50 protein-coding genes (1 of these 50 running past the window's edge) are annotated in these 57,671 nt (G+C 43.7%); 15 read left to right on the top strand and 35 right to left on the bottom strand.

Features of this window, described 5'->3' with window-relative positions; translation table 11 throughout:
- A protein-coding gene (locus tag ACFSYC_RS15970; protein ID WP_377129623.1) for a YdeI/OmpD-associated family protein crosses the window boundary here: on the top strand, positions 1–282 show its final stretch. 339 nt of this gene lie to the left of the window's left edge; 282 of the gene's 621 nt are visible here — the last part of the coding sequence; the start codon falls outside the window, past its left edge; its stop codon occupies positions 280–282.
- A 371-nt stretch (positions 283–653) separates the two neighbouring features.
- Here ACFSYC_RS15970 and ACFSYC_RS15965 read toward each other — a convergent pair whose 3' ends face one another.
- Positions 654–1,667, bottom strand: a complete 1,014-nt coding sequence (locus ACFSYC_RS15965) for a type I phosphomannose isomerase catalytic subunit (RefSeq protein WP_377129621.1) — start codon at positions 1,665–1,667, stop codon at positions 654–656.
- A 94-nt stretch (positions 1,668–1,761) separates the two neighbouring features.
- On the bottom strand, positions 1,762–2,991 hold the full coding sequence (locus ACFSYC_RS15960) for an NADP-dependent isocitrate dehydrogenase (RefSeq protein WP_377129619.1): 1,230 nt from the start codon (positions 2,989–2,991) through the stop codon (positions 1,762–1,764).
- Positions 2,992–3,122: 131 nt separating this feature from the next.
- Between ACFSYC_RS15960 and ACFSYC_RS15955 the strand changes: the two genes are divergently transcribed.
- From ACFSYC_RS15955 to ACFSYC_RS15945, 3 genes are all read left to right on the top strand, one after another.
- Entirely contained in the window at positions 3,123–3,830 is a 708-nt protein-coding gene (locus tag ACFSYC_RS15955; protein WP_377129617.1) for a hypothetical protein, read from the top strand.
- Between the two features lie 93 nt (positions 3,831–3,923).
- Positions 3,924–5,105 (top strand): formimidoylglutamase, encoded by a 1,182-nt coding sequence (locus ACFSYC_RS15950; protein ID WP_377129616.1) that lies wholly within the window; start codon positions 3,924–3,926, stop codon positions 5,103–5,105.
- Between the two features lie 52 nt (positions 5,106–5,157).
- The gene (locus ACFSYC_RS15945) at positions 5,158–6,294 is read left to right on the top strand and encodes a redoxin domain-containing protein (protein WP_377129614.1); all 1,137 of its coding nucleotides are present in this window, start codon (positions 5,158–5,160) and stop codon (positions 6,292–6,294) included.
- A 47-nt stretch (positions 6,295–6,341) separates the two neighbouring features.
- Here the strand turns inward: ACFSYC_RS15945 and ACFSYC_RS15940 are convergent, their stop codons facing one another.
- Entirely contained in the window at positions 6,342–7,991 is a 1,650-nt protein-coding gene (locus ACFSYC_RS15940) for an NAD+ synthase (RefSeq protein ID WP_377129612.1), read from the bottom strand.
- Between the two features lie 68 nt (positions 7,992–8,059).
- On the opposite strand from ACFSYC_RS15940, the gene gldB reads away from it, so the two are divergent.
- Positions 8,060–9,106, top strand: coding sequence for a gliding motility lipoprotein GldB (gldB, locus tag ACFSYC_RS15935; protein WP_449288993.1), 1,047 nt, complete (start codon positions 8,060–8,062; stop codon positions 9,104–9,106).
- A 74-nt stretch (positions 9,107–9,180) separates the two neighbouring features.
- Here gldB and ACFSYC_RS15930 read toward each other — a convergent pair whose 3' ends face one another.
- The 5 genes from ACFSYC_RS15930 to fabG all read right to left on the bottom strand — a co-directional run bounded on the left by ACFSYC_RS15930 (position 9,181) and on the right by fabG (position 14,543).
- On the bottom strand, positions 9,181–9,366 hold the full coding sequence (locus tag ACFSYC_RS15930) for a hypothetical protein (RefSeq protein WP_377129608.1): 186 nt from the start codon (positions 9,364–9,366) through the stop codon (positions 9,181–9,183).
- A 91-nt stretch (positions 9,367–9,457) separates the two neighbouring features.
- Positions 9,458–10,495, bottom strand: a complete 1,038-nt coding sequence (locus tag ACFSYC_RS15925) for a beta-propeller domain-containing protein (RefSeq protein WP_377129606.1) — start codon at positions 10,493–10,495, stop codon at positions 9,458–9,460.
- A 257-nt stretch (positions 10,496–10,752) separates the two neighbouring features.
- Positions 10,753–12,867 carry a hypothetical protein gene (locus tag ACFSYC_RS15920; RefSeq protein WP_377129604.1) on the bottom strand — a complete coding sequence of 705 codons (2,115 nt, stop codon included), beginning with the start codon at positions 12,865–12,867 and terminating at the stop codon, positions 10,753–10,755.
- A 117-nt stretch (positions 12,868–12,984) separates the two neighbouring features.
- Entirely contained in the window at positions 12,985–13,620 is a 636-nt protein-coding gene (locus tag ACFSYC_RS15915) for a hypothetical protein (protein ID WP_377129602.1), read from the bottom strand.
- 179 nt (positions 13,621–13,799) lie between these two features.
- Complete coding sequence (gene fabG, locus ACFSYC_RS15910) at positions 13,800–14,543, bottom strand: 3-oxoacyl-[acyl-carrier-protein] reductase (RefSeq protein WP_377129600.1); 744 nt, start codon at positions 14,541–14,543, stop codon at positions 13,800–13,802.
- A gap of 57 nt (positions 14,544–14,600) precedes the next feature.
- Here fabG and ACFSYC_RS15905 point away from each other — a divergent pair, with 57 nt between their 5' ends.
- Both ACFSYC_RS15905 and ACFSYC_RS15900 read left to right on the top strand, forming a co-directional pair.
- Positions 14,601–14,888, top strand: coding sequence for a hypothetical protein (locus ACFSYC_RS15905; RefSeq protein ID WP_377129598.1), 288 nt, complete (start codon positions 14,601–14,603; stop codon positions 14,886–14,888).
- 600 nt (positions 14,889–15,488) lie between these two features.
- Positions 15,489–16,439, top strand: a complete 951-nt coding sequence (locus ACFSYC_RS15900; RefSeq protein WP_377129596.1) for a sugar phosphate isomerase/epimerase family protein — start codon at positions 15,489–15,491, stop codon at positions 16,437–16,439.
- Here the strand turns inward: ACFSYC_RS15900 and ACFSYC_RS15895 are convergent, their stop codons facing one another.
- From ACFSYC_RS15895 to ligA, 10 genes are all read right to left on the bottom strand, one after another.
- The gene (locus ACFSYC_RS15895) at positions 16,440–17,390 is read right to left on the bottom strand and encodes a glycoside hydrolase family 43 protein (protein ID WP_377129594.1); all 951 of its coding nucleotides are present in this window, start codon (positions 17,388–17,390) and stop codon (positions 16,440–16,442) included. It lies immediately after the preceding gene.
- Between the two features lie 60 nt (positions 17,391–17,450).
- Positions 17,451–18,047, bottom strand: coding sequence for an RDD family protein (locus tag ACFSYC_RS15890; RefSeq protein ID WP_377129592.1), 597 nt, complete (start codon positions 18,045–18,047; stop codon positions 17,451–17,453).
- Positions 18,048–18,396: 349 nt separating this feature from the next.
- Entirely contained in the window at positions 18,397–18,813 is a 417-nt protein-coding gene (locus tag ACFSYC_RS15885) for a hypothetical protein (protein ID WP_377129590.1), read from the bottom strand.
- A 101-nt stretch (positions 18,814–18,914) separates the two neighbouring features.
- A complete protein-coding gene (locus ACFSYC_RS15880; RefSeq protein WP_377129588.1) occupies positions 18,915–19,172 on the bottom strand; it encodes a cysteine-rich CWC family protein in 258 nt (85 codons plus the stop codon).
- 104 nt (positions 19,173–19,276) lie between these two features.
- On the bottom strand, positions 19,277–21,655 hold the full coding sequence (locus tag ACFSYC_RS15875; protein WP_377129586.1) for a ribonucleoside-diphosphate reductase subunit alpha: 2,379 nt from the start codon (positions 21,653–21,655) through the stop codon (positions 19,277–19,279).
- 31 nt (positions 21,656–21,686) lie between these two features.
- On the bottom strand, positions 21,687–22,049 hold the full coding sequence (locus ACFSYC_RS15870) for a four helix bundle protein (RefSeq protein ID WP_377129584.1): 363 nt from the start codon (positions 22,047–22,049) through the stop codon (positions 21,687–21,689).
- A gap of 51 nt (positions 22,050–22,100) precedes the next feature.
- A complete protein-coding gene (locus tag ACFSYC_RS15865; RefSeq protein ID WP_377129582.1) occupies positions 22,101–23,078 on the bottom strand; it encodes a ribonucleoside-diphosphate reductase small subunit in 978 nt (325 codons plus the stop codon).
- 452 nt (positions 23,079–23,530) lie between these two features.
- Entirely contained in the window at positions 23,531–23,896 is a 366-nt protein-coding gene (locus ACFSYC_RS15860; protein ID WP_377129580.1) for a methionine-R-sulfoxide reductase, read from the bottom strand.
- Positions 23,897–24,196: 300 nt separating this feature from the next.
- Entirely contained in the window at positions 24,197–25,072 is an 876-nt protein-coding gene (gene sucD, locus ACFSYC_RS15855) for a succinate--CoA ligase subunit alpha (RefSeq protein WP_377129578.1), read from the bottom strand.
- 146 nt (positions 25,073–25,218) lie between these two features.
- On the bottom strand, positions 25,219–27,249 hold the full coding sequence (gene ligA, locus ACFSYC_RS15850; RefSeq protein WP_377129576.1) for an NAD-dependent DNA ligase LigA: 2,031 nt from the start codon (positions 27,247–27,249) through the stop codon (positions 25,219–25,221).
- Positions 27,250–27,512: 263 nt separating this feature from the next.
- On the opposite strand from ligA, the gene ACFSYC_RS15845 reads away from it, so the two are divergent.
- The 4 genes from ACFSYC_RS15845 (at position 27,513) to dapA (ending at position 32,605) form a co-directional block, all read left to right on the top strand.
- Positions 27,513–27,671: a hypothetical protein gene (locus ACFSYC_RS15845; protein WP_377129574.1), complete on the top strand. Its 159-nt coding sequence runs from the start codon at positions 27,513–27,515 to the stop codon at positions 27,669–27,671.
- A gap of 90 nt (positions 27,672–27,761) precedes the next feature.
- Positions 27,762–29,006 carry a C4-dicarboxylate transporter DctA gene (gene dctA, locus ACFSYC_RS15840; RefSeq protein ID WP_377129572.1) on the top strand — a complete coding sequence of 415 codons (1,245 nt, stop codon included), beginning with the start codon at positions 27,762–27,764 and terminating at the stop codon, positions 29,004–29,006.
- 161 nt (positions 29,007–29,167) lie between these two features.
- Complete coding sequence (locus ACFSYC_RS15835) at positions 29,168–31,609, top strand: DUF5686 and carboxypeptidase regulatory-like domain-containing protein (protein ID WP_377129570.1); 2,442 nt, start codon at positions 29,168–29,170, stop codon at positions 31,607–31,609.
- Positions 31,610–31,726: 117 nt separating this feature from the next.
- Positions 31,727–32,605, top strand: coding sequence for a 4-hydroxy-tetrahydrodipicolinate synthase (dapA, locus tag ACFSYC_RS15830; protein WP_377129568.1), 879 nt, complete (start codon positions 31,727–31,729; stop codon positions 32,603–32,605).
- 98 nt (positions 32,606–32,703) lie between these two features.
- Here dapA and ACFSYC_RS15825 read toward each other — a convergent pair whose 3' ends face one another.
- From ACFSYC_RS15825 to mraZ, 17 genes are all read right to left on the bottom strand, one after another.
- Positions 32,704–32,880 carry a histone H1 gene (locus ACFSYC_RS15825; RefSeq protein WP_377129566.1) on the bottom strand — a complete coding sequence of 59 codons (177 nt, stop codon included), beginning with the start codon at positions 32,878–32,880 and terminating at the stop codon, positions 32,704–32,706.
- A gap of 282 nt (positions 32,881–33,162) precedes the next feature.
- The gene (locus ACFSYC_RS15820) at positions 33,163–34,719 is read right to left on the bottom strand and encodes an FG-GAP repeat domain-containing protein (RefSeq protein ID WP_377129564.1); all 1,557 of its coding nucleotides are present in this window, start codon (positions 34,717–34,719) and stop codon (positions 33,163–33,165) included.
- Positions 34,720–34,726: 7 nt separating this feature from the next.
- Positions 34,727–36,277, bottom strand: a complete 1,551-nt coding sequence (locus ACFSYC_RS15815) for an FG-GAP repeat domain-containing protein (protein ID WP_377129562.1) — start codon at positions 36,275–36,277, stop codon at positions 34,727–34,729.
- A gap of 108 nt (positions 36,278–36,385) precedes the next feature.
- On the bottom strand, positions 36,386–37,627 hold the full coding sequence (locus ACFSYC_RS15810) for an aminotransferase class I/II-fold pyridoxal phosphate-dependent enzyme (protein ID WP_377129560.1): 1,242 nt from the start codon (positions 37,625–37,627) through the stop codon (positions 36,386–36,388).
- Positions 37,628–37,784: 157 nt separating this feature from the next.
- A complete protein-coding gene (ftsZ, locus tag ACFSYC_RS15805; protein WP_377129558.1) occupies positions 37,785–39,413 on the bottom strand; it encodes a cell division protein FtsZ in 1,629 nt (542 codons plus the stop codon).
- A gap of 227 nt (positions 39,414–39,640) precedes the next feature.
- On the bottom strand, positions 39,641–40,984 hold the full coding sequence (gene ftsA, locus ACFSYC_RS15800; protein ID WP_377129556.1) for a cell division protein FtsA: 1,344 nt from the start codon (positions 40,982–40,984) through the stop codon (positions 39,641–39,643).
- A gap of 2 nt (positions 40,985–40,986) precedes the next feature.
- Positions 40,987–41,853 carry a cell division protein FtsQ/DivIB gene (locus tag ACFSYC_RS15795; protein WP_377129554.1) on the bottom strand — a complete coding sequence of 289 codons (867 nt, stop codon included), beginning with the start codon at positions 41,851–41,853 and terminating at the stop codon, positions 40,987–40,989.
- Entirely contained in the window at positions 41,846–43,201 is a 1,356-nt protein-coding gene (gene murC, locus ACFSYC_RS15790) for a UDP-N-acetylmuramate--L-alanine ligase (RefSeq protein WP_377129552.1), read from the bottom strand. Before murC ends, ACFSYC_RS15795 begins: the two co-directional genes overlap by 8 nt.
- A 50-nt stretch (positions 43,202–43,251) precedes the next feature.
- Positions 43,252–44,370: an undecaprenyldiphospho-muramoylpentapeptide beta-N-acetylglucosaminyltransferase gene (murG, locus tag ACFSYC_RS15785; RefSeq protein WP_377129550.1), complete on the bottom strand. Its 1,119-nt coding sequence runs from the start codon at positions 44,368–44,370 to the stop codon at positions 43,252–43,254.
- Between the two features lie 84 nt (positions 44,371–44,454).
- A complete protein-coding gene (locus tag ACFSYC_RS15780; RefSeq protein WP_377129548.1) occupies positions 44,455–45,618 on the bottom strand; it encodes an FtsW/RodA/SpoVE family cell cycle protein in 1,164 nt (387 codons plus the stop codon).
- Positions 45,619–45,730: 112 nt separating this feature from the next.
- Positions 45,731–47,074 (bottom strand): UDP-N-acetylmuramoyl-L-alanine--D-glutamate ligase, encoded by a 1,344-nt coding sequence (murD, locus tag ACFSYC_RS15775; protein ID WP_377129546.1) that lies wholly within the window; start codon positions 47,072–47,074, stop codon positions 45,731–45,733.
- Between the two features lie 17 nt (positions 47,075–47,091).
- Positions 47,092–48,333 (bottom strand): phospho-N-acetylmuramoyl-pentapeptide-transferase, encoded by a 1,242-nt coding sequence (gene mraY / locus ACFSYC_RS15770; protein ID WP_377129544.1) that lies wholly within the window; start codon positions 48,331–48,333, stop codon positions 47,092–47,094.
- Positions 48,333–49,793 carry a UDP-N-acetylmuramoyl-L-alanyl-D-glutamate--2,6-diaminopimelate ligase gene (locus tag ACFSYC_RS15765; RefSeq protein WP_377129543.1) on the bottom strand — a complete coding sequence of 487 codons (1,461 nt, stop codon included), beginning with the start codon at positions 49,791–49,793 and terminating at the stop codon, positions 48,333–48,335. Before ACFSYC_RS15765 ends, mraY begins: the two co-directional genes overlap by 1 nt.
- Positions 49,790–51,916 carry a penicillin-binding protein gene (locus ACFSYC_RS15760; RefSeq protein ID WP_377129541.1) on the bottom strand — a complete coding sequence of 709 codons (2,127 nt, stop codon included), beginning with the start codon at positions 51,914–51,916 and terminating at the stop codon, positions 49,790–49,792. The genes ACFSYC_RS15765 and ACFSYC_RS15760 overlap by 4 nt, the downstream gene beginning before the upstream one ends.
- On the bottom strand, positions 51,913–52,320 hold the full coding sequence (locus ACFSYC_RS15755; RefSeq protein ID WP_377129539.1) for an FtsL-like putative cell division protein: 408 nt from the start codon (positions 52,318–52,320) through the stop codon (positions 51,913–51,915). The genes ACFSYC_RS15760 and ACFSYC_RS15755 overlap by 4 nt, the downstream gene beginning before the upstream one ends.
- Before the next feature lie 9 nt (positions 52,321–52,329).
- A complete protein-coding gene (rsmH, locus tag ACFSYC_RS15750) occupies positions 52,330–53,238 on the bottom strand; it encodes a 16S rRNA (cytosine(1402)-N(4))-methyltransferase RsmH (RefSeq protein WP_377129537.1) in 909 nt (302 codons plus the stop codon).
- On the bottom strand, positions 53,231–53,695 hold the full coding sequence (gene mraZ / locus ACFSYC_RS15745; protein ID WP_377129536.1) for a division/cell wall cluster transcriptional repressor MraZ: 465 nt from the start codon (positions 53,693–53,695) through the stop codon (positions 53,231–53,233). Before mraZ ends, rsmH begins: the two co-directional genes overlap by 8 nt.
- A gap of 650 nt (positions 53,696–54,345) precedes the next feature.
- Between mraZ and ACFSYC_RS15740 the strand changes: the two genes are divergently transcribed.
- The 4 genes from ACFSYC_RS15740 (at position 54,346) to ACFSYC_RS15725 (ending at position 57,411) form a co-directional block, all read left to right on the top strand.
- Positions 54,346–54,996 (top strand): hypothetical protein, encoded by a 651-nt coding sequence (locus ACFSYC_RS15740; protein WP_377129534.1) that lies wholly within the window; start codon positions 54,346–54,348, stop codon positions 54,994–54,996.
- Between the two features lie 47 nt (positions 54,997–55,043).
- The gene (locus ACFSYC_RS15735; protein ID WP_377129533.1) at positions 55,044–55,685 is read left to right on the top strand and encodes a hypothetical protein; all 642 of its coding nucleotides are present in this window, start codon (positions 55,044–55,046) and stop codon (positions 55,683–55,685) included.
- 425 nt (positions 55,686–56,110) lie between these two features.
- Positions 56,111–56,737, top strand: a complete 627-nt coding sequence (locus ACFSYC_RS15730; protein WP_377129531.1) for a hypothetical protein — start codon at positions 56,111–56,113, stop codon at positions 56,735–56,737.
- Between the two features lie 20 nt (positions 56,738–56,757).
- Positions 56,758–57,411 carry a hypothetical protein gene (locus ACFSYC_RS15725; protein ID WP_377129529.1) on the top strand — a complete coding sequence of 218 codons (654 nt, stop codon included), beginning with the start codon at positions 56,758–56,760 and terminating at the stop codon, positions 57,409–57,411.
- Positions 57,412–57,671: the final 260 nt, after the last annotated feature.

Genomic DNA, 57,671 nt, shown 5'->3' with positions numbered 1-57,671 from the left:
CAGGCAATTGCTATAAAAGATGACCCCGGGCTGGCAGCTCCTAAAAAGCCAAAGCCGGCAAAAGGCCCAAAGACCGAGATACTCATGCCTGATGATTTTGCCGCCATGCTTGAGCGAGAGCCGAAAGCCCTGGCCATATATCACGATTTTAGTCCATCAAAAAAACGTGAATATCTGGAATGGATAACCGAAGCCAAAACCGAAGCCACCCGCCAAAAACGCATGGAAACGGCGCTGGAGTGGATAGCAGAAGGAAAGACGAGGAACTGGAAATATCAGTAATGAAACAGTTGATTTTAGATATAAAGAAACGCCCTTTCCATTTGTTTATACTAGTGGCGATCGTACTCCTATGTATTGTGTTATTAGCTGGGGAAGAAGCCTTTGACGTCAATCTTCTTGACACTTATTTTGTTATTCCACTTGCCGTCGCGTTTAGTCTGTTAATAGTTTTGCTATTACTTATCTGGGTGACTTATAAGCTGACGGAAAAAACACTTTGGCGAAAATGGCTAACATGGTTTCACGTCACAATTACTATAGTCATATCGTCTTTGCTAATAATTTTAAATATAGTTTTAGATGGCTATCAAACCATTAACCCTTTACTGGTTTGCATAGGTTTATTCCTATTTGCTCAAATCCTTTTTTTACTAAATATTGTAATGGGAATAGGTCAACGTATAAGCTATGTAGCTTTCCAGAATTTTAAAACCGCTCTCGGTCTGTATGTCAATTTTATCAATAGTTTTAGGCAGCAAAATACACTCACCCATCTTAACCGGGTAGCTTTCGCCGTTGTATTTAATAGTGTAAGCACCGGCAAGGCAAACATGTATTACAAAAGAGTCAAGGCTGCTGTAATCTTTACTTACATTTCCGGTAGCGTCTAAAACATTCGTGGTAAAGTATGGGCAGCTAACTAATTTAACGGTCTCATCTTTTGCAGGCGTATACTTTGTTTTGTATTCAGGATAGTGTTTGTAATCTATCGCAGCTAAAGCCTCTTCGGTATGTAGCTCGCGTTTATTGCCTTTGTCATCAACACGGTCAAAATCGTAGATACGATAAGTAATGTCCGACGTCTGCTGAATTTCTGCTAGCAATAACCCTGCGCCAATAGTATGCACACGGCCGGCAGGTAAAAAGAAAACATCACCCTCGCTGGCAGTCTCACGGTTTAGCACATCCATTAAATGACCACTGTTAAATTTCTCCAGGTATTCTTCCTGAGTTAACTCTTTATTAAAACCTGCTATAAGGGTTGATCCCGGGTCAGACTCAATGATGTACCACATTTCTGTTTTACCAAACGAGTTGTGGCGTTTTTTTGCCAGCTCGTCATCAGGATGAACTTGTATAGAAAGATCTTCGTTAGCGTCGATAAACTTGACCAGCAAAGGGAAGATATTGCCAAAATGCTGGTACACCTGCTCGCCTACCAAATCGGCACCATATTTCACTAACAAATCAGCCAGCGATTCCCCATCAAGCGCTCCGCCGTTAACTATAGAAACATCAGATTTTACCCCTGAAATCTCCCAGGTTTCGCCGCAGTTGGGCAAGTTGCCAAAATCTTTATTTAGATAGGTCTTAATTTTTTGACCTCCCCAGATCTTGTCTTTATATATGGTTTTGAATTTTAATGGATAGAGCGTAGTAGACATGATAGTGTTGTTTAAGGTTGCAAAAGTACGAAAATCGTACAAAAAAACCCATCCAATGCATTGGATGGGTTTGTATATATACAGATGTTAGGTATTACTTACCCAACTTTGCTTTCAAGTTCTCGTCAATAGCTTCTAAAAACTCTTCGGTGTATAAAAAGTCGACACCGTGTTGTACTTTAGGTTTTATGGTGATAGCCAAATCCTTGGTCATTTTGCCGCTTTCAACAGTTTCAATACAAACCTGCTCTAAAGTGTGGCAAAAATCAATCAGCTCCTGGTTGTTATCTAATTTACCACGGAACTCTAAACCACGTGTCCATGCAAAGATCGACGCGATAGGGTTAGTAGACGTAGGGCGGCCGGCTTGATGCTCGCGGTAGTGGCGGGTCACTGTACCGTGTGCCGCCTCGGCTTCCATAACGGTACCGTCTGGCGTAACCAAGGTAGATGTCATTAAACCTAATGAACCAAAGCCTTGTGCTACTGTGTCGCTTTGTACGTCGCCGTCGTAGTTTTTACAAGCCCAAACAAAATTACCGTTCCATTTAAGGGCCGATGCAACCATGTCATCAATTAGGCGGTGTTCGTAAACAATACCTGCATCATCAAACTGTTGTTTGTAATCTGCCTGGTAGATCTCTTCAAAAATATCTTTAAAACGACCATCGTATTTTTTAAGGATGGTGTTTTTAGTTGACAGGTATAAAGGCCAGCCTTTCATCAATGCTTGATTAAAGCATGAGTGCGCAAAACCACGGATAGACTCGTCAGTATTATACATTGCTAAAGCAACGCCATCGCTTTTAAAGTTAAAAACCTCAAATGATTGCTCAGGGCTGCCATCTTCTGGGGTGAATTTGATAGTAAGCTTGCCTTTGCCTTTAGTAACAAAATCGGTAGCCCGGTACTGGTCGCCAAAAGCGTGACGACCAATACAGATTGGCGCTGTCCAGTTTGGCACCAAACGCGGTACGTTATTCATTAAAATAGGCTCGCGGAAAACTGTACCATCCAAAATATTACGGATAGTTCCGTTCGGCGATTTCCACATTTGCTTCAAACCAAACTCTTCAACACGTTGCTCATCAGGAGTAATAGTAGCGCATTTAATACCTACGCCGTATTGTTTAATAGCGTTGGCAGCATCAATGGTTACCTGGTCGTTAGTTTCGTCGCGATACTCTAAACCGAGGTCATAATATTTAATGTCCAGATCAAGGTAAGGTACTATCAATTTATCTTTGATAAACTTCCAGATAATGCGGGTCATTTCATCGCCATCCAGCTCAACAACCGGATTATTTACTTTTATTTTTGACATAGCAGATGTTATTTTTTTATAATGGCCCCAAATATATAAAATAGTGTTTATCAATAATTACTTCAAATTGTAAAATAAGTGGTTAATTTTAAATAAATTCGGGGCTCAATTTTAGCTTGCGCATTAATAACATGAATCATTTATTTAAAAACTGTCTCTCATTATTAATACTATGTCTGTGCATAAGTTCCGCTAAGGCACAAGTAGGCATTAACTATAAACAATATGAGTTTGGCATAGGACTTGATTTTAACACCCCTTATACCGACGCGCAAACTTCTAAAAGCAGCAGGTCCGCCCGCCTTAATTTTACCTACAACGCCACACCTTTTGTAAATTATGTCGTTGAAATGCAAACCGGCAACCTGCAAGGTGGCGATGCCTTAAATACTACTACAGGAAGGCAATTTACCAACGCGTATAATGCAGTAATGCTTAGGGGCCAGCTGCAAGGTGGCGAGATACTCGATTATTCGGACGGTGGTGTAAAAAATGCTTTAAAAAATCTGTATGTATCATCGGGCCTTGGCGTGATTTTAAATGATTTGAAAGAAATCAATCGCTACTCCATTAAAGTTCCCGGCTTTTACACACCCGGGTCTGATAAAAGCAAGCAATTGGTTGTACCACTCAGGCTAGGTTACGAGTTTAAGATTTACAACAGCTACAGCGAACCTCATATTAAAATAGACTTAGGCTACCAATACAATTTTATTTTAGGCGATGGCCTTGATGGTTTTGAAGCAGGTACACAAAAAGACTCGTACGCACAGTTTGGCATTGGTATTAAGTACGCTTTCGGGCAAATTGCTACCTATCGCAAACCAATTAGTAATTGATAAGCCGGCATGATTGGCAAGTGTTTATTCTTAACTTGCACATACGCCCATCTATCCGCATATTTGCAGGTAAGCAAAACGCCCTAGTAATCCATGTCACTATCTGATTTTTTCACGCCCCTTGATCTGAACAATATTGCTCCAAAAAACGGGTATTTCACCAGTCATTTGGGGAGTAAAATCAGCACTTATACCGACCGCTTTCCTGATCTGGATCAGGAGGTTAAAATTGCCATATTTGGTGTATTAGATGATCGGAATGCAATTAATAACCCGGGCTGCGCGCTAGCGCCCGATTATGTCCGCGAGAAACTTTACCAACTGCACGAAGGCGCTTACACTACCCGCATAGTTGATTTAGGGAACATACGCCAGGGCGAAACGGTTACCGATACATATTTCGCTGTTAAAACCGTAGTGGCAGAGTTGGTTAAAAACGATATCATCCCGGTTATCATCGGCGGCGGGCAGGACCTTACTTACGCGCAATACTTGGGCTACGAAACCCTGGAGCAAAAGGTCGATCTTGTTGTGGTCGACTCGCACCTTGATCTTGACCCCGAGGATAACTCCACCAATTTTGAGACTACATCAACTTCATTCCTTAACCGCATACTTTTGCACGAGCCCAATTACCTGTTCAACTACAGCAACTTGGGTTATCAAACATTTTTTGCCAGCCAGGACAGTTTAAATGTGATGGAGAAGTTATACTTCGACACACATCGCCTGGGCGCTATAAGCGGCAATATCAGCATTTCTGAGCCTGTTATCCGCAATGCCAACGTTATCAGTTTTGATATCAGCGCCATCCGGTCGGCCGACGCGCCGGCAAATGCAAACGCGACACCTAATGGCTTATATGGCGAAGAGGCCTGCCAGATCTGTAGGTATGCTGGTTTTAATGACAAGCTTACCTCTATAGGGTTTTATGAGTTTAACCCCGCCTATGATACTAATGGCCAAACCGCTTTGCTATTGTCGCAAATGATATGGTATTTTATTGATGGGGTTTATAATCGTAAAAAAGATTTCCCGCTAAATCCAAAATCGCAATACCTCATTTACAAAACAAGCCTCATGCACGACGACCACGAGCTGGTGTTTGTAAAAAGCAAGAAATCAGACCGCTGGTGGATGCAGGTACCCTACCCTACCGGCGGCTCAAAAAACGAACGCTTTCATTTAGTGCCCTGCCGGTACGACGATTACCAAACCGCCATATCCGGCGAAATGCCTGACCTTTGGTGGCGCACTTATCAAAAACTATCGTAGGGGGCAATCCTAAGTTAAATTATACGTTAATCAAGCTGATAGCATTTAGTTGATGAAAAAAATACTGTTTTTATTAGGCCTTTTAGTGCCTGCAATGGGTTTTGCCCAGCAAGCCTTTACTGTAAGTGGCAAAATAGGCAAAGTGAGCACGCCGGCATTGGCTTATCTGCTTTACCAACAAGGTGCTATTAAAGTTGTCGATTCGGCCTTAATTGTGAATGGCAGTTTTACAATTATAGGCACCGTGCCCAGCCCCTCATTCGCGATGCTGGTTATTGATCATAAAGGCGTGGGCATGGCTAAGCTTGGTAACACACCGGACATGCTAAACCTGTTTGTAGATCAGGGCACTATCAGTATCAGCACCGAAAAGGATTCGATAAAATACGCTGATATTACAGGCTCTATTTTAAACGATGATAATAAACAGTTAACTGCTCAAATTGCGACGGTAATGGCATCGGCTAAAAAACTAAACGACGACAGGTTAGCCGCCACGCCACAACAAGCTGCAACGGCTGAATTTCAACGTTCTATCCAGGAGCGTATAAAAACCCTGCAAAACAATCAGCGTGGGGTGCTTAAAACGTTCATTACATCGCACCCAAAAAGTTTTTTAAGCCTTATAGTGTTAAGCCAATTAGGTAAACAAAATACCGAAACGGCCGAACTCGATCGCCTTTTTGAAACCCTTGACTGGACCATCAAAAATATGGAGATGGGCAAGGTGCTTAAAAAGTCGATAGACGAAGCAAGAATAACCGCTATTGGGTCGCTGGCGCCAGATTTTACACAGCCTGATGCCGACGGCAAGCCTGTTAAGCTATCATCTTTTAAAGGTAAATATGTGTTGATAGATTTTTGGGCATCATGGTGCGGCCCCTGCCGTGCCGAGAACCCCAATGTGGTTAAGGCGTATCAAAAATACAAGTCCAAAAATTTCACCATACTGGGCGTATCCTTAGACAGGCCTAATGATAAAGCAGCCTGGATGGCTGCCGTGAATAAAGACGGCTTGGAGTGGGCGCAGGTATCAGACCTTAAATACTGGAGCAATGCTGCTGCGGCACTTTATTTTGTTCAAAGCATCCCGGCTAATTTCCTGCTTGACCCTGCCGGAAAGATCATAGCCAAAAACCTACGAGGAACAGACCTGGAAGATAAATTGGCAGAATTGTTAGCGAAGTAAAAAAAGTTGTAATCCTATGTTTGTATAGGCTGACAGGCTATGTTCCGCTACGCTAAATACTTTCCAACTATCGGCATCCTCCTACCCATACCAAAAGCCTTTGGCGATACGCGCAAAATTGGCGGGGTTTGATAACGTTTATGCTCAGCAATGTTGATGAGCTTTATTGTGCGATGTACGGTGGCTTCGTCATAGCCCAGTTCGATGATCTCCCTCGCAGAGCGTCTGCGCTCTATATACTCTGCAATTACCTTATCTAACACATCGTACTCAGGTAACGAGTCAGAATCTTTTTGACCAGGCCTTAATTCAGCTGACGGTGGTTTAACTATTGTGTTTTCCGGAATAATCTCGCGCTCGCGGTTAATGTATCGTGCCAGCTCAAAAACCTGTGTTTTATAAACGTCGCCAATAACGGACATACCGCCGCACATATCCCCATATAAAGTGCCATAACCTACCGCCACTTCGCTTTTATTTGAGGTATTAAGCAGTATAAAGCCAAACTTATTACACATAGCCATCAACAGAACAGCGCGGCTGCGCGATTGTATGTTTTCTTCGGCAATATTGAAAGGCAGGTTTTTAAACTGCGGGCTCAAAGCTTTTTCAAACTCATCAGTAACATTTTTTATGGCGATGGTTTCGCTCATACACCCCAAATTGGCCACCAGGTCCACAGCGTCTTGTATCGAATGGTCGCTGGAGAATTTAGATGGCAACAGCACGGCCATCACATTTTCAGGCCCCAGAGCCTCGGCAGCCAGCGCGCATACAACGGCAGAATCAATCCCGCCTGATAGGCCCAATATAGCCTGCTTAAAACCTGACTTGTGGAAATAATCGCGAATACCCAATACCAGGGCATTGTTAATCTGGGCTATATCGGTATCTCGTTGAGCCTTAATGGTTGTTGGTTGGTTGAGCGTTATGCTGCCGTTGTCCTCTAAAGTGTAGTACGTTAACGCTTCCTCAAAATAAGGCAACTCATCAACCAAATTACCGGCTTTATCAAACACTAATGATCCACCGTCGAAGATCAGTTCGGTCTGCGCGCCTACGTGGTTAACGTAAAATAAGGGCAGGTTGTAGCGTTTTGCATTGTCCTTCAAAATCTCAATGCGCTCTTCATCATGATTATATGCAAAAGGCGACGCGGCGATGTTGATCATCACATCGGGGTTTTGCTTTATCAGCGTATCCATCGGGCGGGTAATGTATAGTGGGTTCTCAATAGTGTTCCACAGGTCCTCGCAAATAGTTAATGCAATGCGTTTGCCCTTAAAATCAATACAGCTAAACTCGGTGGATGGTTCAAAATAGCGGTACTCATCAAAAATATCATAGTTGGGCAACAAGGCTTTGTTTACTACCGCTTGCACCTTACCATCAGCAATAAAGTAGGCAGAGTTATTAAGGTCCTTCCCCTCTGGTTTTAAATTGGGTATAGGCAAGCCAATAATACAGGCAATATCGTTACACTCGGCAGCAATTTGTTGCGCTGATAGTTCGCATTGATTAATAAATTCTTTAAACTCTAAAAAATCTCTGGCAGGGTAGCCACACAGGCACAGTTCTGCAAAAACAATCAGGTCGGCGCCGTTTTGGCGGGCTATTTGAATGTTTTTGATAATATGTGCAGTGTTCGACTCAAAATTACCTACGTGATAATTAAGTTGGGCTAATGCTATTTTCATAGTAGTTATACAATTAACGGCTTGCACCTAAATGCAAATAATAGATTAATTTTGTTGAAAGTATAAAAATGATACCAACCTTCTACAAGTTGAAACAAATTTATTTATTTTTTATTGTTGGGCTACTCTTATCCGCATGCGGGGGCAAAAAAGATATCGATGTAAGTAATATACCCATTGATGTTAAAATTGCACGCTTTGACCATGATTTTGACCAGCTGCGGACGAAACCCATGGAGCCGCAAGCCATTGCGCTATTACAAAAATATGGTGACTTTTACCGCGACTATACCCAGCAAATCCTGGAAGCAGGCAGTGTGCAAGACACCAACTACTTTAAAACGCTCCGCGAAGTTTTTAAGGGTCGCCCCTACAATGACCTTAAGCACGATGTAGACTCTGTTTACCCGGGCCAGCTCCAAAAGCAGGAAGCTGAATTGACAGATGCTTTCCGCCGGATAAAGTATTATTATCCCAAAAAAAATACACCTAAAGTATATGCCTACTTTTCGGGCTTTAAAGCGCAAACCAGCGTTGGCGATGGCTACTTCGGTATCGGGCTTGATTTGTTTTTGGGTGCTAATTCCAGATTTTACCCGGCGTTAACGGAGGTTTTCCCCCGTTACATTTCGCGCCGTTTTACGCCTGAGCATCTCTCTGCGCGGGTTGTGGAGGGCATTGCCCGCGAGGACATGTTTGTGGAAAGCGACGATAACAAGACCCTATTATCCAAAATGGTATACAATGGTAAGATCCTTTATTTTATGGACCAGGTGCTGCCCAATGTGCCCGACTCCTTAAAAATTGGCTTTACAAGCCAGCAGATTAAATGGTGCGACGACTTTAAATCGACCATATGGGGCTATATGCTGGAGCAAAATTTATTGTACGAGACTGATCTGCAAAAAATTCAAACCTATATCAACGAAGCGCCCTTTACCCCGCAGTTTGGGGGCTTACAGGGCAACCCATCGGCACCAAAGCTTGGCGTTTGGACCGGCTGGCAAATTGTTAAACAGTACATGGAAAAACATCCCGACGTTACCCTGCAACAGTTGATGGTAAATAATGATGCCCAGCAGATATTGAACGACTCGAAATATCGCCCCAAATAAACGGCGAGTATGCTACAAACAAAAAGCGCCCGGCAAGTAACCTGCAGGACGCTTTTTTATGTATTGAAGTAGTACTACTTAATGATATCAAATACGGCTTTAAGCCCTACACCAGCGCCAATAGCTAAAACAATGTTAGCAACCGCCGAAGCATGTCTAAAATCGGCGAAGCGTAAGTAAACGCCCACTAAGCCGATAACTATCGCGATAACTAATAATATATAGTGACGTTCTGAGTTTGCTTCCTTCATTGAGTCCATAGTGCGTATTTTTTTATTTGGTACAAAAATAGAAATGTTTAGCGAAAATAGAAGAGGCAATCGACAATATATTAGAGTTTACCGGGTCAAACTACTGTATATACCCAAAATGCACATTTTCTGTTATCGCGTTAGCATCATTTAAAGGCTGGATAATGGTTGATGGACCCAGGTTTAATGGAGCTGCCCATTCGCGCAAGGCCCATACTATCTTCTTATCGGGGGTTACTTCTATGGCCTGCACCTCCGCGTCATTGGCATCAAACTTACCGCCCCACTGGTTAAACCAGTTGTTAATTAGCGTGTTGCCATTAGCACGGCGGACGGCTATTTGAGGTTCAAGGAAACGGTAATTGGGCAGATCACTCATCATATATTCCCAAACTACTGCGCCCTTACTATTTAGTTCTCGGGTAAACGAAGTGCGGCTACCTTCGTGGCCACAAGCTAATATATTTCCATTTTTTAGTGGCTCTACAGCCCAGATACCCGGCATATCTACGGATAGCAATTGCTCGCCGTTAACGTTATACTCGCGCACCTTACCCAAATCCATATGTGCTACCAGATAAGTGCCTTTTGGCGTTAACCGTGCATGACGGAACTGACCGTGAGCACCCTTGCCACGCGTCTCTAACGGAAACTGCTGCACAATTTTATTGGTTTTAATGTTCATTACAAATAGTTTTGCGGTATCGCCATTTTGTATAAACACTACATGATCGGTGCCTATGGGCTGCGCAGTATGGGTTTCGTGATCTTTGGGTGCCTCGTAATGCCACAGCACCTTTTTGTTTTTGTCGATAAGGGTAACGCCGAATTGGTGCGCGAAGAGCACATTGCCGTTTTTAGTCAAGACCGCGTCGCTAATTTCGCCACGGCCGGTCGAATCAAGGTACGACCAGGTGACCTTACCATTTTTTACAATGTACATATTGCGTTGCTTGGCCTCGCCCGCATAAAAGAAATCGAATTGCGCTGCACCTTTGCCGGGTAATACAGCTGGGGCCGATGGTTTTTTACTTTGCTGCGCGACGCTTGGACCGGCAGAACCAGCCGTAACAAACGCAACAAAAAAACACTTTAAAACTACCAGACCATGCTTGTTTAGGTTCAATATACTGCTCATAAAATTTTCAATTGGTTAATATAAAATTAGCCAATTGAAGTGCATACCCCATACCTAAAGCGATATAAGTGTGCAATCGTTGCCGTATTTCGGAGCTTACTTGCCGTTATGCGTCAATAGCAACTTAACATCCTCTTTTAATCTTTTATAGTTAAAATCTTTAGCTTGTTCTTCGATAATAGTTCTCATCTTCCCGTCAGGACCGGGAAAGCTGGCCGGCTACTTTTTGATACCTAACAATTCTCGTTTGGCTTGCCTTACACCTCGCCCTCACGTTTTCGCAAAAACCACTCGGCGCTTAGCAGTAGCAATATCAGGCCGAAGATCCATTTTACGTCGATCATGTCGCTGTAATGCTTGTCCTCGTACACCAGGGTTTTGATGTTCTCGTTCTTTTTGATGAGGTTGGCTAACTGATCAATTTCTGAAGGCTTCATAAATTTACCTCCACTTTGTTGCGCGATATTTCTTAACAGCTGATGATTAGCGGCACTTTGGCGAATCTCCAGGTTAAGCGGTTTAACCGTAAGCTGCCCATTGGCATTAAAAGCCCGTGGACCTAATTTGGTTGATGCCGAATAAGTGTACTCGCCCACCGGTAACGTACCGGCATCAAGGCGATAGCTTTGGCCGTTGCGGGTAGCCAAAAAACTGTAGTTTTTGCCTTGGGCATTTTTAAATTCAATCTTAACATCGGGGGTGTTTACCAACTCAAGCGCGTCGTTGTACAGCTCGGCGTTAAGCAGCACGTTCTCGCCTTCGTCAAAAATATTCTTTGCCGGGTAGGCCCTAAAACGCTGCCTGTTGGCGTTGGCAGTAAGGTACTGTACGCTCTGGCTAAACAACTCCTCCATGGCGGTATGGTTGTTATAGGCTTCAAACTCGGCCAGCTGCCAACGCCACAGGCCCTCGCTGGTAAGAATACCTGTGCGGCGGCCATTATCATCGCCAAATAACAATACCGGGTAACTGGTGGCTACCGTGCCAATGCGTTGCTTTAACAAGGTGCCGTTGGTTACGTTGGTGGTATAACTGGCAAAAGGCGCCATTAAAGGCGGCATTTTGCCAATTTTTTGCAAGGTGGAGTCTGTTAATGTAAACGATGCGAAATCAGCCACCGGCTGTGCAAACACCTCTTGCATATCAAACCTTACTGCGCTTATTTGAGCCAACTTTTGAGCCGTGTTAAAATTGCTGATATCTGCCTGCGCGCCCAGCATATACCATAACGGTATTTTGGTTTTAGTTATCAGCTCCTTTAGTATGGAAAAGGTTGCCGGGCTTGGCTGGTGCATCATTACCAGGCTATAATCGGCTAATTTAATTTCGTCGAAATCGTCTACATGTACGGCTTTTAGTTCGAAGTTTTTATTAGCCTCAATTGCCTGTTTTATTACGCTGATGTCGGGGTGAGCGGCATCATATACCAGCAGTATCTTCTGCTTGGTATCCAGCACTTCCACATAAATAGTCTCTATGTTGTTTTGGGTGGACAGCTCATTTTTTACCGGCGCGATAGCGATGTTGTATTTATGGATGCCCTTTTTATCGGCATTTAATTTTATGGTGATATTTTGTTTAAAAGCATCGCCGCTTACCGCTTGTACCTGGCTGTACAGTTGGCGCCCACCCTCGGTAACACTAAGGCGGATGCTCTCGCCCTGGCTTTGCCAAGCTTGTGTAAGCACCTCTATCTCAAAATCATTACCTAAAAAGGCGGTCTTATTATAGTTTACATTACCTATCAGCAAATCACGGCGGGCTATGGTATCGCCTAAGGCAATGGTGTAAATGCTGGTTTTAAAGTTGCGCGCCTCGTATTGCGGGTCGGCACCCTGGTTGTAGAGGCCATCTGTTGCCACAACTAAGGCGCCTATGTTTTGGTTTACAAAGCGATCGTTCAACTGGTTTAGCGCGGCTGCAAGGTTGGTTTGCCTAGCGGAAAAAGTTTTCGACAAGCCCGGGTTTAAGCCATGCCCGAAGTTAAATTCCTGCACATCATAACCATCGCCAAGCTGTTGCTTAAGCTTAGCCAGGTTGTCAACAACACCCCCCTCTAAATCTCCCCCGGGTGGGGAGACTTTGTCTTTTTGGTTAACACCGAATAATTTTATGGAGGCAGAATTGTCTTGAAGAACCAAAACCAACGGCTTTTGTGGCTGGTAATTGGTAGACCGTACCAGCGGCGACACCAGCAGCATGGTTATTAAAAACACCGCTACGCCTCTAAACGCAGCAAGCATGTACCTAAATTTGTCTGACAGGTTTACCGGCTGCCGGTACATTAACCACGCGTAGGCTACAGCCAACAGCAGGCCAACCAGGGCCCACCATCCGGATACTGCCCCCCAGGTGATTGAAAATAATAGCATTTACAGGTTGTACGTGACGATGGTTATATGCTTTGTGCGTATACCGCAAAATGCAAAATTAATGTCAATGTTTATTGTAATAATGTTGATAAAGGATTAACGCTACTCTTTATTATGCTAAGGTAATACCGTACCGTATTTAATTCCCTGAGCTACAAAAAAGCCTTTTAACATATCATACTTTTGATCGCAATAAATTGTGTTTTTTATTTTGCTTGAACTTAAGAAATACCGTTCACAATCAAAACATAGTTCGATGTATTCATTAACCTCGCCCTCATTATTAAAAAATAGTATAGCATTATGCGGATCGTAGCAGTTGTAGCGAGCGCTAACCAATTTAAAATTGAGTTTAATGGGCGTATAACCAACATTGTACATCATATCAGTAAGCGAATCGACAGCTGCTCCTGACAATATTTTACTTTCCTTGATTTGCCTAGTGTTTATTTTATAGTGCCCTGCCGAAACTGGGGTATATGCCAGTGAGTAATCATCAGGCTGATTTATATCAGAGGGTAAGGTAAATGAAATAAGCCTTACACTTGCTGCCTTATTAAAAGGAAAAAATGACCGTCTTTGCGTGGGGTTGTACTTATGATTATTAAAGCAGGTGCAGTATTTATTGGCTAATACCGCTTCCTTTCCTTTAAGATCAACGCCTATATAATATTTGCCTCGCTTGACGCCTTTGGTATGCTGTCCAAAAGCCAAACAAGGGATAAGTAGAGACAATAAAATCAGTCTATTCATAGCTTAGGTGCTTCATAAAAAACAGCATATCTGTATTATCAAATATGCTGTTTTTATTATGATTTATACGCTATCAGAACATTGTACTACGTAGAGATTGCTTCGTTCCTCGCAATGACGCGCGGAGGAATGGCTTAACTGCTAAGCCCAATCTTTACTCTTTAATCTCCTATCTTCAGCTACAACATCCCACCATCAACCGGGATAACCTGACCGGTGATGTAAGTTGCCATGTCAGACGCCAAGAAAACGCAGGCGTTGGCCACGTCTTCGGTTTCGCCGGCACGTTTAAGCGGGATAGATGCTGCCCAGCCTTCAACTACTTTAGGGTCTAACACCTCTGTCATTTCGGTACGGATAAAGCCGGGAGCGATAACGTTGGTACGGATATTACGCGAGCCAAGCTCTTTAGCCATTGATTTTGAGAAACCAATAATGCCGGCTTTTGATGCCGCGTAGTTTGATTGGCCTGCGTTACCATCAACGCCAACTACAGAGCTCATGTTAATAAACACACCATCGCGTGCCTTCATCATTACTTTTGATGCAGCTTTGGTAACGTTGAAAATCGATTTCAGATTAACTTCAATTACGTCGTCCCACTGCTCCTCGGTCATACGCATTAACAGTCCGTCTTTAGTAATACCGGCGTTGTTAACTACTATATTCAGTGCGCCAAAATCGGCTACAATGTCATTAATCAGTTGTTCTGCCTCGTCAAATTTGGCTGCATTGCTGCGGTAACCTTTAATTTTGGTACCAAAGCTTTGCAGTTCCTGCTCTAAAGCCAGGCCCTTGTCAACAGACGATAAGTAAGTAAAAGCCACATTAGCGCCATGCTCGGCAAACTTTTCGGCAATCTTGCGTCCAATGCCTTTTGACGCTCCGGTTATTAACGCGGTTTTTCCTTCTAATAATTTCATAAACTTTAAACAATCCTGCTTCGGGGGGCGAAGATAAGTATTTAGTATGAAAAGTTAATGAAAGCAACTTCGGCTAACCGTAATTACGTTGTCCGTCCGCAACCTTACCGGAACAAAGCGGACGGAGCGGACGCTTTTGGCAGCGTTTACTTTAAAAAGTCATCAGTAAAAATATGGCGACTTTTTAACACATGGTGTCCGGGTGTCCGTCTTGTACCAGTGACTATGCGGACGGACGCTTTTTGCAGGCATCTTTATCATATAGGCGTTACCCTACGGGTCAGGCTGTACGCTCATACGCCTGCAGGCCTTAGCCACAAGGCCGGTATCCGCTACCATCCTTAACGCAACTTGCTTAACTATGACTATCAGTTTATCAATATGAATACTGATTAATTATCAATAGCACATCATTGAGAGGAACGAGGTTGGCGAGACTTACCTATCAAACAATAACAACTGGTAATAATTTATCAATACATTTTTCACTGGTAAAAATTAAATTTTATCAGCTTAAAATTTAATACACCTCCCCCCTTCTCCTCTTCTTATATCAATAAAAAGGGTTAGCGATGTGGCGTATGCAAGAAATTTGTTTTGAGATTGAACTACCATACAAATATACGATTAAATTACTGATCATCAGATATTTATTGTAAAATATTCTAATTATACTTGTCCGTCCGCAACAGGTGCCGGTACAAAAAGGACGGACGGACACCCTGCTTATACATACGTGTCCTTCCGCAACAGGTATCGGTACAAAACGGACGGACGGACAAACTAATTTGTAAGCGTCCGATCGTCTAAAAGAGTCCGGCAATTAAACGGACGGACACGTCCCACTTGCCATTGTTGCAAGCTTGCCCTATGTAAATAAAGTGCTACAGCGTTTAAATACCTGCTAAATTTCGCTATTTTGGCTGCAACCATTTATAAATCAATATGAAATTAAATAACCTATCGCGCCGCGGCTTTATCAGCAGCAGCGCTTTAGCCGCAACCGGCATGCTGTTATTACCTAAACTATCATTAGCCAATAGCTTTTTTGGCGGCGCTGATAAACCAAACTCTGTAATTGGTGGCGTGCTGATAGGCGTAACAACCTACTCGTACCGTAACATGAAGAACGTTACTGCCGAGGATATGTTGAGCTACTGCCTGCAAAATAACCTGAGCGGTGTTGAGTTGCGTGGCGATGCTACCGAGCTTAGTGCCGGTGCACCTAAAAAAGCACAAGGGCAATCGGGTGCTGACTTTAATAAGGCTATGGCCGACTGGCGCGCAGGTGTATCTATGGATATATTTAAAGCCATAGGTAAAAAGTTTAAAGATGCCGGGGTGAACATATATGCCTACAAGCCCGTTGTATTTAACACCAACAATACCGATGCCGAGATTGAATATGCCTTTAAGGCAGCCAAAGCCTTAGGCGCCGACCATTGCAACTGCGAAATGCCCGAGCATAACGATGCCCAAACCAAACGCATTGGCGATTTAGCAACTAAACATAAAGTACGCGTAGGTTACCATGCTCATACCCAAGCTACCCCGCAATTGTGGGACACCGCTATGGAGCAATCAAAATACAATTGCATAAACCTTGATATTGGCCACTACATTGCCGGTAACAATACCGACGTACTGGCCTTTATTGGAAAGCATCACGACCGTATTACCAGCATGCACATTAAAGACCGCAAGGTAAACAACGGACCCAATACTGCGTTTGGCGAGGGCGACACCCCTATCAAAGATGTATTGTTGCTGATGAAAAAGAAGAAATACAAATTTGCTGCCACTATTGAGCTGGAGTACAAAGTACCCACCGGCAGCGACGACGTTAAAGAGGTTGCCAAATGCCGCGAGTATATGGCGGCTATACTGAGTGCTTAGTTATTTTTTATCGGTAAGCAGAAATTTAAAGCTGCTTTGATCAACCACTATTGCTGCAGGCCTTGTTTTGGTGAACGCCACCTTGACAAGGCCTGTTTTGCGTTGCCCATTTGGCGTGTTGTTATCATGATGCGTGTGTAACACATAATACAACTGCCCGCCTTTGCCTGTAAACAAATCGCCGTGGCCGGTGCCGTTCATGCCCGTTACAGCTCGGCTTAGTATAGGGTTGCCGGTATACTTAGTCCACGGCCCCATGGGTGATGTGGCGGTGGCGTAACCTACGGCGTAGTTGATGTTGCGGAAATCGTTGCATGAGTACAGCATATAGTACAGACCATCGCGCTTTACCACCGTTGGGCCTTCGCTTACCGGCCAGTCGGATTTTGCGGTGTTCTCCCATGGCAGCATGGCGCTAAGGCACTCTTTAGTGGTTGTGGTGTCAATGTCAGACATATCGCTTTTCAACTTAGCTACAAATATGCGGTTACCTTGCTGCAATCTGACATGGTACAGGTATAACTGGCCATCAGTATCTTTAAATATGTAAGGGTCTATCTGCTTACCCGGGCCCGAGATCTCTTTAGCTACCTTCTGTGTAAACGGCCCAAGTGGGCTATCACTTTCTGCTATCGCGATATGCTCGTCGGCGGTATAGGCCATGTAGTATTTGTTGTTATGCTTAAAGATCTGCGGCGCCCAGAAACCCCGCTTGCCATAGCTGTCGCCTCTTAGCAGGGCGTGCCCTTCTTTCTTACCTACCGGGCCCGTCCAATGCTCCAAATCTGCTGACTGGTAGACCGTGAAGCCCCGGTTGCTGCTAGTTCCATACAGATAGTACTGACCGTTGTCGTAAAATATGGTAGGGTCGGCAAGTAGTAGGGTGTCTTTGGTTTGCGCTTGCGTGGCAAGGGTGACGAGTAAGGCGCAGAGGGTAAAGAGATATTTCATGGGCTAACTTTGCACCAATATATGGATATATTGGCCTGCATTGAGCGCGACACGAGATTGTTACAACCTATCCTTAATCACCAGCGTCCCCGCAATTCTATCGTGCAGGCACTGCTGTTGCTTGTTGAAGAAAGCCATCAGGTAGCCAATAAACAAGGTCAGCACCGAGAATACTTTGGCCAGGTTACGCCCGGCTGCGTGGCTTTGGGTAAGGCGATTGCCCTGCATATCACATACCCTGATCTTTAATATCTGCTTGCCATAGGTGGCCTGTTTAGCCGAGCTTTCCATGATGATGTGGTACACGAGATTCACTATCGGTATCACCACCAGCATGCTAAAAGCCAAACCGAAGCCTATCACCTGGTTGCTAATAAACAACGTTACGATAAGCGCGGGAACAACACAGCCTGCGGACACAAAGAACCAATCGAGCGCGGCGGCGGTTGCCCGCTGGTCAAAGCTGCCGAAGTATTGCAGCAGAACCTGTTTTTCAAAGCCAAACAGCGCCCGTAGTTCTGCAACTTCGTGAGCTTCTTTGTAGTCGTTCATAGTATCCGTCTTTACAAAGTCGCCGGGCTTGATGTTGCGCTCTTTAAGTTCGTCTATCGAAAATGGGCCTTCAGGTTTGCCGTTTATAACGAGGATGTAGTTCATTTATCTGCTAATTTAGGCAAGTTATTTGAACCTATGGTAGCGTTTGTTTCACGCGTGTGTGACACAAATGAAACAAGTGAAACAAGATTTCGACTTAAATATTTAGTAATTAGCTATTTACAAAAACCGAGTGAAACAAAATGAAACAAGATTTTTAGTTAAATAATTGAATTACAGATGGTTAAAAACTCAAGCATTTGACCTAAATAAAATAACCTTTCGGTCAGTAACTTTACAGCTGCATTAAGAATAAATAACTAATAAACAACCTATTAACTTCTGCTGTTTTTAAGCCTTGTGAAACAACAGTATTTTTAGGGTATAAATCAGGTTTTTAATGCCATTTATGCTAGTAAACACAAGCTAAAGGCCCGTCTTTTGCCACCAAAACAGACCAGCCCGGCTTTGACCCTACCGATACCGAAGCAATGAATTTGTCACGAATGTAAATCCCCACCTCTATCAAACCATCGTCTTTTGACTCCGTCCACTCTGTACGGATCTCGGTTTCTTGTTGGATAGGTTTTATCATTGGCTCTTTGCCCAGGTATTCCTTAGGATTTAAAAAGGGCATGTCTTCGGGCAGCCAAAAGGATGATTGCGGCGGTTCTTGTTGATTATATAACCATACATCGCCAACAACGTCCTCAGTTTCGCACAAATAAGCATAGGCAACCCGACCATCGTCCACAATTTTCAGGGAGTAGTGGCGATCCAATTCGCAGGGTATTTGGGTGGTGAAGGTGGACATATATAACTTTGACATGCTGAGGAACGAAGCATCTTCTACGCGCGATTAATAAAGCGGCTAACTATCTGTCGAATAAGATCCTTCACTACGGCCAGGATGACAAATATAAAATAAGTTTACTGTGTTATCCCCATCATCTCCCTATACTCTTCCTGCAACTCCAGCAAACACTTGGCACACATACAGCCTTCGTAATTTTCGCTTATGTATTGCACTTCGTTCAACGTTAACTGCACCACGCTGCACTGGCATTTGGTGTAGGCGTTTGCCTTACATTCAATGCGTGCACCGCAACGGTCGCAGGGGATGATTTCGTGTTTGGTAGCCCCCTCTAAATCTCCCCCGGAAGGGGAGACTTTTTTGTTTTGGTACATCACTTCTATTTAACTCACTGAATATGACTAAAAAAGGCCGAAAATATTTCGGCCTTTTAATTTTTTATAGTAAGCCCTCCCTTCCGGGGAGGGTTGGGCGGGGCCTACGCTGAGCAAGTAACGCAGCCTTCTTCCATTGAGCAAGATGGGCCTGCAGGTATTTCGTCTGCTACCTGGTTAACTATTTCAGGTATTACAGCTTCCATGTTTTTACCGCCCTGGTTCTCTACTGTAAATTTAACCGCTTGCGATGCTGCTTGTGTACGCAGGTAGTACATACCTGTTTTTAAACCTTTCTTCCATGCGTAAAAGTGCATTGAAGTTAGTTTTGAAGCATTTGGCGAGTTGATGAACAAGTTTAATGATTGCGACTGGCAAATGTAAGCGCCACGGTCTGCAGCCATATCAATAATGTCACGCATCTTAATCTCCCAAACAGTTTTGTACAGGTCTTTCAAGTCTTGTGGTATCTCGGCAATGTCTTGTACAGATCCATTTGCAGTGATGATCTTATCTTTCATGCTACCGGTCCATAAACCAAGGTTTACCAAATCGCGCAGCAAGTGTTTGTTTACAATCACAAACTCGCCACTCAATACACGGCGGGTGTATATGTTTGAGGTATATGGCTCAAAGCACTCGTTGTTACCCAAGATCTGCGATGTTGATGCAGTTGGCATTGGCGCTACTAATAGTGAGTTACGCACACCATGGTTCATTACATCTAAACGCAGGTTTTCCCAATCCCAACGGCCGCTTGTTGGCTTTACATCCCATAAATCAAACTGGAATTTTCCTTTTGACAATGGCGAACCCTTAAAGGTTTCGTAAGCGCCTTCTGCAATAGCCAGATCTTTTGACGCTGTCATTGCAGCAAAGTATATCGTCTCAAAAATATCGATGTTCAGTTGTTTAGCCTCAGGGCTTTCAAACGGTAAACGTAACAGGATAAAAGCATCAGCCAGGCCTTGTACACCTAAACCAATTGGGCGGTGGCGCAAGTTTGAATATTCGGCTTCTTTAACCGGGTAGTAATTATTGTCGATGATCTTGTTCAGGTTTAACGTAGCCTGGTAAGTCACCTCGTATAATTTGTCGTGATCAAACTTACCATTGATAACATAACGTGGTAACGCTAACGATGCCAGGTTACAAACCGCAATCTCATCCGGCGAGGTATACTCTAAAATCTCGGTACAAAGGTTTGAGCTTTTAATAGTACCTAAGTTTTGCTGGTTTGATTTTGCGTTGGCAGCATCTTTATATAACAAGTAAGGAGTACCTGTTTCTACCTGGGCGTCTAATACAGCAAACCAAAGTTCCTGTGCTTTTATCACCTTGCGGGCACGGCCCTCTTTCTCGTAACGTTTGTATAGTTTCTCAAATTCTTTACCGTGGCAATCAGCTAAGCCTGGTGCTTCGTGCGGGCAAAATAAGCTCCAATCCTCGTTAGCTTCAACGCGTTGCATAAACAAATCGCTTACCCAAAGCGCGTAGAACAAATCGCGTGCGCGCATCTCTTCTTTACCGTGGTTTTTACGCAGGTCTAAAAATTCAAAGATATCTGCATGCCATGGCTCTAGGTAGATAGCAAAGGCGCCTTTACGCTTGCCACCGCCCTGGTCTACATAACGGGCAGTATCATTAAACACACGTAACATGGGTATAATACCGTTGCTGGTACCGTTAGTACCGCTAATGTACGAACCTGTTGCACGCACATTGTGGATGCTTAGGCCAATACCACCCGCACTTTGCGAGATTTTGGCGGTTTGTTTTAAAGTATCGTAAATACCATCAATGCTATCATCTTTCATGGTTAACAAGAAGCATGACGACATTTGTGGTTTTGGCGTGCCTGCATTAAATAAAGTAGGTGTAGCGTGGGTAAACCAACGCTCGCTCATCAGGTTGTAAGTTTTTATCGCGCTGGCAATATCTTCTTTGTGGATACCTACCGATACACGCATAAACAAGTGCTGCGGGCGCTCGGCTATTTTACCATTCAGTTTTAACAGGTATGATTTTTCTAAGGTTTTAAAGCCAAAGTAATCAAAGCCAAAATCGCGGTCGTAAATAATGCTGCTATCCAGTTCTTCAGCATTTTTTTGAATAATATCGTTTACATCATCAGCCAGTAAAGCTGCATTTTTACCTGTTTTAGGGTCAATATAGGTGTACAGGTTACTCATCGTTTCTGAAAACGACTTGATGGTATTTTTATGTAAGTTAGACACAGCTATACGCGATGCCAGTAACGCGTAATCAGGGTGTTTGGTCGTCAATGATGCTGCTGTCTCAGCGGCAAGGTTGTCAAGCTCTGATGTAGTAACCCCATCAAACAAGCCTTCAATTACTTTCTTAGCCACATCAACCGGGTCAACCAGTGCAGGGTTTAAACCATAGCACAGTTTCTCTATCCGTGCTGTTATTTTGTCGAATTTTACCGACTCTTGTTTACCGTCTCTTTTTACTACAAACATAATAGTGAATTGTTAATGGTGAATGGTGAGTTCATTTTACTACTGAATTAATTAATGCACTTAGGTATTTGAAGCATTTCACCATTGCTTCTCCTGCTAACTGCAAACTTTCGGGCGTGCAATAACCCAAATCAGCAGCTATGTCAAACGCAGCGTCTACTTCAATAACAGACCCTCTTGCTATTTCATAAAAACGTTTACGTTCTAACTCTGATTTCCTGGAACTCCCCTCTGCAATGTTTAAATGAACAGATAGGGCTGCCCTTTTTATTTGTTGTGTTAATATAAATTTTTCTTCTGCTGGAAATTGCGATACAGCGGCATAGCATGCTTTTACAAATTGCCTTGCAATAGCATAAATATCTAATTTGGTATGTCCTAACGTTAAAAACATCAATTCTTATTACGCATTCTACTCACCACTGCCAACTCACTACTCACTACCTTAAAAGTCTTCGTCTAACGAAAATCCTTTATTATCGGCTCCGCTTGTATTTAACACCCCGCTTTTTTGATAATCGCCTACACGTTTTTCAAAGAAGTTGGTTTTGCCCTGCAGGGATATCATCTCCATAAAGTCGAACGGGTTGCTGGCGCCGTATACTTTATCATAACCAAGCTCGCCCAACCAACGGTCGGCAACAAACTCAATGTATTGGCTCATTAGCTTAGCGTTCATACCAATTAAACTAACCGGTAGCGCGTCGCTCACAAATTCTTTTTCAATTTCAACAGCATCGGTAATAATAGCTGTAGCTGCTTCTTTTGTTAGTTTGTTATCTAACATTCTGTATAGTAAGCAAGCAAACTCGCAGTGCATACCTTCGTCACGAGATATCAGCTCATTACTGAAAGTTAACCCCGGCATTAAGCCACGTTTTTTTAACCAGAAGATAGAGCAAAAACTGCCTGAGAAGAAAATTCCCTCTACAGCCGCAAAAGCAATTAAACGCTCTGCAAAGCTTCCGTTATTTATCCAACGCAACGCCCACTCGGCCTTTTTACCTACACATGGTACGGTATCAATAGCGTGAAACAAGCGGTCTTTTTCGGTAGCGTCTTTAATATAAGTATCAATTAACAAGGCGTAGGTTTCAGAGTGGATGTTTTCCATCATGATCTGAAAACCGTAGAAACAACGTGCCTCTGGTAACTGCACCTCACTCATAAAGTTTACGGCAAGGTTTTCATTTACGATACCATCGCTGGCGGCAAAAAATGCCAGGATGTGTGATATAAAATGTTTTTCGCCCGAGTTTAAACCTTCCCAGTGTTTTAAATCGTCAGACAGATCAATTTCTTCTGCCGTCCAAAAGCTGGCTTCGCATTTTTTATACATTTCCCAAATGGCGGGATATTTAATAGGTAGAATAACAAAACGATCCTTGTTCTCTCTTAATAATAATTCTGTTTCTTCCGCCATGCGCTTTATTCTATTTTAATATTTCAACTCAAAAATTCGTCTTTCAAACCCTGGTAATTTTAGCCGACAGAGCCGCCAAGCAGTTGTTGCTAAACAATGTCAGGCCAATGCCTGTCATCTTTAAACTACTTATATCAACCTCACTAATCCCTACTAAATGTTATACCATTGTACGTCAGCTTAGCTGCCAGTTAGCAGCATTCTCCGGTGATATCGAACAGGGTTGCCGATATTTTTGGATAGCTTTTTCAAGACTTATAAATCAAAGATAGTGGTTGCGCTTTTTTGTTGTTAGTGATAGTTTTACACATCACCCATAAGTTATAAACAAAATGCCTAAATGCTACGGAGAGGGTATTTTTAGGAGACTAAGAATGAGCTTATTGTAAATGTGCAAATCTAAGTGCGGCGACATTTTGGGCGATGAGCACAAACCCATCGCCCCGGTTTTATTACGCTTTGGCGACAAACTTAAGGGATAAAGAATTAACGCAATGGCGGGTATTTTTGGGTGTCAGATACTCGCCCTCAAAAACGTGACCCAGGTGCGCGCCACAGTTGTTGCATACTATTTCTACCCGGCGGCCATCGGCATCGGGCACGCGCTTTACAGCACCCGCAATCTCATCATCAAAACTCGGCCAGCCACAATGCGACTCAAACTTAGTTTCTGATGTATATAAAGGCGTATCGCAGCGTTTGCACACATAAAAGCCCTGAGCCTGGTTATTCAACAATTCGCCGGTAAAAGGGCGCTCAGTGCCTTTGTGTAGGATGACGTATTCTTCTTCGGGAGTTAATTCGTTATAGTTAGACATGATTTCACAGATTATTTTTGATTTCACAGATGGATAGTTTGTCCGTCCGCTACATTACAAGATACGACAAAACTGGGGGACAATTTGTTTTTGGATGGATGTTTACATGGAGTTGACGGAGACATAGCACCATTTGTCATTGCGAGGAACGAAGCAATCGCAAGGAGAACGGTGACGAACTTTGCAGCGTGCGATTGCTTCGTACCTCGCAATGACAAACTTTGCAAAACCAAAAAATCCCGGCCAAAGCCAGGATTTATATCTTTAAGTCTCCCCTACCGGGGGAGATTTAGAGGGGGCTTATAATTTAGCTAATTCCTCTGCCATAGCAGCGCCAATTTCGGCCGGCGACTCTACAACACGGATCCCGCATTCGCGCATGATCTTCATTTTAGCGGCAGCAGTATCATCGGCACCGCCAACAATTGCACCTGCGTGGCCCATACGGCGGCCCGGAGGCGCAGTTTGGCCGGCAATAAAGCCTACTACCGGTTTAGTACCGTTTTCTTTGATCCACAGGGCGGCTTCTGCTTCCATGCCGCCACCAATCTCGCCTATCATAATGATACCGTGTGTGTCAGGATCATTCATTAACAACTCAACAGCTTCTTTAGTTGGGGTACCAATAATCGGGTCGCCACCAATGCCAATGGCTGTGGTGATGCCTAAACCGGCTTTAACAACCTGGTCTACGGCCTCGTAAGTTAACGTGCCCGATTTTGAAACCACACCTACGTTACCTTTTTTAAAGATAAAGCCCGGCATAATACCAATTTTGCTTTCATCAGCAGTGATAATACCAGGGCAGTTAGGGCCAATAAGGCGACTGTCTTTATCAGACAAATATTCTTTAACCGCAATCATATCCTTAGTCGGGATACCTTCGGTGATACATACAATAACTTTTATACCGGCTTCGGCAGCTTCCATAATCGCGTCGGCAGCAAATGCAGGCGGAACGAAAATGATAGATACATCGGCACCCGTTTTTGCAACGGCATCAGCAACGGTATTAAATACAGGGCGATCTAAGTGTGTTTGGCCACCTTTACCCGGTGTAACACCACCTACAAGCTGGGTGCCATACTCAATCATCTGCGATGCGTGGTAGGTACCCTCATTACCTGTAAAACCCTGAACTATAACTTTCGAATCTTTATTTACTAGAACACTCATTGGTACATGTTTCTTTTGATATGGCAAAGCTAAAATTATTTTTCACCTGCTATATGGTTAAGGGGTATTTTTTTGTTGGATGATGAAAAAATTACAATGCCCCCTCTAAATCTCCCCGGTTGGCGAGACTTTAAATCAAGCCCTCCCTACCGGGGAGGGTTGGGAGGGGCTCCAATCATCTCTAACAACTCCGAATCACTTATAATAGGCACGTTGAGCTTTTGCGCCTTCTCCAGTTTTGCCGGCCCCATATTATCCCCGGCAACCAGGTAGTTTAGTTTGGCCGATATGCTGCTCAATATCTTCCCTCCGTTTTGCTCAATAATATCCTTCAATTCATCGCGCGAGCGTTCAAACGTGCCCGATATGATGAAGGTTTTGCCCGTTAAGGCCTCGCTGGCCAGTATTACTTCTTTTTGTTCGGCTACAAACTGCAGTCCGGCGGCCTTTAGCTTTTCAATTTCCTGGCGATGCTGCGGCGTGCCGAAATATTCGATTAAACTATGGGCTATACGCTCGCCTATTTCTTCAGCTACCACCAGTTCCTCCAGCGTTGCAGCCATCAGGTTATCTATGTTTTTAAAGTGCATGGCCAGTTTTCTGGCAACAGTTTCGCCAATGTAGCGAATACCTAAGCCAAACAGCACTTTTTCAAACGGCATCTGTTTTGATTTTTCAATGCCATCCAACATGTTGGTAATGGATTTTTCGCCGAAGCGCTCCATCGTTTTCAATTCACCCAATTTATTATGCAAGTCATACAGATCACTGATATGGCGGATAAATCCGCGATGATACAGTTGCTCTATAGTCTCATCACCCAAACCATCAATATTCATGGCTTTACGGCCGATGAAGTGCTGCATTTTGCCGGTTATCTGCGGGCGGCAACCTTCGTCATTAGGGCAGTAAAATGCGGCTTCGCCTTCCTGGCGTTTAAGCGGGGCACCACATTCGGGGCATTCGGTTATGTAGTCTATTCGCCCGGCACCCGGCGTACGTTTTTCTAAGTTTACCTCAATAATCTTCGGGATGATCTCGCCGCCTTTTTCAACGTACACCCAATCGCCCTGGTGCAAATCAAGTCGCAGCATTTCGTTGGCGTTGTGCAGGGTGGCGCGTTTCACGGTAGTGCCTGCCAGTAGCACCGGTTTTAAGTTAGCAACCGGGGTAACCGCACCGGTACGGCCCACCTGGTAAGTAACTTTAAGCAACTCGGTTTGTACGCGCTCGGCTTTAAATTTATAGGATATGGCCCAGCGTGGCGATTTGGCCGTGAAGCCCAGTTCCTGCTGCTGGCCATAACTGTTAACTTTGATAACGATACCGTCAATATCATAACTCAAATCAAAACGTTTGGTGTCCCACTCGTTAATGAAAGCTAAAACGCTCTCCATATCATTACATAACCTACTATGGTCATCTACATGAAAACCCCAGCTTTTTACGGCTTGCAGGCTCTCCCAATGGGTTTTAAATAGTTGCTTTTCGGTATACAAGCCATAAAGGAAACAATCCAGCGGGCGTTTAGCTACCTCACTGCTATCTTGTAGTTTTATAGTGCCCGATGCAAAGTTACGCGGGTTAGCGTAGGCCGGCTCGCCGTTATCTACACGCTCCTGATTCAGGCGTTCAAAGGCTTTAAGGTGCATAAATACCTCTCCACGGATTTCAAACTCGGCAGGATAATCGCCGCTCTTTAGCTGCTTAGGGATAGTCTTGATAGTCTTTACGTTTGTTGTCACTTCGTCGCCCTGTGTGCCGTCGCCACGGGTAACGGCGCGGGCCAATTTACCGTCCTGGTAAGTAAGACTCATCGACAGGCCGTCGAATTTAAGCTCGCACACATACTCAAAATTATCGCCTATAGCTTTGCGAATGCGCTGGTCGAAATCAAGCAACTCTTGCTCATTATAGGTGTTGCCTAACGACAGCATCGGCCAGCGATGCTTTACCGTTTTAAATTCCTTGGTTACAAAACCACCTACCTTTTGGGTGGGCGAATCTTCATCCAAAAACTCGGGGAATTGGCGCTCTAAAGCCGTAAGCTCCTCCAGTAGTTTATCAAACTCGAAGTCGGTTATAGCAGGCATAGCCAATACATAATAGTTATAGCTATGCTGCTTTAGCGCTGCAGATAAGGTTTCAATTTGCTGTTTTGCTTCCTGAGGTGACATGGAGCGAAGATAATAAATTAATTATTTGGGATGGTTGCATTTACTCCAGGATGCCGTCTAAATAAACGCGCTCCGTTGCCATCACTCGTGGCTTGCCTCCGCTCAATTGCCGCGGATCGGCTTTGTTCTTTTCCTTGATGAAAAGAACCAAAAATCAAGTCAGCAGGGATGCTTCTTTGCGCTCAAGGCCTTTGCCCTGCAAATTAGGTAAAACCAAGGGCCCGGTCCTTTTGCCCCGCTTCGCTCGCACAGACCACCACTTCATGCAAAATTACCAATGCCCTCGCCACCGCACCGGCCACCCATTTTACCTAATTTCGCCCGAAGCCGCCCTGCTTACACTTTTCTTGAACGAAGCAGGCAAGCTAAGTGCGTCAAGGCCCGGAACGACCAGCAAAAAAGGTATACGCGAACGTATATAGCCGGCTTTGTACAAGAAGACGCAATGTATTGCGACGCCACGAATTGCGTTGCGCACCCGATAATATCCCGAATAATCGTATAATTGGTTAATGAAACGATTGATTAACAACCTTACCTTCCAGGTGCTGGTAGCTATTGCACTGGGCATTTTGGTAGGCCTGTATTATAAACCTTTTGCCCCTACGGCGCAATTGATTAGTAAAACGTTTATTAACCTGATCACCATGCTGATTGCCCCTATCATATTCTTCACCATTGTGTTGGGTATTGCGGGCATGAGCGATATGAAAAAGGTGGGCCGCGTAGGCGGTAAGGCGCTGTTGTATTTTGAAGTGGTTACCACTTTCGCGCTTATTATTGGTGTTACAGTTGCCAACTTAGTTAAGCCCGGCGATGGTTTTGTAAGCACCATACCCGCTGATACCGCCAAACTTGCCGTCTACGAAAAGGCTGCATCTGACATGAAATGGGGCGATTTTTTGGCGCACATTGTACCCAGCAATGCCTTTAAAGCTTTTGCCGAAGGCGATATTTTGCAGATCCTTTTCTTTGCGATATTGTTTGGTATCGGGCTGAGTAAAATGGGCGATACGGGCACAACCGTTATTAACCTGTTTGAAAAGATCTCCAAAGTTTTCTTCAACATTATGCACATTGTGATGAAGGCTGCACCGCTCGGAGCTTTCGGCGGGATGGCTTATACCATTAGTACTTATGGCATAAAAACACTGCAGCCGCTGGCTTTGCTCATGGTATCTGTATATGCAACCATGGCATTGTTCATTTTTGTGGTGCTTAATGTTATTTGCTACCTATTTAAGTTTAGCCTATGGCAATACCTTAAACATATCAGGCAAGAAATATTGATTGTGCTGGGTACCTCGTCGTCAGAGTCGGCCCTGCCGGGGATGATGGAGAAGCTGGAAAAATTTGGTTGCTCAAAATCGGTTGTAGGCTTAGTTATTCCTGCCGGATATTCCTTCAACCTCGATGGCACCACCATCTACCTATCCATGTGTACCATATTTTTGGCCCAGGTTTTTCATGTGCCATTAACGTTGATGCAGCAGCTAACTATTATAGGCATATTGATGGTGACATCAAAAGGCGCCGCAGGTGTAACCGGTAGTGGGTTTATTGTGCTAACATCAACCTTAGCGGCCATTAAGCTTATCCCTGTTGAGGGTGTGGCGATATTGTTAGGGGTAGACAGGTTTATGTCGGAAGCGCGAGCGATTACTAATGTTATTGGAAATGGCGCTGCAACTATCGTGATTGCCAAAAGCGAAAAGGAGTTTGATGAAGCTAAGTATAGAGCGGCGATAGCGCGGTAGGGCTAATTTTATCGCAGAGCGATTGGACATCAGGGTTGAACGAGCTTACTTTAACGCGCTCCGTAGCCACGTACTAAAACAAACACCTTTAACAATAATTAACAACTACCACCAGCAAGCTTCTGCCAATAAATTGCATCTTAGCAAAACATAATCCCCTCATGCGGTCAACGTTAAGCCTTATTTTTGTTTTACTGATTAATAGCAGTCTGTTTGCACAACTCACCATCAGCGGTAAAATAACTGACGACGCCGGGAAATCCGTACCCTTTGCGGCAGTGTATATCAAAAACACCACGCAGGGCGCATCTGCCAATAGCGAGGGCGAATATTCTTTAAGCTTAAAGCCCGGCCAGCACCTGGTACAATATAAAGCGGTGGGCTACAAACAAGAAAGCCGTACGGTAGACTTAAAGCAAAATAAGGTTGTAAACGTAACTTTAAGCACCGAGGTTTATCAGCTGCAAACTGTAAACGTTGGCGGGGTTGACCCGGCTTATGCCATCATCCGCAAAGCGATTAAAAAACGCAAAACTTACCTTAACGAGGTTAAGGCTTTTACGGCAGACATCTACATAAAAGGCATGCAGAAACTGCTGGATGCGCCTAAGAAATTTTTAGGACGAGACATTAACGAGATGGCTAAAGAGATGGGCCTTGACTCGAACCGCCGGGGGATAATTTACCTGTCGGAGTCTGAATCTAAATACAGCTATCAATATCCCGATAAGGTGCACGAGGTGATGGTGTCATCAAAGGTATCGGGTAGTAACCGGGCTTTTAGCTATAACCGCGCTACCGATATGCGGGTTATTTTCTACGAGAACCTGCAGCAATGGGGGCGTATTAGTTTGCGCCCGCTAATATCGCCCATTGCAGACAATGCCCTGTTTTACTACAACTACCGCTGGATTGGCGAAACTACCGAGAATGGCAAAACGGTAAACAAGATAAAGGTGATGCCCCGCCGTGAGCACGACCCATGTTTTGAAGGCTACATTTACATACAGGAAGATAGCTGGCGACTGGTGGGCCTTAACCTGTATGTCACCAAAAAAGCCAATATTAATTTGGTAGATACCATCCGAATCAACCAGCAATTTGTGCCCGTTGATAACAAAGCCTGGTTAACGTCAAACATCCGTTTTGACTTTAACGGCGGGCTGTTTGGCTTTAAGTTCGGCGGTTATTTTATATCCGTTTATAAAAATTACGACCTTAACCCCACCTTCAACAAAAAGGATTTTAACGAGGTATTGCGCATTACCAAAGGCGTTAACAAAAAAGACAGTACCTACTGGGAGCAAGAGCGCCCCATCCCGCTCACGGACGAAGAAAAGGCTGATTATCAAAAGAAAGACTCCATTGCAACCAAGCGCGAATCTAAGGGCTACATGGATTCGGTAGACCGGATCAATAACAAATTCAGTATCCGGAAATTATTGATTGGCGGCATCAATCGTAACAATCGCTATAAAAAACAGTATTTCCATATTGACCCTATCCTGTCGCGTGCCATACAGTTCAACACGGTTCAAGGCGTCAATATTGATTGGAAAGCATCATACACCAAACTGATAGACACGGTTGATAATCGCTATTTCAGGCTTGGGTCAACCTTGGGTTATGGTTTTTCAAACCATTTATTTAACGCGGTTATTGATGCTACCCTACCGGTAAATAAGTTTACGCTCCACTTGAGCGGCGGTTCTGATGTGCTGGACATGAACAACCTGCAACCTATTTCGCCATTTGCCAATACGTTGCATAGCCTGTTAGCAAAAGAAAATTTTCAGAAATTTTACCAAAAGCAATTTGCATCCGTGCTTATCGGGGGTCGCATTAGCGGCGGCCTCCGCGCCAGTGTCGATGCCGAATTTGCCAGCCGTACCTGGCTCGACAATACGTCGGCATTTAGTTTTAACGGCCGTAAGCAGTATACTTCAAACAATCCTTTTGTGCCTTATGCTAATGTGCCTTTGTTTGCTAAAAACCAATCGCTTAAAATAACCGGTCGCCTTAGTTACGATTTTAGCAACAAGTACGCCACCTACCCTACCGGCAGGCGCTTTCTGCCATCAAAGTATCCAACCATAGGTTTTGCCTACACCAAGGGCATCAAAAATGTATTTGGGTCTGATGTTGATTTTGATAAGATCTCGGCCGATATATCAAAAACTAATATCCGCATGGGGTTATACGGGCGCTCGGCATTTTATATTGGTGCGGGTAAGTTTATTAATAGCAACAGCATTTACTATACAGATTACAACCACTTTTACGGCAGCCAGGCACTGTTGTATCGCGGAGGAATTAACAGCTTTTTGCTGCTCAACTACTACCTGTACAGCAGCCGCACTGAATATCTGGAAGGACATTTTCAGCATAACTTTTCAGGCTTTTTCACGAATAAGATTCCGCTCATCAGAAAACTGAAGCTGCAGGAGATTGTTCATGTTAATTACCTGACATCGCCCGAGTTGAAAAACTATTATGAGCTGGGCTTTGGGGTGCAATACTTCAGGTTTAAGTTACTTTATGGCCGCTCGTACAACAGCGCCAACAACGCGCACGACGGGATAAGGCTGGCTATTGGGTTATAGTCATCGGTCAAAGTTTCCTTTTGTCGCTTGTGTTTTCGAAAAGACAACAAACTATTGACCATGGACTATGGACTATCGGCTAATAAAATATTAACTTAGCGGCCTTTAATATAACACATGAACAAATTTTACGGAACCGGGATAGCGATAGTTACCCCTTTTCAGGCAGACGGACAAGTAGATTACGACGGGCTTAAAAAACTGATCAATTATTTAGTTGATGGCGGTGTGGAGTACATCGTGTCGTTAGGTACCACAGGCGAAACCGCCACCTTAAATGCTGATGAAAAGAAGAAGGTTTGGGCCTTTACTGCCGAAACGGTGGATGGTCGCGTAAATTTGGTTGCAGGCATTGGCGGTAATAATACTGCCGAAGTTGTTGAGCAGGTAAAGTCATTTGACATACCTGGCTATGATGCCATATTATCTGCCAGCCCAAACTACAACAAACCAACGCAAGAGGGTATTTATCAGCACTATAAAGCCATAGCCCAAGCTGCAAATCTGCCTATAATATTATATAACGTACCGGGCCGCACGGGCAGCAATGTAAGTGCCTACACTACTGTTAAATTAGCTAAAGAGTTTAAAAATATAGTGGGCATTAAAGAAGCATCGGGCAACTTTGACCAAATTAACCAAATCATGCGCGACAAGCCTGAGGGCTTCCTGATGATATCCGGCGATGACCCTATAAGCTTACCCATGATAGCGCTAGGGGCCGTTGGTGTTATATCTGTAGTGGGCAATGCCTTGCCGCGCCAAACATCAGACGTGATACGTAAATGCCTTAACCATGATTTTAAAGGGGCAGAAAAAGGCCATTACAGCCTGATAGACATTACCCGCCTGTGCTTTGTTGAAGGCAGCCCGGCGGGTGTTAAAACTGCGTTAAAGCAATTAGGTATTTGTGGCGACACGGTGCGTTTGCCTTTAACGCCGGTTAGTGAGCAAACTGCCGCTGCGATAGTTAAAGAGATCCAAAAATTTAGCTGAACGTAGAGACGCAATCCATTGCGTCTAATTAATCATATTGCAAAAAAAAACCCGCTGCGTGCAGCCGGGTTTTTTTGTTAGTTATACCGTCAGTATAACTACGCCTGGTTTTTTGCGTCCTGAACTTCCAAACGGATAGCTTGCGCCAGGTTTTTAAGGTCTTGCATACCTTTACGAACACGGGTACCGGCTGCACTGTTACCCTTGTTGTAAAACTTATCAGCATCGGCTTCAAGGGATGCGATAAGCTCTTTTACTTCAGTAAATTTTTTCATCGAATTACTCTTTGTTTAATAATATGAGGTATTGATTTATAAAAGCTAAGCTATAATGTTTTTATTAAAATAAAAATAGCTGTAAACCCGCAATCACGCGTTTTTTTCCACATTTTTAAAGGTGTCGCGGCAGCAAAAAGTTTCAACATTAGCGTTAAACGTTATTATTTTATATAATATTAAAATAAATTTACCTTAAAAACAATAACGGACAATATTGCTATGATTTTATTCACCAAATCTGTAAAGTATCCCAATTAGTAGCCACTAGACACCTGGTTACTACTTAACAATGTTTTTGAGTACCAGAAACAACGGATGTTTATCGTTTCCTTTTAAATTTTTTGCTGAAAAGGCACCTCCAAGCAGCAAATCTGTCTTGCCATCGCCGTCAATGTCAGCTGCGTCTATAGTCATGCCGTGGGTAAACTTAACAGTGCTTGGCGGTGTATAGGGTTTAAAATTTAAACCGCCGGTATTTTCAAAGTATATAAAACCTTCCCATACGATTTTCTCTGACGGATACGCACTAACCGCAGCAAGATCCAGATCACCATCGCGGTCAAAATCACTGGCGATAACTTTATTGCAACCATTTATAGGGTAAAAATACTTTTGGCTGAAATTATTCTTACCATCGTTTAAATAGATATATACCCCATGATAGGGTTTTAAGATCTGGCTATGGTCGGCATTATCCCCGCAGGCATATAAAATATCTTTAAAACCATCGCCGTTAAAATCTACCAGATCAAAGCTGATAGAACCATACGACGGTGGGAAGCTTAAAATCTTTTTCTCTTCGAAGATGCCTTTACCTTTATTGGCGTACATAAATACACCTTCGTCGCCCTGGGCAAATAAGGCCCATATGTCAGGTACTTTACCTGGGTTATTGTAATCTATAATTGCTTTAATACAGCCCGGCTTTTCTCTAAGCACATGTTCTTTTCTGGCTGTATTACCTTCAAACCAACTCAGCTTACCCGCCATGTTACCGTATTGATTGATCAGGTAATCCTTCTTTCCGTCTTGGTTAAGGTCAATCAGGTTTACAGACAAGGGGCGGTTCAACCTGTCAAACAGCGGCTTAGCTTTAATAGTTATAGCCCCCTTATTATCAAACGCCACCTGGTTGATGCTGCCTACCATAATGTCGTTAGGCTTTAGATCAAAGCCGATAACACTGGCCAAAATTTTATCAGACTGAAAATTCAGATCAACTATCGCGGCATCTAACGTACTTGTGCTGATAGTTTGCCCCTTATCGTTTAAAACCACCAGCTTGTTATTCAAGCCATCGCATACTATCAAACGATGTGGTTTTACACTTTGATCAATTTTTACGTAGGATGTAAAAGCTTGCGTGGCTACCCACTCGGCTGGCGTGGACTGCACCTCAAAAAATGGCAATTGATGGGTAGGCTCTGCTCTGTCGGCAATAGGCAGTTCATCAGGTGCTTTAGTTATAAAATACGCGTTGATCAGTCGCCAGTCTCTTTCGTCCATCGCCGGCGAGCTTGGTTTATAGGCAGCATCAATCCGCGGTGTATTAGATTTGGCTGCCGGTTTTAAACCTAAATATTCGCCCATCAGCGGCAGTACGTTATCTTTCCATATTACTTTGTTAAGCAGCGAAGGGCTCGGCAAGCTATGGCACGACTGGCAATGCTTAGCCGCCAAAGCTTCTCCTTTAGCAACATCTTCATCGCTGTACACATCGGCCTGGGCGCCGTCTTTAGTGTAAATATTACCGCCGGTTGGGCCACCGCATTGCGCTAACCCAATTACAATCAGCGTAAGTAAAGCAATAACTAATATTTTATGGGGATGTCGCATCGTTAAATCAGTTTATGTTTTTTAGCACAATAAAAAGCGGCTGTTTATTGCCCTTAACCGGATCAACAAAACCATTGCCCACCAACAGGTCTGTTTTGCCATCGCCGTCAATGTCACCGGCATCAATAGTCATAGCATTGGTTAGCGGCGTATTAGTCGGCAAAGTGAAAGCCTGAAAATCCAGGGCGCCTCTCCCTTTCAGATATATAAATGCTTCTTTACGATCCGTCCCTCCCGGGAATTGGCTGATGGCTGCAATATCCAGCTTTCCATCCTTATCAAAATCCCTTACAATAGCTTTGTAACAACCATCCATAGGATAAAAGTATTTGTTTACAAACTTTTCATCGCCCGTATTTAGGTAGATGTAAATGCCGTGGTATGGTTTTGGTATCTGGCTGTAATCGCCGTTATCGCCGCAGGTATAAATAATATCTTGTAGTCCGTCACCATTAAAATCAACCAAATCAAAATAAGTTGAACCGTACGATGGCGGGAAACTTATGACGCGCTTTTCGGTAAAATTACCTTTACCATCGTTGATATATTTAAAAAGACCCTCATCGCCCTGGGCAAACAATGCCCATATATTTGGCGCCCTGCTTGTATTTTTATTGTCGACGATTGCTTTAACACATCCCGGTTTATCGCGTAGAATATGCTCTTTAATGTTACTCCCCTGCTGCTCAAACCAGCTTAGGCGGCCTGTCATTTTACCAAATTGGCCCACCAGGTAATCGGGGATGTTATCTAAATTCAAATCAACTATGGTGGTAGATACCGGCCTGCCGAGTTTATCAATGATCAGTTTTTCCTGTATAGCAACTTTACCACTTTTGTCTATGCTGATCTCTTTGACCGATCCTTTTTTTGCATTATTTGCCCACAGATCATTGCCTAGGGTAGTTGCCGAAATATTATCTTTCTGAAATACCATATCCACTATCGCTCCACTCATGGTCGACGAATTGACGGTGGTTATCTTGTCATTTAATACAATCACCTTATTGGTCATTCCGTCGCATACAATGAGCCTGTGCGGATTGACGCTTTCGTCTATTTTTACATAGGACGTTAAAGCACGGGTAGACACCCATTCTGCCGGCGCGGGGATTATTTTGAAGAAAGGCAGTTCTTTTATGGGCGCGGGTCTTTTTGGTACAGGCAAATGTTCGGGTGCTTTGCTAACATAGTAATTAATGATATGCTGCCATGCTACCGAGTCAATTACCGACGCCTGGGGCAGGTAAGCCAGGTTATCAGACTGCAAATAAAGTATACTGTCTGGTACCTGGTATTTTATGCCCAGGTATAAACCCATTACCGGCAACACCTGTTTGCGCCACGTCACCTTGTCTAGCAAGGACGGATCAGGCAGCTGATGGCATGACCGGCAATACTGAGCGGCCAGCTGTTGCCCTTTTTTAACATCACCGGGACCTGAGGCAGCAGCCGTCGACTTATCGTTAACCTTATCATCTCCAACGCCGCCACAACGCACCATCGTTGCTACGGCTAACGCCAAACATGCAAAAACAAGCAGTTTATTTAATTTCATTATAGTTAGTTGGAGTCGTCCTGGTTTGTTACTGTATAAACATAAAAAAAGGCTGCCACTCAAACAAGAGCTGGCAACCTTTTATATCTTATTAGCTTAATACGGTGATTATGCCTGGGGAACTTTTTCGCTATAATGGCCGGCTTTTAGCTTCTCGCCCATTTCGCTGTAAGCGTCAAGCGTACGTTGAACGTCTTCCATGCTGTGTGTCGCGGTTGGGATTAAACGTAAAATGATCAATCCTTTAGGGATAACGGGGTAAACCACAATAGAGCAGAAAATGCTCCAACGCTCGCGTAAGTCGCGAGTTAACGCGGTGGCTTCATATAGGTCGCCTTTTAAAAATACCGGGGTTACCATAGTGTTGGTAACGCCAATATCAAAGCCACGCTCTACCAAACCAGTTTGCAGCGCTTTTGCTACTTGCCATAACTTTTCGCGCAGCTCCGGCATAGATTTTAACATTTCGAAACGCTTTTTAAGGCCGATTACCATAGGCATTGGCAAGGCCTTAGCAAATATTTGCGAGCGCATGTTGTAGCGCAAATAATCAACCACTAGCTTATCGGCAGCAACAAAACCACCTATGCCTGCCATTGATTTTGCGAAGGTACCAAAGTACACATCAACACCATCAATACAATCCTGCTCCTCGTGCGTACCGGCACCGGTTTTACCCATGGTACCAAAACCATGCGCATCGTCAACCAGTACCCTAAAGTTAAACTCAGATTTTAAATCGACAATCTCTTTCAGCTTACCCTGTGCGCCTGACATACCGAATACGCCCTCCGTGATCAGCAAAATGCCACCACCGCTAGCTTCGGTTAGTTTTGTAGCACGCTCCAGCTGCTTGCGGCAGCTTTCAATATCGTTATGCTGGTAAACAAAGCGTTTGCCCATGTGCATGCGCAAGCCGTCAATAATACAGGCGTGCGACTCGGCATCGTATACAATAACATCATTACGGCTTACCAAAGTGTCAATAATAGACACCATACCCTGATAGCCATAGTTCAATAAAAACGCGTCTTCTTTGCCTACAAATTGCGCCAGGCCTTGCTCCAACTCTTCGTGATGGATAGAGTTTCCAGACATCATACGCGCGCCCATTGGGTATGCCATGCCGTAATCAGCTGCTGCCTGCGCGTCGGCTTTCCTTACGTCGGGGTGATTAGCCAGGCCCAGGTAGTTATTTAAGCTCCAAACTAGGTGTTCTTTGCCGTTAAACTGCATGTGCGGGCCTATCTCTCCCTCAAGTTTCGGATATGAAAAATATCCGTGCGCCCATTGTTGGTGCTGCCCCAGCGGGCCGCCCATGCTACTTGTTATCTTTTCAAATAAATCCAACGCTATCTCTTTTAATCGTTATTAAGGTGCAAATATAAGGTTTTTAAGGCCGATGTTTAAATGACTGACGTCACACATCTATTACAAAAAAAAGGAGATGCCTTAAAAGGCACCTCCGATATTGTTGTGAATATGATCCATTATGATTAGCGGCTGCTCAATCTACATTATCATGCAAAAATGAGTTGCTGTCGCGGATCTCGATCTTGCCATCGCTATCAGGCAATAAAGAGAAGCGTGATACTTGGCTTTCGTGCGATGCCGGAGTTTCTTGCAATGCTACTTCTTTACGTTTGTAGGCAGGTACGTTTTCAAGTTCCTGGATGTTACCGCTGCGCAGTTTCATGCTCAAATCTTTAAGGCGCATAATACGCTCACGCGACTTACGCAATTGCTCTTCAATCGTTTCGTCGGTTTTATGCTCGTCGGCATTAACCGGCTCTGGTGCAGGCTCCTCAACTACTTCTTCTTCTACCTCAGCCTCGAACTTGATGATCGTTTCGGTTTCGGTATCAGCAAGTTTAAAGGTAAACTCAGGCAGCTCGGTCTCGTTTTCGGCCACGGGCTGCTCTTCAACTTCCTGGAAATTGTATCTAACAACCGCCGGTTCTGGTTCAGCTTTTGGCGCTGACGCGAAAAGATCAAACAGACCGGCTTGTACTTGTTCCTCTTTTTGGGGTTGTTGTGGTTGGCCCTTAATGTATGGCTCGGTAGGCGCACCTTCTGCTACCGGGTTAATAAATTCGTTTATTACAGGGCGTACTAAAGGCGCATCAGGAACAAGCATGTTTACAATTTTCTTGCTGCTAAATTCTTTCTCGCGCTCGTCTTTAGTTTGAAAGCCTGTGGCTATGATCGTAACCGATAGCTTGTCGCCCAAATTCTCATCGCGGCAGTTACCCCAAATAAGGTCTGCTGCAAGGCCGGCTTCTTCTTGTATATAATCTGTAATAATGCTTACTTCATCCATCGTCACCTCTTTTTCGCCAGAGCTGATGTTTAACAGGATGTAACGTGCACCTTCAATTTCGTTATCTTTTAATAATGGCGATGATAGAGCGCCTTCAACCGCACGCAGCGCACGATTTTCGCCTTCAGCAGATGAGCTACCCATGATAGATACGCCACTGTCTTTCATCACAGTGCGCACATCTTTAAAGTCGACGTTGATGTAACCCGGCAGGGTTATTATCTCTGCAATGCCTTTGGCCGCTGTGGTTAAAATATCATCTGCCTGTGCAAATGCTGACCCTAACGTCAAGTTACCAAAAATCTGGCGTAGCCTGTCGTTGGATATAACCAGGAAAGAATCGACATATTTTTTCAACTCTTCCATGCCGGCATCAGCCTGCATTTTACGGCGTTTACCTTCAAAAGAGAATGGGGTGGTTATAATACCTACGGTTAGTATATCTAACTCGCGAGCTGCTTTGGCAATGATAGGGCTTGCGCCTGTACCAGTACCACCACCCATACCTGCTGTTATAAACAACATTTTGGTATTAGTGCCCAGCATTTGTTTTATATCGTCAATGTTTTCAATAGCTGAGTTTGCGCCAACTTCGGGAATTGAGCCTGCGCCCATGCCTTCTGTTAAACTTGCACCCAATTGTACCTTGTTAGGTATAGGGCTAAGCTCTAACGCTTGCGCGTCAGTATTACAGATAATGAAGTCAACACCTGTTATACCTTGCTTGTACATGTGGTTAACCGCGTTGCCACCACCACCGCCAACACCAATTACCTTGATGATTGACGACTTTTCTTTTAACATCTCAAATTGCATAATCCTTTGTTTCAGCTATATGTAGATTTGACGAATTTTACATTTCACCATCGTAATATTAGCACTTTTTCCACAAGGTTTTTCCACAAATGTCAATAATGTGGAAAAGTCACCCGTTGTTGAAAAGTATAATAAACACCCCTATCAGCCCCTCTAAATCTCCCCCGGCAGGGGAGACTTTAATCGACTTTTAAAGCCCTCCCTTCCGGGGAGGTTTTGGGTGGGGCTTATTTCAAAAAGTCTTCGTCGGTGATATCGTCCTTAATAAACTTTTTACCGCTCTCTAAAATTTTACCGAAAAGGCCAAATTTTTTCTCTTCGGTATACTTGTCTTTTATTTCTTTAACCTCAACCGGGGCAGCCATTACACCATTGTATTCCATTTTCTGGATACCTTTTATCAACAGACCTATGCCGGTTGCAAAAGTTGGGCTTTGCAGCTCCTCGTAAATATTTTTAGGCAAATGCTCGTTCTTGGCCAAATGCTCGTTAGGGTAACCTATGCGGCAATCTAAACCGGTAACAAACTCTACCATTTGCGACAGGTGCTTTAACTGCGCACCACCACCGGTGATCACTATACCTGCAATTAGCTTTTTCTCGTAACCTGATGATTTTATCTCGTAGTAAACATGCTCTACAATCTCTTCCATACGTGCCTGGATAACAAAGGCAAGGTTTTTTATTGAGATCTCTTTCGGCTCGCGGCCACGTAAGCCCGGTACACAAACAATTTCATTTTCTTTATTCTCTTCAGCCAGGGCCGATCCGAACCTTATCTTCAATTGCTCGGCTATGTTACGCATCACAGAGCAACCCTCGCGGATATCTTCTGTCACGCTGTTACCTCCAAACGGGATAACGGCAGTGTGACGAATGATACCTTCGTGGAAGATAGCAACATCAGTAGTACCACCGCCAATATCAACTAAAACAACACCTGCCTCTTTCTCTTCGTCGCTCAACACAGACTCTGAAGATGCTAAAGGCTCCAGAATCAATTCCTGGCTCTCTAAATGCGCTTTATTAACACACTTAACAATATTTTTAATAGCCGTAACCTGGCCGGATATAATATGGAAATTAGCTTCAAGGCGCACACCCGCCATGCCTATTGGGTCTTTAACACCCGGCTCGCTGTCAACAGTAAACTCTTGTGGTAACACATGGATAATCTCTTCGCCCGGAGGCATAACAAGGTTGTACATATCCTCTATCAGCTTATCAATATCCTTACGGCCAATCTCCGTCTGCAAATCGCGACGGGTGATTAAGCCACGGTGCTGTAAGCTTTTAATATGCTGGCCGGCAATACCTACGTTTACCACGCGTATCTCTACATTTGACTGCGCACCCGCAATCTCTACCGCTGCAGTTATGCCCTGCACCGTTTTGTCAATGTTTGATACTACGCCACGGGTAACACCCGCAGACTCGGCTTTGCCAATACCCAGGACTTCGATTTTGCCGTTTTTACTACGACGGCCAACAATTGCGCAAATTTTGGTGGTACCAATATCCAATCCCACTACAATTGGCGAACTTTTTTCTTGTGTCGAACTCTTATCCATATTTACTGTTTTATTAGAGATGTGTCTTGTACTACTACTGTTTTTAATGAATCGGCAGTGATTTTTTGGGCTTTCATTTTTAACGAATCGGCCTTGGTAAATTTCACTCCAATTACCTGGTTGGCATATGTTATATTGATCTGCTTATAAGCATCCCACCCAACCTGTGGTAATGCCTGCTTATAAAATGCCAGCAGATTATGAAACTTTACGTCTATCGAGTCGGCAGTACCTAACAATATGCGTTGGTTACCTACCCTCGGTATCAGTTCTATTTCATGCTTCTGGTTTACATACACCTGCGAGATCTGCGCGTTCCACAAAGAATCTGCCGTGATGTATGACATCGTTTTAAAAAGATCCTTGGCCAATGCGGTGCGCAGGGTATCAACCTTGCCGCCAAAAGGCTCATCTATAAACCCGTTTGCCACCAATACCCTTGCGGTAAAATTGGGCGACAAAGGTAATTTTAATCCGTTCTTATCTATATAAAAATCTTTATCATATTGGCTCATTATACGCATTCTGGGCTGGCGCTGCTCAATCTCCATCATAATTATGCCATCCATATCCGCATAAACCTTTGCATACTCAATAAATGGGTTAGCGCGTAGGCGGGTCTCCAGGTCATGCAGGTTTATGTTGTTTAACTTGCGGCCTACCAGCGTAAAGCTATTTAGCTGCAAAATAAGCTCAACCTCTTTTTTATCAATAAAGAATTGGCTGCCAGGTATGTAGATCTTTACATCCTTGCATACCATACCTGATTTTTTTATCCCAATAAAACTCATTAATACTATCACCCCACCCAGGCTAATAAGCCAGGTGAAACTAATTAGTATGGTGCGCCATATTGGTTTTTTAAACATGCTCTAAAATTGCTTTAATTGGATGCACCAAATTATCAATATCGCCTGCGCCAACGGTTAACAATAGCTCAGGGCGGTCTGCCGCTATTTTATCAATTGCTTCTTGTTTACCTATTATCTGTTTGTTTTGCAAATGCATTCGATCCAATATCATGGCAGATGTTACACCCTCGATCGGTAATTCGCGGGCCGGGTAAATATCCAGCAGCAACAGCTCGTCGCTCATATCTAACACCTCTGCAAAGCCGTCAACAAAATCACGTGTACGGGTATATAGGTGGGGCTGAAAAATAACGGTAAGTTTTCTGTTTGGATACAATCTTTTTATGGATGATATGGCCGCACGCAACTCTTCGGGGTGATGCGCGTAATCATCAACATAAACATGCTCCGCTGTTTTTACAATATATTCAAACCTGCGCTTAACGCCACGGAAAGCTTCCAGTGCTGCTTTCACAGCATCAGGCGTTACGCCTACCAGCATTGCTGCTTTTATGGCTGCTACCGCGTTTTCAATATTATGCAAACCGGCAATGCCCATTTTAATGTTGCTGATGTTTACATCGCCGCTTATAAAGTCAAAATAAAAGTTACCATCGTCGACACGGATATTTTTGGCTACGGCGTCGGCATCATCAGTAATGCTATAAGTAAAGCCATTATCTAATGGCAAGCCCTTGCGGTGAATTAATTGCCCGCCCGGTTTTATTTGCGAAGCGTATAGCTTAAACGATTCTGTAAGACTTGAATGATCGCCGTAAATATCCAGGTGATCAGCATCCATAGATGTCACTATCGCGATATCGGGATGGAGGGTAAGGAACGAACGATCATACTCGTCAGCCTCTACAACTACAATATCATTATTGCCAAAAAGAACATTTTTTTGGTAGTTAGAAGCAATACCGCCTAAAAACGCCGAGCAGTCTGTACCCGAATGTTTAAGAATGTGCGCCACCATACATGACGTAGTGGTTTTGCCATGTGTGCCGGCAACCCCTATGGTGAACTTGCCCTGACTGATTAAACCTAATACCTGCGAGCGTTTCCACATTACAAAACCCTTGCGCTGAAAGAAATCCAGAATAAGCGAATCTTTAGGGATGGCAGGCGTGTATATCACCAGCGTGTTATCATCCAGATCGCGGAAACTTTTTGGCACCAGCTCGCAATTATCTTCAAATACTATCTGGATACCTTCGTGCCGTAACTCGTCTGTTAAGTCTGTCGGTGTTTTATCATAGCCGCAAACTATACAGCCTAAATGACAGAAATAGCGCGCAAGGCCGCTCATGCCAATGCCGCCAATGCCTATCAGGTAAACTCGTTGTATGTTGCGTAATTCCATTGTTTTTTAAAAAAGCACTACCCCGTGTTGTGTCGGGGTAGTGCTAAGATTTAATTGTTGTTAATTGTTATTATTTGTATAACCTCTTTTGCAATCACATCATCGGCATTTGGCAGGGCCATTTTACCAATGTTGTCGCTTAATTTCTTTTGTAACTCCTTATCATTTAAAAGCGCCAGCGCTTTATCAATCAATTTTTCTTCTGCATCGCGGTCGGCCACAAAAACTGCGGCCTGCTCGTTAACCAAAGCCAGCGCGTTTTTTGTTTGATGATCTTCGGCCACATTTGGCGAAGGCACCAGGATAACCGGCTTTTTAATCACACATAGCTCGGCAATGGTACCGGCACCCGCACGCGATATAATCACGTCGGCAGCGGCATAAGCCAGATCCATGCGGTTTACAAATTCCATTATTTTAATGTTAGGATGATAGTTTTCGCCCAGTTGCTCAATAATGCTTTTATAATAAAATTTACCGGTTTGCCATATCACCTGCACATCGGCAGCAATGATCTTATCAAGCGCGGCAAGCACTGCGGTATTTAACGTACGCGCGCCCAGGCTGCCACCGGTAACCATAATGGTTTTCTTATTAGCAAGGTTATAAAGCTCAAGCGCCTGCATCTTTTTGCCAACCACATCAACCGACTCTTTACGGATAGGGTTGCCGGTTTTAATGATCTTATCGGCAGGGAAAAACTGCTCCATGTTATCAAAGGCTACGCAGATCTTTTTGGCTTTTTTACCCAGCCATTTATTGGTTACCCCCGCGTACGAGTTTTGCTCTTGTATTAACGTCGGTATACCTTTTAATGATGCCGCATATAATAGCGGACCAGAGGCATAACCACCTACACCAACCGCGGCATCGGGCCTAAAGTCTTTAATTATCTGCAGCGCCTTGTTTACGCTATTAAACAATTTAACCGGGAACAACAGGTTTTTCCAGATAGATTTACGCTGGATACCCTGGATGTTTAACCCAATAATTTTATAACCCGCCGCCGGAACTTTTTCCATCTCCATGCGGCCAGTTGCGCCAACAAACAAAATCTCTGTAGCAGGGTCAAGCCGCTTTAAAGCGTTAGCGATAGCAATAGCCGGGAAGATATGCCCCCCTGTGCCGCCGCCGCTAATGATGATTCTTTTTGGTTTGCTTGATTTCACCGCTTTATTTGTTTGATTTCACTGATTATTTTAATCTCATTTATTTTATCTGCACATCTGCATATTCGCACATCTGCATATCAACTATACCGTTGCTAAGTTGCCTACTTCCTTTATTTCGCCAACCACTACCTTTTTCGGGTCTTCAATATCGCGGCTAACTGACAATATGATACCAAACGCTATACTGGTAAATAACATTGATGTACCACCCATACTTATAAATGGCAGCGGCACACCTGTTACCGGCCCCAGCCCTACTGCTACGGCCATATTAGCAAAAGCCTGTATGGTTAAGCTAAAGCTTAACCCGGCTGCCAGCAGTGCCCCAAAGGCTTTCGGGGCCTTCGTGACTATCTTGATACATCGATAAAGCAGGAACAGGTATATAGATACCAATACTACGCCGCCAACCAGCCCATACTCTTCTACTATAATAGCATAGATCTCATCCGAGTAAGCTTCCGGCAGATAATTAACCTCGCTGCTTTTGCCCGGGCCCTTACCAAATAAGCCACCGCTTGCTATAGCTATCTTAGCGTGATCTGACTGGAACGATTTGTCCGGGTTGGCTTTATCGGGATGCATAAAGGTTTCTATACGTGCACGGTATACGCCCTTACGCGGACCAAAGAAAACGATATATGTCAGCAGTATGGCGCCACCCATCATTACCACAGCTATCTGCTTAACGCTGATACGGCCCATGATTAACAGTAAAATACTAACCCCAAACAGCATAATAGCTGTGGACATGTTATGCCAGGCTATTAAAGCAAAAACCACACATACGGCGCCCATAATAGGGATGAAAGACTCTTTTACATTCTTTATATTCTCTTGCTTGCGCGATAGCGTACGTGCCAGGTAAGTGATGAGCGCCAGTTTGGCTAAATCGGATGTCTGGAAGCTTAAACCGGTACCCGGGATAGCAATCCATCTTTTAGCCTCGTTAATTGAAGCTCCAAAAATTGAGGTATATAACAACAAGGGTATGGTAATAAACATCAGCAACTTTGAGATACCGGAATAATAACGGTAGTCAATACGGTGCGAGATATACATGAGCCCGATACCGCCGACAATCATGGCAATGTGTTTCATCAAAATAGACTCTGCACCCACACCGCGCTTATAAGCCAAAGAGCCAATAGCGCTATAAACCGATAGCATAGATATTAGTGATAGTAGTATTACTATCAACCATATCCAACGGTCGCCTCTGATGTTTTGTAGTATCTGATTCATTTAGCCCCCTCTAAATCTCCCCCGGTAGGGGAGACTTTATTTTTTATTTATCTTTTTATTTATCTTTTTTACCGCTTTAAAGCCCTCCCTGCCGGGGAGGGTTGGGTGGGGCTTACAATTCCTTCACCGCCGCTTTAAACTGATCTCCCCTGTCTTCGTAATTTTTAAATAAGTCGAAACTTGCGCAGGCAGGCGACAGCAACACCGTATCGCCTTTGGTTGCCAGGTGATATGCCGTTTGCGCAGCTGTAGCCGCTGATGAGGTATTAACAATGATGTCAACGTCATCCTCAAATGCTTCATGTAAACGTTGATTGTCTTTGCCTAAACAAACTATGGCTTTTACCTTTTGTTTAATCAGATCTTTCAACATGTTGTAGTCATTTCCTTTGTCAACACCACCAAGTATCAGCACCACATCGCTGGTCATACTCTCCAGCGCATACCAGGTCGAATTAACGTTGGTCGCTTTAGAATCATTAATGAAACTGATGCCCGAAATTTTGCCCACAAACTCCAACCTGTGTTCAATATTCTTGAACGTTGCAAGACTGTCCCTTAGGGTATCACTACGTAATTCGAGCACTTTTGCTACTATGCCAGAGGCCATAGAGTTGTAGATGTTGTGCTTGCCTTGCAGTGCCAGGTCGTTAATTGACATTGTAAAATGTTCTTGTGTTGTGTTAATGACAATATTGTCGTTATCGAGATATGCTCCCGGTGTTATTTGTTTTTCAATAGAGAATGGCAATAGCTGCGCCTTGTAGGTATTGCCCTGCATTCCTTTTGTTGTTTCCGCATCATCAGCGCAATAGATGAAAACATCATCAGCTGTTTGATTTTGGGTGATCCTTAGTTTTGACGCCGTGTAGTTATCCATCTTATAATCATACCTGTCTAAATGATCAGGTGTGATGTTTAATAACACGCCTATGTCCGCCTTAAAACTGAACATATCGTCCAGCATGAAACTGCTTAGCTCCAATACATACCAGTCAAACTTCTCGGTAGCTACCTGGTAGGCAAAGCTTTTACCTATGTTACCCGCCAGGCCCACATTTAATCCCGCGTTTTTCAGGATAAAATAAGTCAGGCTGGTGGTAGTTGTTTTACCGTTTGATCCTGTAATACCGACGATCTTAGCATCTGTGTACCGGCCGGCAAATTCAATTTCAGATATCACCGGGATACCTGATTCTTTTATCTTTTTGATGACAGGCGCCGTATCCGGTATACCGGGGCTTTTAATCACCTCAACCGCTTTTAAAATCTCAGCTTCGGTATGTTGCTGTTCTTCAAAGCGGATCCCCCAGTCTTGCAGTTGTTTTTTATAATGACCGGCAATAGCGCCAAAGTCTGACACAAAAACATCATACCCCTGCTGTTGGGCAAGGTATGCCGCACCCACACCGCTTTCGCCGGCGCCAAGTATTGCTATGTGTTTGTTTGTGTTCATTCTTGTTTACCTAATCGCTATCTCAACTTCAATGTTACAATGGTTAATATGGCCAGCATAATGCCCAAAATCCAGAAACGGGTTACAATTTTGGCCTCATGGAAACCTTTCTTTTGATAATGATGATGTATAGGCGACATCAGGAAAATTCTGCGGCCTTCGCCATACTTGCGCTTTGTGATTTTAAACCAGCCCACCTGCATCATTACCGACACATTCTCAACCAGGAAAACCCCGCAAAGCAGCGGCAACATCAATTCTTTTCTTATCAGGATAGCAAATACGGCTATAATGCCGCCAATGGTCAAGCTACCGGTGTCACCCATAAATACCTGGGCCGGGTAGGCGTTATACCATAAAAACCCTACGCAGGCACCCACAAAAGCACCGGCGAAAATTACCAGCTCGCCCGTGTTGGGGATATACATAATGTTTAGGTAATCGGAGAAAATGTAGTTACCGGATACATACGCCAGTACGGCCAGCGTGATACCGATAATAGCCGATGTACCCGTCGCCAGGCCATCAATTCCGTCGGTTATGTTAGCGCCGTTAGATATGGCGGTGATAATAATGATCACAAAAACCATGAACACCATCAAGGTGTAATTTTCATAGCCCGGGCCTATAAACTTCAGCACTTTACCATAATCAAACTCATTGTCTTTGTAAAAAGGCAACGTGGTTTTGTGCGATGGAACATCCTGAAACAAAACAGGCTTACCGGCCTTAACACGGTAGTTAATTTTAGCGTCGTATTGTACGGGCAACTTTACTTCCTGCTGTATAGTAATATTTTTATTGCTATACATAATAATGCCGATTATGACAGCCAACCCTACCTGGCCGATAATTTTAAACCTGCCGGCCAACCCCTCTTTGTTCTTTCTAAATATTTTAATATAGTCATCTAAAAAGCCAATTGCACCCAGCCAAACGGTGGTAATCAGCATCATGATAATATAAATATTGTCTAGCTTGGCAAAAAGTAACGTTGGCACCAAAATGCCAAGGATAATAATTAAACCCCCCATGGTAGGTGTACCGGCCTTTTGCATCTGGCCCTCTAAACCCAGGTTGCGCACCGTTTCGCCAACTTGTTTAAAGCGCAAATAATCTATCAGGCGGCGGCCATAAACGGTTGTTACAATTAAAGATGTAATAACCGCCAAAGCCATGCGGAAAGAGATATATCTAAACACACCTGCACCAGGCAAACCGTAGTTGTCGTATAAATAGGTGAATAGATAGTATAACATTATGCCATCAATTTAAATTGGTTCAGCAACTCTTCCTTATCGTCAAAGTGGTTTTTCACTCCGTTTATATCCTGGTATTTTTCGTGTCCTTTACCTGCTAACACAATGATGTCTCCGGGCTGAGCCAGCATGCAGGCAGTTTTAATTGCCTCGCGCCTGTCAATAATGCTTACGGCGTTGCGTTGAGCGGCAACCGGGATACCTGCTTCCATATCTTTTATAATCTGGGCCGGGTCTTCGGTACGTGGGTTGTCTGATGTCAGGATTACCTTATCGCTCCAATCGCTGGCTACTTTAGCCATAATGGGGCGCTTGGTTTTGTCCCTGTCGCCACCGCAACCTATCACGGTTATCACTTTTTCATTCCCTTTGCGGATATCTTTAACCGTGCTCAACACATTTTGCACTGCATTGGGTGTATGCGCATAGTCAACAATGCCAATAATTTTATTGGGGCCGATCATATAATCAAACCTGCCTTCGGCGCCGGATAGCTTACTCAAACTGGTTAACACTTTAGCTCGGTCCTGTTCCAGCAACGTCGCGGCAGCAAACACCGCCATTAAGTTGTAAGCGTTAAACGAGCCCACCATTTTAAACCACACCTCATCGCTGTCAATAGCTAGCAGTAAGCCACCAAACTGGTTCTCTAACACCTTAGCCTTAAAGTCGGCCATGGTTTTTAAGGCGTAAGTTTTTTTGTGGGCCCTGGTATTTTGCAACATTACGCTGCCGTTGCGGTCATCGGCATTGGTTAAGGCGAAAGCGTTTTTAGGCAACGCGTCAAAAAATCCTTTTTTAGCTTTTAAGTAAGCGTCAAACGTTTTATGATAGTCCAGATGATCGTGGGTAAGGTTTGAGAATATACCACCGGCAAACATCAAACCCTCTATACGATGTTGCGCCACCGCGTGCGAGCTTACTTCCATGAAGCAGTAATCGCAGCCCTGGGCCACCATAGCGTCAAGCAGGCTATTCAGTTCCACCTGATCTGGCGTGGTGTGGGTTGATGGAATAATTTTACCGTTGATCTGATTTTCTACAGTCGACAGCAATCCGCATTTATAGCCCAGGTCGCGAAACAACTGGTACAATAAGGTAGCTATAGTAGTTTTACCATTGGTACCTGTTACGCCAACCAGCTTTAGTTTTTGCGATGGATTATCATAAAAATTGGCAGCCACAATACCTAATGCCACTGCCGAGTCGGCAACCATTAAAAAGCTGGCCTCAACAGCGGTATGGCCCGGCAGGTCCTCGCATATAATTGCCACAGCCCCGTCGGTTATCGCTTTAGCAATATAATTGTGGCCATCAACCTGCGTGCCTTTTACGGCTACAAACAAGCAACCCGGCACCACCTTGCGCGAATCAAACACTACCGCGCTGATCTCTACATCCGCCGCGCCTTGCAGCTCGGTAAATGGCAATCCGGTTAATATGTCGCTCAGGTTTCTCATTGCAGCTCCAGGGTAATTTTTGTTCCTTTTGGTGTAAACGCGCCTGCAGTTACAGACTGTGCCGTTACCACACCCGCACCCTTAACACCCACTCTGTATCCGGCGTTACCTAATACGTACAAGGCATCGCTTAAACCCATACCTTTTACACTTGGTACGGTACCGGCTTTGTATTGATTTTCTTCGTAAGGCAAGCCGGCGCTGGTATCAACACCCGCGTTAGCACTTGCGTATAATGGCTTTACGCCTAAATGGCTATATACTTTTTTAATCGCCGCCAAATTGCCCTGCTTAACTTTAGGCATAGTGGTGTTACCCACAAAATGCGCAGGTGCTTTATGTTTAATTTCGATATCGCTGGCGTAAACCCTATCAGCTATTTTACGGAAAACCGGACCGGCAACCCAAGCTGCCAGGTGCAAGCCCACACGCGGATTACTGATTACCACGATCATTGAATATTTAGGATTATCAGCCGGGAAATACCCGCAGAACGATGCCTGGTGCGAATTTTTAGCGCCGTATCCCCTATTGCCATCGGCTATTTGGGCCGTACCTGTTTTGCCGGCCACGGTGTATAGCTTATTTTTAATATGCGTTTTGCCGGTACCCTCTAAAACAACGCCCTCTAACAAGCCTTTTACTTTTGCCAAGGCTTCCGGCGAACATACTTGCGGGTTGATAACTTTTGCATGAAAGCGCTCTATGGTGTTACCCATACTGCGGATCTCGCGAACAAAAAGTGGCGCTATCATTTTACCATTGTTAGCTACCGAGTTATAAAAGGTCAGCATTTGTAACGGCGATAACTTCGACTCGTAACCATACGCCATTTGCGATAGGCTTTGCAAATTATTCCAATGCTTGGACCCTGCTGCTTTAACAAAAGGGTGGCCCTCGCCTGCAATCTGCAATCCGTTACGCTCGTTTAAGTGCCAGCTACGTAATTTATCAGTGAACGCCGAAGGGTTACTGCCGTATGCTTTGTTAATCAATTTAACGGCCCCAATATTCGACGATTTTTCAAAAGCACGACGCGCGCTTATCACACCACCTTCGTCATCAGCATCTTTAACTTTTAAAGCCACACGACCGTTACGCGGGTTAATTATCTGGTACGGGCCACCATGCATCACATCAACCAGGGTGCCGGTGTCAATCTTTTTGTCATCTAACAAAGCCATGTATGATGCCAGCTTAAATGTCGATCCCGGCTCGGCCTCATAGCCTATGGCGTAGTTAAATTTCTCTTTGTATTCACCCTCTGGTGTGCGGGTAAAGTTGGCTATGGCACGCACCTCGCCGGTGGCAACTTCCATCAGCACAACCGTACCAAAATCAGCCTGGATACTGTCCAGGTGTTTCTTTAATGTTTTTTGCGCCAGGTCCTGAAAGTTTACGTTGATGGTCGAAATAATATCCGCACCATCCTTTGCTATCGCCTCTTCATCGTCGTTATTAACAGGGATGTAAACACCACCCGCTATACGCTGCATTAAGCGGCGGCCGTTTTCGCCATTAATATATTCAGCATACGCGCCCTCTAAACCTACCGCGTTGTTTACGTTCTCGTTTTTGTAACCAATGGTACGGGCAGCTAACGACTGGAACGGCAGCATGCGCTTATTTTTTTGCTCGATAATTAAGCCGCCCTTGTACTTACCTAACTTAAATATGGGGAACTGTTTAATTTGCTTTAACTCCTGAAAAGTAACCCTGCGGTGTATTAACTGGTAACGCGCGCTGTCTTTACGGGCATTGCGCAGCATGCGCGAGTATTGCGTTGATGATTTATCAGGATACAGTTGCGCCAATTTGTCGGCTAACGAATCTACCTTACCATAAAAGTGTTTATCCTCATAAATACCGCCGGCAAACATATCCATGTGCAGCTCATACTCGGGCACAGATGTAGCCAGCAAGGCGCCATCAACAGACAGAATGTTACCACGTGTAGCTTCAACTATCTCGTACTTAGTCGACATTTTTGAAGCCATCGCCTTCCATTTTTCACCCTGGATAAATTGCAGCCTGCCCATTTGCACAACCACGGCCAAAGCAAAAAGCAATATCAGGCCAAAGGCCAGATACACCCGTAATAATATGTTGGTCCTGATACTCATTGTATAGCATCCTCCTTTACCGTTATTTTTTGCGCCGGTTGTATAGATTCTTTTACGCCAAGCGTGTCAGCCCTTTTTGCCACTTCAGACTGTGTGCTTTTAAAAGCCAGGTCTGCTTTGGTAACTTTATACTCCCAGGTTAGTTCGTGCACTTCTTTAGTTAGTTTAGCTATGTCACGAATGTTCTTTTCGGCCAGGTGACGGTTAGCAATGTATATCATGCCTAAAAAGGCTAAAAACAGTATAAATGGTAAGGCACGTGTAGCATCTTCGGCGGCTATAAAGCCGTTAGCCATAAATTTAGTGAACAGGTTTTCCGGAACTTCCTTTACAGGTTTTTCCTCAACGATCAACTCGCTTTCCTTCTCTTCTTCCAGAATTTCGCTGCGTAAACGATTGGTCATATACCTTAGTTAAACTACTTTCTTTACTGCTACCCTTAACTTTGCACTACGTGCGCGGTTGTTATTTTGTATCTCTTCGTCCGGCGCTATTATTGCGCCGCGGCTAATGGCCTCAAAGGGTTTTTGATCATTACCAAAAAAGTCCTTCTCTACCTCGCCGCTAAACTTGCCTTTGGCAATGAAGTTTTTTACCAGCCTGTCTTCTAACGAGTGGTAAGACATTACCACCAGCCTGCCATTCTCGCCTAATACTTCGGCGGTTTGGTTCAAAAAATCTTTCAGTGCTTCAAGTTCCTGGTTAACTTCTATGCGGAGCGCCTGGAAAACCTGCGCCAGGTATTTATTCTCTTTCCCTTTGGGGATGCGTGCCGCGATGACATTTTTTAGGTCGGCAACCGTTGCTACCGGCTTATTTAGTCTTGCTGTCGCGATAGTGTTGGCCAGCGATTTTGCATTCTGGATCTCGCCATAGATGCCGAAAATGCGGTGCAGCTCGGCTTCTGTATAATTATTAACTACATCTTTCGCCGTCAATTCTGCCGACTGGTTCATGCGCATATCCAGCTCCGCATCAAAGCGGATAGAAAAACCACGATCGGGCTGATCAAACTGGTATGACGACACACCCAGATCTGCCAGTATCCCATCAACCGGGATAGCGCCATGCAGGCGGCTAAAGTTTTTCAGGTATCTAAAATTTTGATCGATAAACTCAAAACGCTCATCGTCAATCATATTTTGCTGTGCGTCAGCATCCTGATCAAAAGCCAGCAAGCGGCCGTTTTTACCCAGATGTTTTAAAATCTCGCGCGAGTGCCCGCCGCCGCCAAAGGTTACGTCTATATAAGTACCATCCTTTTTGATGTTTAGCGCTTCAATGCACTGCTGCAGCATTACCGGGGTATGATAATTACTCATTATTCCCCCTTCCTGCATTACCCATTACCTCTTCGGCAAGGTTTGCAAAATTTTCAGGCTCATCATCCAACTGCGTATCGTACGCCTCTTTGGCCCAAACCTCTATTTTGTTAAACTGGCACGATAAAACCACATCAGCACCAATGCCTGCATAATCCAATAACGATTTTGGTAAAAGCACCCTGCCTGCGGCATCCAAAAGCAATTCTGAAGCGCCACGGGTGAAATAGCGAATAAATTCGCGGGTCTTTTTTTCGTACTGGTTAAGCTTACTCAAGTCGTCAACAATTTTGTCCCATTCTTTGCGGGTGTAAACAACCAGGTGCTTCTCAAAGCCACGATTGATGACAAGCCCCTCACTTACAGCTTCGGGAAGCTGTTTTTTGAGGCCAACGGGTATCATCATACGCCCTTTAGCATCCAGTTTACAATCAAACTCTCCTAAGAAATTCGACATTTTACACTTTTAGAATTTTGGTAGAGTAAAAGTAAAGTAGTTTTACCACTTTATTACACTTTCTACCACCAAAAAGTTTTCAACATCCCGAAGAAATGTTTTTTCTCCCACCGATAATTTAAAACTACTATGCCCTTTATAGCCAATTTTAGCTATTTAGTTAGCTTACAGCATGTTAATGATGATGTTAACACGATGTAGAAAAGTGGGAGAAAAAATTTGGAATAGAGGGGCGGAATAGGGATTTGTCTATCTTAGTATGCTTATAACCTGCTCCCGCTCATTTGCAACGAGTGCTTAAATTAGTTTGGAGATTGCATCGTCCGCTGAGCAAACGCGTAACATAATAAGTACTTGTTGCAAACGAGCGCAAGCTGACAATCGCTTTTAAACTAAATGGTTATAAGGTGGCACCTACGGAGCCATTTTTGATGTTTATTTTATGCTATAAACAGTAGACTCCGATGGATCGTTAGTTGAAACGCGCGATAGTTCCAGCGGAACTACCTGTTTATAGCATATAAAGGAATATTTTAACGGCTCCGGCGGAGCCTCCTGCTCTAAAAGCGATTTCCCTGTTTGTTTCAACCTGTTTCGCCACCCTTGCGAAGAATTTATCTATCTTGGTGTACTTATAACCTGAACTTTATATGAAAAGTATAATGCTTACCCTTACTTTAATATTAATCTTGCAAGCCGTAGTTGCACAGAATAAATCTCCAAACGGCGATATCAAAGTTCGTGTAACATACAGTGATGCGGATGACCATAGTTTTATGATAGATGTTGACATAAAAGATGATTTGGCAAACATTACTTACCTATCTTATGACAGTATCCGTTTTGAAAAAGTAAGGAAGGATCCGCAATACCAAGACATCAATAAAAGGATATATACTTACAAAAATGATAACCCAAAATATAATCTTGCCCGGGATACTTTAGGGAAAATTTTTGAAAGACATAGAATTTATACCCGCGACACCAAAAAAGTCAACTTAAAAAACGATACTACCTTCAGAAATTTATTAAACCGAATATTAACAGCCAGTAAGGATGAACTATCGCCAGATATAAATGCCAATAATAAAACTCCCGGGGTCTATATTATAACAACAAGGGAAGCTACCAACTTTAATTTAGTGATTGTTAGCCCAACCGGTAAAAGAAGTATACCAGTAGATATACCTATGGCAAATACAAACCCGATATTGTTCAGTTTTATAAAGAGTTCACTTAGTAAGAAACCAAATAGTTCAGCAGTTAAAAACATCCTGAAATTCTACTCTTGGTATAAATAATAAACAAGTGCCATTACGTTAGCCTTATACAAAACCTCAAACCTGACATGAAAAACCTGCAGTTAATATTTATTTTCCTGGTATATGCAGTACCAACCTTTAGCCAGGGTACTCTTAAAAAAGGCGTTATCGCTGTAAACATCACCGTTAAACCGCCATCCGGCGAGAAAAAGCTGATCATCGTTATTTATAAAGACGCTGATTGGATCAAACTTACATTTTCGTTTTTAGACAGTATCAAAACCACAGCGCTTGAATTAAACACTGCATTTACCACCAACAGGAATACCCTTTACAGTTATCTTGATTCTTCTGGAAAAATGTCGGAAAAGACACAGAAAAACATTCAAAAAGTGATAGAAAGGCACGAAGATTATATTAAAAAATATTCAGTTTATCACGCAAAATCTATTGTATTACCTGCTAAAAAATACCCGGCGTATAATAGTTTACTGGCCGCTATTGCAAACGCAAGTAAGGAAGCGTTAGAGCTAAAGGAAAAGAACGAGAAATTTGTTAAGATAGATGGCGTTAATATAGATTTTGAGATAAGCACCGCCTCAGAGATCAAAATAGCCCAAGCACATAGCCCTAATGCGCAATCAAATCCATTACTTTATGAGTTATTATCCAGGTCCCTCAAAATTGGGGACGAACATAACGTCCAAACGTTTTTAGGTAAATACTAGCAAAATGATGTTTTTTATTATTGTTGATTACTTGGCTTGCGCTCGTTTGCAACGAGTGCTTTAATTGGTACGGCGATTGTACCGCCATACAGCAATCGCGTCACAGACGCTTAATTCTATTAAGTACTCGTTGCAAACGACGCAAGCGGAGAAATCGCTTTGAAACTAAATGGCGATCAGGTGGCACCTACGGAGCCATTTTTATTTTTATTTTACGCTATAAACAGGAGACTACAATGGAGTCGTTAGTTGAAACGCCCAATAGTTCCAGCGGAACTACCTGTTTATAGCATATAAAGGAGTGTTTTAACGGCTCCAGCGGAGCCTCTTGTTCTAAAGCGATTTCCCTGTCTGTTTCATCCTGTTCTTGTCACCCTTGAGAAGAATTTGCCTATCTTAGTATCCTTTACAACCTGAAACCTGACATGAAAAATTTATTGCTTACCCTCCTGTTAGTATTACCGCTAACTAATGTTTATGCCCAAAATGATGCCAATGAAGATAAAGACATTTCGATAGAACTTATGGGCGGTAGAGCTTGGGGGGAAACTGATTTTAATATAAATATCCAACAAAAAGGAAATGCAATAGCTGTAAAATATAGGCTAAGGGAAGAATTTGACTGGCAAACAATTAAGACCGACACGACTTATCAGACGCTCAAGGCCGTGTATGCAGCTACAACAGATAAAGGCCAAAAAAAGTCACTTAGCGACAAATTACTGATTATAATGCATCAACACCGCCCTACTTACCAAGATTCAATAATGGTAAAATCCGAGCCTTTTGAAAAATATTCTTCGCTGCTAAATTACGTGGCCAACGCAAAAGGAAAATCATTTGATGGAGGGCCGAACTATGTGATGGATGGTGACTTTATACTTTGCAAAATTACTTACCAGGGTAAAACCAGACAAATTTCAAAAAGCAGCCCGCTATCATTAGATAGCCCTTTGCTGTACAGTCTCTTTAATGAAACACTTCAAATTGGCGCAGAAACGGGAAGTAAATCCGCTTTGAAAATAGCGGAAGTGTTTAAGTATTTGTTTTAATTGATATTACTTGATTGAAGATGAAAAACCTGCTGCTAACAGCTTTATTAATTGCGGCCTCCCTAGCCTCATCAGCGCAAAACACTGTTATGAATGGCGATGTAGTTATTCACATCGTTGGCAAAGCGCAAAATGATGATAAAAAATTGCTGATTGATATTTATAAAAGATCAGGGTCTATCAAAATTGTTTATGCCGTTTTAGATAGCATAAAAATTACTCAAATGGAATTAGATACGGCATTCACCGGCAATAAGTCAAGCTTTATGAAGTACGTTGACTCATTAGGCAAAATGAGTCAACAAAGCCAGGAAGGGCTGCAAAAAAAATTAGATAAACATGAGGCGTTTATAAAAAAATACTCAGTTTATAATCGCGACTCGATCTTACTATCGTCAAACAACGATCGGGCTTACGATACGTTGTTAATTAAAATAGCGAATGCAAGTCAGGAAGATTTAGAACAAAATGTATGGAACAAAAAGTGGATAAAACTACATCCTGTTCATATTGACTTCGACATAGTTAACCAATCCGGCACCAAGACAGCGCGAACCTTGAGTCCAACCGCAGCATCAAATCCATTGCTGTACGATTTATTAACCCGCTCCCTCGCCATTGGGAGACAACGTAATATCAGTATTTTGTCGCCTGTGCTTTTACGGAATTATTAGGCGCTCTAAAAAAGAGGTAAGTAGCTACACAAACTTCACTCCCTTTTCACCCCTATTATCAATCAATTTACCGCCAACAAACCACGACTTTCACCGTAATAAGACCATCAAATACTGCCTGTTTCAGGGAAAAATCAATTCATTAATATCACAATTTTGTTTCAATGACCCGTCCTGAAAAAGGTTGACAGTTATTTTTATAAAGTTATTAATTATTGTTTGTTTGTCGTGTCAGGATGTTGGGAACGCGTAGCGTTGTC

Source organism: Mucilaginibacter antarcticus (assembly GCF_042686155.1).
Lineage (GTDB): Bacteria > Bacteroidota > Bacteroidia > Sphingobacteriales > Sphingobacteriaceae > Mucilaginibacter > Mucilaginibacter antarcticus.
This window is presented reverse-complemented; position numbering and strand designations above follow the sequence as displayed.

Excerpts from the sequence above, each read along its gene's own strand:
- ACFSYC_RS15965 (WP_377129621.1), bottom strand. The coding sequence starts at position 1,667 with ATGTCTACTACGCTCTATCCATTAAAATTCAAAACCATATATAAAGAC.
- ACFSYC_RS15960 (WP_377129619.1), bottom strand. The coding sequence starts at position 2,991 with ATGTCAAAAATAAAAGTAAATAATCCGGTTGTTGAGCTGGATGGCGAT.
- ACFSYC_RS15955 (WP_377129617.1), top strand. The coding sequence starts at position 3,123 with ATGAATCATTTATTTAAAAACTGTCTCTCATTATTAATACTATGTCTG.
- ACFSYC_RS15950 (WP_377129616.1), top strand. The coding sequence starts at position 3,924 with ATGTCACTATCTGATTTTTTCACGCCCCTTGATCTGAACAATATTGCT.
- ACFSYC_RS15945 (WP_377129614.1), top strand. The coding sequence starts at position 5,158 with ATGAAAAAAATACTGTTTTTATTAGGCCTTTTAGTGCCTGCAATGGGT.
- ACFSYC_RS15940 (WP_377129612.1), bottom strand. The coding sequence starts at position 7,991 with ATGAAAATAGCATTAGCCCAACTTAATTATCACGTAGGTAATTTTGAG.
- gldB (WP_449288993.1), top strand. The coding sequence starts at position 8,060 with ATGATACCAACCTTCTACAAGTTGAAACAAATTTATTTATTTTTTATT.
- ACFSYC_RS15930 (WP_377129608.1), bottom strand. The coding sequence starts at position 9,366 with ATGGACTCAATGAAGGAAGCAAACTCAGAACGTCACTATATATTATTA.
- ACFSYC_RS15925 (WP_377129606.1), bottom strand. The coding sequence starts at position 10,495 with ATGAGCAGTATATTGAACCTAAACAAGCATGGTCTGGTAGTTTTAAAG.
- ACFSYC_RS15920 (WP_377129604.1), bottom strand. The coding sequence starts at position 12,867 with ATGCTATTATTTTCAATCACCTGGGGGGCAGTATCCGGATGGTGGGCC.
- ACFSYC_RS15915 (WP_377129602.1), bottom strand. The coding sequence starts at position 13,620 with ATGAATAGACTGATTTTATTGTCTCTACTTATCCCTTGTTTGGCTTTT.
- fabG (WP_377129600.1), bottom strand. The coding sequence starts at position 14,543 with ATGAAATTATTAGAAGGAAAAACCGCGTTAATAACCGGAGCGTCAAAA.
- ACFSYC_RS15905 (WP_377129598.1), top strand. The coding sequence starts at position 14,601 with ATGAAAGCAACTTCGGCTAACCGTAATTACGTTGTCCGTCCGCAACCT.
- ACFSYC_RS15900 (WP_377129596.1), top strand. The coding sequence starts at position 15,489 with ATGAAATTAAATAACCTATCGCGCCGCGGCTTTATCAGCAGCAGCGCT.
- ACFSYC_RS15895 (WP_377129594.1), bottom strand. The coding sequence starts at position 17,390 with ATGAAATATCTCTTTACCCTCTGCGCCTTACTCGTCACCCTTGCCACG.
- ACFSYC_RS15890 (WP_377129592.1), bottom strand. The coding sequence starts at position 18,047 with ATGAACTACATCCTCGTTATAAACGGCAAACCTGAAGGCCCATTTTCG.
- ACFSYC_RS15885 (WP_377129590.1), bottom strand. The coding sequence starts at position 18,813 with ATGTCAAAGTTATATATGTCCACCTTCACCACCCAAATACCCTGCGAA.
- ACFSYC_RS15880 (WP_377129588.1), bottom strand. The coding sequence starts at position 19,172 with ATGTACCAAAACAAAAAAGTCTCCCCTTCCGGGGGAGATTTAGAGGGG.
- ACFSYC_RS15875 (WP_377129586.1), bottom strand. The coding sequence starts at position 21,655 with ATGTTTGTAGTAAAAAGAGACGGTAAACAAGAGTCGGTAAAATTCGAC.
- ACFSYC_RS15870 (WP_377129584.1), bottom strand. The coding sequence starts at position 22,049 with ATGTTTTTAACGTTAGGACATACCAAATTAGATATTTATGCTATTGCA.
- ACFSYC_RS15865 (WP_377129582.1), bottom strand. The coding sequence starts at position 23,078 with ATGGCGGAAGAAACAGAATTATTATTAAGAGAGAACAAGGATCGTTTT.
- ACFSYC_RS15860 (WP_377129580.1), bottom strand. The coding sequence starts at position 23,896 with ATGTCTAACTATAACGAATTAACTCCCGAAGAAGAATACGTCATCCTA.
- sucD (WP_377129578.1), bottom strand. The coding sequence starts at position 25,072 with ATGAGTGTTCTAGTAAATAAAGATTCGAAAGTTATAGTTCAGGGTTTT.
- ligA (WP_377129576.1), bottom strand. The coding sequence starts at position 27,249 with ATGTCACCTCAGGAAGCAAAACAGCAAATTGAAACCTTATCTGCAGCG.
- ACFSYC_RS15845 (WP_377129574.1), top strand. The coding sequence starts at position 27,513 with ATGCAAAATTACCAATGCCCTCGCCACCGCACCGGCCACCCATTTTAC.
- dctA (WP_377129572.1), top strand. The coding sequence starts at position 27,762 with ATGAAACGATTGATTAACAACCTTACCTTCCAGGTGCTGGTAGCTATT.
- ACFSYC_RS15835 (WP_377129570.1), top strand. The coding sequence starts at position 29,168 with ATGCGGTCAACGTTAAGCCTTATTTTTGTTTTACTGATTAATAGCAGT.
- dapA (WP_377129568.1), top strand. The coding sequence starts at position 31,727 with ATGAACAAATTTTACGGAACCGGGATAGCGATAGTTACCCCTTTTCAG.
- ACFSYC_RS15825 (WP_377129566.1), bottom strand. The coding sequence starts at position 32,880 with ATGAAAAAATTTACTGAAGTAAAAGAGCTTATCGCATCCCTTGAAGCC.
- ACFSYC_RS15820 (WP_377129564.1), bottom strand. The coding sequence starts at position 34,719 with ATGCGACATCCCCATAAAATATTAGTTATTGCTTTACTTACGCTGATT.
- ACFSYC_RS15815 (WP_377129562.1), bottom strand. The coding sequence starts at position 36,277 with ATGAAATTAAATAAACTGCTTGTTTTTGCATGTTTGGCGTTAGCCGTA.
- ftsZ (WP_377129558.1), bottom strand. The coding sequence starts at position 39,413 with ATGCAATTTGAGATGTTAAAAGAAAAGTCGTCAATCATCAAGGTAATT.
- ftsA (WP_377129556.1), bottom strand. The coding sequence starts at position 40,984 with ATGGATAAGAGTTCGACACAAGAAAAAAGTTCGCCAATTGTAGTGGGA.
- ACFSYC_RS15795 (WP_377129554.1), bottom strand. The coding sequence starts at position 41,853 with ATGTTTAAAAAACCAATATGGCGCACCATACTAATTAGTTTCACCTGG.
- murC (WP_377129552.1), bottom strand. The coding sequence starts at position 43,201 with ATGGAATTACGCAACATACAACGAGTTTACCTGATAGGCATTGGCGGC.
- ACFSYC_RS15780 (WP_377129548.1), bottom strand. The coding sequence starts at position 45,618 with ATGAATCAGATACTACAAAACATCAGAGGCGACCGTTGGATATGGTTG.
- murD (WP_377129546.1), bottom strand. The coding sequence starts at position 47,074 with ATGAACACAAACAAACACATAGCAATACTTGGCGCCGGCGAAAGCGGT.
- mraY (WP_377129544.1), bottom strand. The coding sequence starts at position 48,333 with ATGTTATACTATCTATTCACCTATTTATACGACAACTACGGTTTGCCT.
- ACFSYC_RS15765 (WP_377129543.1), bottom strand. The coding sequence starts at position 49,793 with ATGAGAAACCTGAGCGACATATTAACCGGATTGCCATTTACCGAGCTG.
- ACFSYC_RS15760 (WP_377129541.1), bottom strand. The coding sequence starts at position 51,916 with ATGAGTATCAGGACCAACATATTATTACGGGTGTATCTGGCCTTTGGC.
- ACFSYC_RS15755 (WP_377129539.1), bottom strand. The coding sequence starts at position 52,320 with ATGACCAATCGTTTACGCAGCGAAATTCTGGAAGAAGAGAAGGAAAGC.
- rsmH (WP_377129537.1), bottom strand. The coding sequence starts at position 53,238 with ATGAGTAATTATCATACCCCGGTAATGCTGCAGCAGTGCATTGAAGCG.
- mraZ (WP_377129536.1), bottom strand. The coding sequence starts at position 53,695 with ATGTCGAATTTCTTAGGAGAGTTTGATTGTAAACTGGATGCTAAAGGG.
- ACFSYC_RS15740 (WP_377129534.1), top strand. The coding sequence starts at position 54,346 with ATGAAAAGTATAATGCTTACCCTTACTTTAATATTAATCTTGCAAGCC.
- ACFSYC_RS15735 (WP_377129533.1), top strand. The coding sequence starts at position 55,044 with ATGAAAAACCTGCAGTTAATATTTATTTTCCTGGTATATGCAGTACCA.
- ACFSYC_RS15730 (WP_377129531.1), top strand. The coding sequence starts at position 56,111 with ATGAAAAATTTATTGCTTACCCTCCTGTTAGTATTACCGCTAACTAAT.
- ACFSYC_RS15725 (WP_377129529.1), top strand. The coding sequence starts at position 56,758 with ATGAAAAACCTGCTGCTAACAGCTTTATTAATTGCGGCCTCCCTAGCC.